Origin of the sequence: Actinomadura sp. 7K507 (genome assembly GCF_004348425.1) — a bacterium.
Classification (GTDB): domain Bacteria; phylum Actinomycetota; class Actinomycetes; order Streptosporangiales; family Streptosporangiaceae; genus Spirillospora.
The window spans coordinates 1-57,671 of the sequence record NZ_SMKK01000003.1 but is presented as its reverse complement, the minus strand read 5'-3'; the positions used below and the strand labels follow the sequence as shown (position 1 = coordinate 57,671).

The 57,671-nt window shown below is 72.6% G+C and carries 47 protein-coding genes; 18 read left to right on the top strand and 29 right to left on the bottom strand.

From position 1 onward, the window contains the following. Positions 1-319: 319 nt before the first annotated feature. Positions 320-1,537, top strand: a complete 1,218-nt coding sequence (locus E1285_RS01420) for a cytochrome P450 (RefSeq protein ID WP_132146845.1) — start codon at positions 320-322, stop codon at positions 1,535-1,537. Here E1285_RS01420 and E1285_RS01415 read toward each other — a convergent pair. From E1285_RS01415 to E1285_RS01395, 5 genes are all read right to left on the bottom strand, one after another. After that, positions 1,521-2,828, bottom strand: a complete 1,308-nt coding sequence (locus E1285_RS01415; RefSeq protein ID WP_132146842.1) for a cytochrome P450 — start codon at positions 2,826-2,828, stop codon at positions 1,521-1,523. The genes E1285_RS01420 and E1285_RS01415 overlap by 17 nt on opposite strands. After that, complete coding sequence (locus tag E1285_RS01410; protein WP_132147003.1) at positions 2,825-3,418, bottom strand: ATP/GTP-binding protein; 594 nt, start codon at positions 3,416-3,418, stop codon at positions 2,825-2,827. Before E1285_RS01410 ends, E1285_RS01415 begins: the two co-directional genes overlap by 4 nt. 55 nt (positions 3,419-3,473) lie before the next feature. Further along, entirely contained in the window at positions 3,474-3,839 is a 366-nt protein-coding gene (locus E1285_RS01405) for a DUF742 domain-containing protein (protein ID WP_132146840.1), read from the bottom strand. Beyond that, a complete protein-coding gene (locus E1285_RS01400; protein WP_132146837.1) occupies positions 3,836-4,249 on the bottom strand; it encodes a roadblock/LC7 domain-containing protein in 414 nt (137 codons plus the stop codon). The genes E1285_RS01405 and E1285_RS01400 overlap by 4 nt, the downstream gene beginning before the upstream one ends. A 90-nt stretch (positions 4,250-4,339) precedes the next feature. Next, positions 4,340-5,995, bottom strand: coding sequence for an ATP-binding protein (locus E1285_RS01395; RefSeq protein ID WP_132146834.1), 1,656 nt, complete (start codon positions 5,993-5,995; stop codon positions 4,340-4,342). Between the two features lie 476 nt (positions 5,996-6,471). Here E1285_RS01395 and E1285_RS01390 point away from each other — a divergent pair, with 476 nt between their 5' ends. Continuing rightward, entirely contained in the window at positions 6,472-9,546 is a 3,075-nt protein-coding gene (locus E1285_RS01390; RefSeq protein WP_132146831.1) for a BTAD domain-containing putative transcriptional regulator, read from the top strand. Here the strand turns inward: E1285_RS01390 and E1285_RS01385 are convergent. The 5 genes from E1285_RS01385 to E1285_RS01365 form a co-directional block, all read right to left on the bottom strand. Then, positions 9,525-10,601 (bottom strand): class I SAM-dependent methyltransferase, encoded by a 1,077-nt coding sequence (locus tag E1285_RS01385; protein ID WP_132146828.1) that lies wholly within the window; start codon positions 10,599-10,601, stop codon positions 9,525-9,527. The two genes, E1285_RS01390 and E1285_RS01385, sit on opposite strands and share 22 nt — an antisense overlap. Positions 10,602-11,099: 498 nt before the next feature. Continuing rightward, on the bottom strand, positions 11,100-12,251 hold the full coding sequence (locus E1285_RS01380) for an RNA-guided endonuclease TnpB family protein (RefSeq protein WP_132146825.1): 1,152 nt from the start codon (positions 12,249-12,251) through the stop codon (positions 11,100-11,102). A gap of 50 nt (positions 12,252-12,301) precedes the next feature. Further along, the gene (locus tag E1285_RS01375) at positions 12,302-12,790 is read right to left on the bottom strand and encodes a DNA-binding domain-containing protein (protein WP_132146822.1); all 489 of its coding nucleotides are present in this window, start codon (positions 12,788-12,790) and stop codon (positions 12,302-12,304) included. Next, positions 12,783-13,604 carry a DUF692 domain-containing protein gene (locus E1285_RS01370; RefSeq protein WP_279509392.1) on the bottom strand — a complete coding sequence of 274 codons (822 nt, stop codon included), beginning with the start codon at positions 13,602-13,604 and terminating at the stop codon, positions 12,783-12,785. The genes E1285_RS01375 and E1285_RS01370 overlap by 8 nt, the downstream gene beginning before the upstream one ends. Positions 13,605-13,674: 70 nt before the next feature. Next, positions 13,675-14,280, bottom strand: a complete 606-nt coding sequence (locus E1285_RS01365) for a hypothetical protein (RefSeq protein ID WP_132146816.1) — start codon at positions 14,278-14,280, stop codon at positions 13,675-13,677. A 316-nt stretch (positions 14,281-14,596) separates the two neighbouring features. On the opposite strand from E1285_RS01365, the gene E1285_RS01360 reads away from it, so the two are divergent. Together E1285_RS01360 and E1285_RS01355 are read left to right on the top strand one after the other, a co-directional pair. Further along, positions 14,597-16,144, top strand: a complete 1,548-nt coding sequence (locus E1285_RS01360) for an FAD-binding oxidoreductase (protein WP_132146813.1) — start codon at positions 14,597-14,599, stop codon at positions 16,142-16,144. Next, complete coding sequence (locus E1285_RS01355; protein WP_132146810.1) at positions 16,141-17,829, top strand: peroxidase family protein; 1,689 nt, start codon at positions 16,141-16,143, stop codon at positions 17,827-17,829. The genes E1285_RS01360 and E1285_RS01355 overlap by 4 nt, the downstream gene beginning before the upstream one ends. Positions 17,830-17,863: 34 nt before the next feature. Here the strand turns inward: E1285_RS01355 and E1285_RS01350 are convergent, their stop codons facing one another. The 12 genes from E1285_RS01350 to E1285_RS01295 all read right to left on the bottom strand — a co-directional run bounded on the left by E1285_RS01350 (position 17,864) and on the right by E1285_RS01295 (position 32,237). Continuing rightward, the gene (locus E1285_RS01350) at positions 17,864-18,265 is read right to left on the bottom strand and encodes a DUF2267 domain-containing protein (RefSeq protein WP_132146807.1); all 402 of its coding nucleotides are present in this window, start codon (positions 18,263-18,265) and stop codon (positions 17,864-17,866) included. Positions 18,266-18,339: 74 nt separating this feature from the next. After that, the gene (locus E1285_RS01345; protein WP_132146804.1) at positions 18,340-20,598 is read right to left on the bottom strand and encodes an alpha-glucosidase; all 2,259 of its coding nucleotides are present in this window, start codon (positions 20,596-20,598) and stop codon (positions 18,340-18,342) included. Between the two features lie 149 nt (positions 20,599-20,747). Continuing rightward, positions 20,748-21,563 carry an SAM-dependent methyltransferase gene (locus E1285_RS01340; protein ID WP_132147000.1) on the bottom strand — a complete coding sequence of 272 codons (816 nt, stop codon included), beginning with the start codon at positions 21,561-21,563 and terminating at the stop codon, positions 20,748-20,750. Between the two features lie 51 nt (positions 21,564-21,614). After that, positions 21,615-22,619 carry an adenosyl-hopene transferase HpnH gene (hpnH, locus tag E1285_RS01335; RefSeq protein WP_132146801.1) on the bottom strand — a complete coding sequence of 335 codons (1,005 nt, stop codon included), beginning with the start codon at positions 22,617-22,619 and terminating at the stop codon, positions 21,615-21,617. Continuing rightward, the gene (gene shc / locus E1285_RS01330) at positions 22,616-24,496 is read right to left on the bottom strand and encodes a squalene--hopene cyclase (protein ID WP_132146798.1); all 1,881 of its coding nucleotides are present in this window, start codon (positions 24,494-24,496) and stop codon (positions 22,616-22,618) included. Before shc ends, hpnH begins: the two co-directional genes overlap by 4 nt. An 82-nt stretch (positions 24,497-24,578) precedes the next feature. Further along, the gene (locus E1285_RS01325; protein WP_132146795.1) at positions 24,579-25,589 is read right to left on the bottom strand and encodes a polyprenyl synthetase family protein; all 1,011 of its coding nucleotides are present in this window, start codon (positions 25,587-25,589) and stop codon (positions 24,579-24,581) included. Further along, a complete protein-coding gene (gene hpnE / locus E1285_RS01320) occupies positions 25,586-27,037 on the bottom strand; it encodes a hydroxysqualene dehydroxylase HpnE (RefSeq protein WP_132146792.1) in 1,452 nt (483 codons plus the stop codon). Before hpnE ends, E1285_RS01325 begins: the two co-directional genes overlap by 4 nt. Continuing rightward, entirely contained in the window at positions 27,034-27,909 is an 876-nt protein-coding gene (hpnD, locus tag E1285_RS01315; RefSeq protein ID WP_132146789.1) for a presqualene diphosphate synthase HpnD, read from the bottom strand. Before hpnD ends, hpnE begins: the two co-directional genes overlap by 4 nt. A gap of 4 nt (positions 27,910-27,913) precedes the next feature. Then, positions 27,914-28,771, bottom strand: a complete 858-nt coding sequence (gene hpnC, locus E1285_RS01310; protein ID WP_132146786.1) for a squalene synthase HpnC — start codon at positions 28,769-28,771, stop codon at positions 27,914-27,916. A 225-nt stretch (positions 28,772-28,996) separates the two neighbouring features. Beyond that, complete coding sequence (locus E1285_RS01305) at positions 28,997-29,881, bottom strand: helix-turn-helix transcriptional regulator (RefSeq protein ID WP_207946335.1); 885 nt, start codon at positions 29,879-29,881, stop codon at positions 28,997-28,999. A 151-nt stretch (positions 29,882-30,032) separates the two neighbouring features. Continuing rightward, a complete protein-coding gene (locus E1285_RS01300) occupies positions 30,033-30,839 on the bottom strand; it encodes an SAM-dependent methyltransferase (RefSeq protein WP_132146783.1) in 807 nt (268 codons plus the stop codon). 357 nt (positions 30,840-31,196) lie between these two features. Further along, complete coding sequence (locus E1285_RS01295) at positions 31,197-32,237, bottom strand: PucR family transcriptional regulator (protein ID WP_132146780.1); 1,041 nt, start codon at positions 32,235-32,237, stop codon at positions 31,197-31,199. Between the two features lie 180 nt (positions 32,238-32,417). On the opposite strand from E1285_RS01295, the gene E1285_RS01290 reads away from it, so the two are divergent. Genes E1285_RS01290 through E1285_RS01265 form a run of 6 tightly spaced genes read left to right on the top strand, consistent with a single transcriptional unit; the run spans position 32,418 to position 38,509 of the window. Continuing rightward, positions 32,418-33,113 (top strand): SDR family oxidoreductase, encoded by a 696-nt coding sequence (locus E1285_RS01290; protein WP_132146777.1) that lies wholly within the window; start codon positions 32,418-32,420, stop codon positions 33,111-33,113. Then, positions 33,114-33,860, top strand: coding sequence for an SDR family NAD(P)-dependent oxidoreductase (locus E1285_RS01285; RefSeq protein WP_132146774.1), 747 nt, complete (start codon positions 33,114-33,116; stop codon positions 33,858-33,860). A gap of 20 nt (positions 33,861-33,880) precedes the next feature. Next, complete coding sequence (gene speB / locus E1285_RS01280; protein ID WP_132146771.1) at positions 33,881-34,957, top strand: agmatinase; 1,077 nt, start codon at positions 33,881-33,883, stop codon at positions 34,955-34,957. Then, entirely contained in the window at positions 34,954-35,910 is a 957-nt protein-coding gene (locus E1285_RS01275) for a polysaccharide deacetylase (protein ID WP_207946334.1), read from the top strand. The genes speB and E1285_RS01275 overlap by 4 nt, the downstream gene beginning before the upstream one ends. Next, a complete protein-coding gene (locus tag E1285_RS01270) occupies positions 35,907-37,370 on the top strand; it encodes an amino acid permease (RefSeq protein ID WP_132146768.1) in 1,464 nt (487 codons plus the stop codon). Before E1285_RS01275 ends, E1285_RS01270 begins: the two co-directional genes overlap by 4 nt. A 35-nt stretch (positions 37,371-37,405) precedes the next feature. Continuing rightward, positions 37,406-38,509: a DUF6183 family protein gene (locus E1285_RS01265; protein WP_132146765.1), complete on the top strand. Its 1,104-nt coding sequence runs from the start codon at positions 37,406-37,408 to the stop codon at positions 38,507-38,509. Between the two features lie 21 nt (positions 38,510-38,530). Here E1285_RS01265 and E1285_RS01260 read toward each other — a convergent pair whose 3' ends face one another. Then, positions 38,531-40,966: an ABC transporter permease gene (locus E1285_RS01260; protein ID WP_243722463.1), complete on the bottom strand. Its 2,436-nt coding sequence runs from the start codon at positions 40,964-40,966 to the stop codon at positions 38,531-38,533. After that, complete coding sequence (locus E1285_RS01255; protein ID WP_243722462.1) at positions 40,963-41,730, bottom strand: ABC transporter ATP-binding protein; 768 nt, start codon at positions 41,728-41,730, stop codon at positions 40,963-40,965. Before E1285_RS01255 ends, E1285_RS01260 begins: the two co-directional genes overlap by 4 nt. 125 nt (positions 41,731-41,855) lie before the next feature. Here E1285_RS01255 and E1285_RS01250 point away from each other — a divergent pair, with 125 nt between their 5' ends. Continuing rightward, the gene (locus tag E1285_RS01250; RefSeq protein ID WP_132146762.1) at positions 41,856-42,461 is read left to right on the top strand and encodes a response regulator transcription factor; all 606 of its coding nucleotides are present in this window, start codon (positions 41,856-41,858) and stop codon (positions 42,459-42,461) included. Here E1285_RS01250 and E1285_RS01245 read toward each other — a convergent pair. Beyond that, a complete protein-coding gene (locus tag E1285_RS01245; protein WP_207946333.1) occupies positions 42,458-44,596 on the bottom strand; it encodes a histidine kinase in 2,139 nt (712 codons plus the stop codon). The genes E1285_RS01250 and E1285_RS01245 overlap by 4 nt on opposite strands. Positions 44,597-44,855: 259 nt before the next feature. On the opposite strand from E1285_RS01245, the gene E1285_RS01240 reads away from it, so the two are divergent. Further along, positions 44,856-45,701, top strand: a complete 846-nt coding sequence (locus tag E1285_RS01240; RefSeq protein ID WP_132146982.1) for an alpha/beta hydrolase — start codon at positions 44,856-44,858, stop codon at positions 45,699-45,701. A gap of 22 nt (positions 45,702-45,723) precedes the next feature. Here E1285_RS01240 and E1285_RS01235 read toward each other — a convergent pair whose 3' ends face one another. Then, positions 45,724-47,067: a helix-turn-helix domain-containing protein gene (locus E1285_RS01235; protein ID WP_132146759.1), complete on the bottom strand. Its 1,344-nt coding sequence runs from the start codon at positions 47,065-47,067 to the stop codon at positions 45,724-45,726. A gap of 291 nt (positions 47,068-47,358) precedes the next feature. On the opposite strand from E1285_RS01235, the gene E1285_RS01230 reads away from it, so the two are divergent. Next, positions 47,359-50,250: a LuxR family transcriptional regulator gene (locus tag E1285_RS01230; RefSeq protein WP_132146756.1), complete on the top strand. Its 2,892-nt coding sequence runs from the start codon at positions 47,359-47,361 to the stop codon at positions 50,248-50,250. Between the two features lie 76 nt (positions 50,251-50,326). Here the strand turns inward: E1285_RS01230 and E1285_RS01225 are convergent, their stop codons facing one another. After that, positions 50,327-51,427: an SRPBCC family protein gene (locus E1285_RS01225; protein WP_243722461.1), complete on the bottom strand. Its 1,101-nt coding sequence runs from the start codon at positions 51,425-51,427 to the stop codon at positions 50,327-50,329. Positions 51,428-51,435: 8 nt separating this feature from the next. Continuing rightward, the gene (locus tag E1285_RS01220) at positions 51,436-52,227 is read right to left on the bottom strand and encodes an SRPBCC family protein (RefSeq protein ID WP_207946332.1); all 792 of its coding nucleotides are present in this window, start codon (positions 52,225-52,227) and stop codon (positions 51,436-51,438) included. Positions 52,228-52,519: 292 nt separating this feature from the next. Here E1285_RS01220 and E1285_RS46425 point away from each other — a divergent pair, with 292 nt between their 5' ends. From E1285_RS46425 to E1285_RS01195, 5 genes are all read left to right on the top strand, one after another. Next, positions 52,520-54,574, top strand: coding sequence for a VWA domain-containing protein (locus tag E1285_RS46425; RefSeq protein WP_132146750.1), 2,055 nt, complete (start codon positions 52,520-52,522; stop codon positions 54,572-54,574). Between the two features lie 155 nt (positions 54,575-54,729). After that, the gene (locus E1285_RS01210; RefSeq protein WP_132146747.1) at positions 54,730-55,608 is read left to right on the top strand and encodes an NAD(P)-binding domain-containing protein; all 879 of its coding nucleotides are present in this window, start codon (positions 54,730-54,732) and stop codon (positions 55,606-55,608) included. 54 nt (positions 55,609-55,662) lie between these two features. Beyond that, positions 55,663-56,166, top strand: coding sequence for a nitroreductase/quinone reductase family protein (locus E1285_RS01205; RefSeq protein WP_207946331.1), 504 nt, complete (start codon positions 55,663-55,665; stop codon positions 56,164-56,166). A 29-nt stretch (positions 56,167-56,195) separates the two neighbouring features. Beyond that, the gene (locus tag E1285_RS01200; protein WP_347814054.1) at positions 56,196-56,636 is read left to right on the top strand and encodes a MerR family transcriptional regulator; all 441 of its coding nucleotides are present in this window, start codon (positions 56,196-56,198) and stop codon (positions 56,634-56,636) included. Positions 56,637-56,716: 80 nt separating this feature from the next. Next, complete coding sequence (locus tag E1285_RS01195; protein WP_243722460.1) at positions 56,717-57,313, top strand: MOSC domain-containing protein; 597 nt, start codon at positions 56,717-56,719, stop codon at positions 57,311-57,313. Between the two features lie 22 nt (positions 57,314-57,335). On the opposite strand, the gene E1285_RS46420 is transcribed toward E1285_RS01195, so the two are convergent. Beyond that, on the bottom strand, positions 57,336-57,671 hold a 336-nt coding region (locus E1285_RS46420; protein WP_207946330.1), incomplete at its 5' end, for a hypothetical protein.

Below are 57,671 nucleotides of genomic sequence, written 5' to 3'. Positions count from 1 at the left end.
CACCGGAGTGGCGGACGGGGCAGTCCCGTCACAGACATTCCTGTCCTCCTTTTGCCGGCCGGGTCGCCGGTCGGGATGGAACTGTCCACGAGCGCTTCCGGACGTGTCGTCCTGCAGACGGAGTCACCGTTGATACCGCTCCCGCGGTAGCCGCCAGGGGTGCGCAAGTAGCGCGTGGGGTAGATGATCTTTTCTTTGGAGTTAGCCGCGCGTGGTTTCGGTCGGTTGGTAGCGTGTCCGAAACCACGGGGACCTGGAACTTCCCATCGCCGGTATTTAGGCTCGGCGATGGCGACCGAACCGCGTTCATGGGAGTGTCATGACCACGACTCCAGAGCTTCCCGATATCTTGTCGGAAGGCTTTGCCACCGACCCCTACAGCGCCTATGGAGTGCTGCGCGATAACGCGCCGCTCTTTTGGCATGAGGGGATGCAGAGCTACGTGATCTCGCGGTACGAGGACGTGGCGCGGGCCTTCAAGGACCCGGTGTTCACGACGGCGAATTACGACTGGCAGCTCGAACCCGTGCACGGGCGGACGATTCTGCAGCTCAGCGGTCGGGAGCACGCGGTGCGGCGGGGCCTGGTGGCGCCCGCGTTCCGGGGGGACGAGCTGCAGGCGAAATTCCTGCCGGTGATCGAGCGGAACGCCCGCACATTGATCGACGATTTCCGCACGGCGGGAAAGGTGGAGCTGGTCGGGCAGTTCAGCACGCATTTCCCGATCAACGTCATCGTCGACATGCTCGGGCTCGACCAGGCGGATCACGCGCGGTTCCAGCGGTGGTACACCTCGATCATCGCGTTCCTGGGCAACCTCGCCCAGGATCCGGACGTGGCGGAGGCCGGGCTGCGGACGCGGGAGGAACTGGCCGCCTACATGCTGCCGATCATCGCGCGCCGCCGCGAGAACCCCGGGGACGATCTGCTGTCGAAGCTGTGCCTGGCGGAGATCGACGGGACGCGGATGAGCGACGAGGACATCAAGGCGTTCGTCAGCCTGCTCCTGGCCGCGGGCGGTGAGACGACCGACAAGGCCGTCTCCGCGCTGTTCGCGAACCTGCTCGCGCATCCGGACCAGCTCGCGGCGGTGCGGCGGGACCGCGATCTGATCCCGCAGGCGTTCGCCGAGACGCTGCGCTTCTCGCCGCCCGTCCACATGATCATGCGGCAGCCGGCCGAGGACGTGGAGCTGGGCGGCGGGACGGTCCCCGCGGGCAGCACGGTCACCTGCCTGATCGGCGCGGCCAACCGGGACCCCGAGCGCTACCGGGACCCCGGCCGTTTCGACATCTTCCGGGACGATCTGGCCACCAAGAGCGCGTTCTCCGCCGCGGCCGACCATCTGGCGTTCGCGCTGGGACGGCACTTCTGCGTCGGCGCGCTGCTGGCCAAGACCGAGATCGAGGTCGGGGCGAACATGCTGCTGGACGCCATGCCGGACGTCCGGCTGGCCGAAGGGGCCGATCCCGTCGAGCACGGGGTGTTCACCCGTGGGCCCGCGTCGCTGCCGCTGGAGTTCACGCCTGCGGGCTGAACGGCACCTGGTTGAACGGCACGGGACCGTGCCCGTGGGCGGCCGGACTGAAGGTGACGGGGAGCGTGTGCAGGCCCCGCATCCAGAGGGACGGCCGCCACTCCAGGTCGTCCGGCGGGACGGCGAGTTCGATGTCCGGCAGCCGGTCGAGCAGCACCTCGATGGCCGTCCGCGCGATGACCTCGGCGTGCTCCGGCGCGGGGAACGGGCAGCCGTGCTCGCCGTGCCCGAACGACAGGTGGGCGCGGTTGCCCGGGTCGGAGCGGTCCGCCGGCCGCACCTGGGGGTCGCCGTTGGCCGCGGCGAGGCCCATGACCAGCAGGTCGCCGGAGCGGATGTCGCGGCCCCCGAGCCGGCAGGAGTGCACCGCCCAGCGGCCGATGAAGTTCTGGGTGGGGGTGTCCTCCCAGAGCACCTGGGTCAGGGCCTGGTCGACGCTGCTCCTGCCGCCCTGGAACGTCATGGAGAAGTGGTCGTCCACCAGCATCAGCCGCAGGGCGTTGCCGATCCAGTTGCCGGTGGGCTGCTGCGCGGCGGCCATCACGACCAGCAGGTCGATGGTCACCTCTTCGGCGGTGAGCCCGGCCGGGTGCGCCAGCAGCCGGGACGGGACGTCCGGCCCGGGGCGCATCCGCCGCTCGGCGACCAGCCGCGCCATCCGCTGCTGGATGCGCTGGTGCGCCTCGACGGCCTTCTCGTCGGCGTCGAGCGACTCGGCGACGTCCTGGACGAGGGTGGGCACATCGGAGTCGGGCAGCCCGAACAGCCGGGCGATGACCAGCAGCGGGATGCTGTGCGAGTACTGCGCGACGAGGTCGGCCTCCCCGTTCCCGGCGAACCCGTCGATGAGCCCGTCGGCGAGTTCCTCGCAGATGCCGGCGAGTTCGGTGCGGTCGAAGGCGTCGAGCGCGTCGCCGATCGCGCCGGCCCGCCGCTGGTGCTCCTCCCCCTCGGCGAACATCACCGACGGCGTCCACCCGACGTAGGGCATGAGCGGCCAGTCGTCGGGGACCCGGTCCCAGGCGTTCCAGCGGCGGCAGTCGCGGGCGAACAGCATGGGGTTGCTGGTGATGTGGTTGACCTCCCGGTAGCCGACGACGAACCACGCGGGGACGTCGCCGTCCAGCAGGACCGGGACCACGGGGCCGTGCTCGCGGCGCAGGTCGCGGTAGAACACGTCGGGGTCGCGGGCGATGGCGGCCCCGTACAGCCGGACGGCGGTGTCGTCCGGGGCGGTGTCGTCCGGGGCGTTCCCGGCCGGTGCGGGCGGCGGTGTGGACGGTTCGGTCACGGTGTGACCTCCTGGGCGGCGGATGGTTCGCGGAGATGGGTGAGGTGCCGGACGAGCGTGATGAGCACGGACTTGGACGAGTCCCGGGCGCGGGCGTCGCATTCGATCAGGGGGATGCCGTCGTCGAGGGAGAGCGCGTCCCGGACCCGGTCGAGCGTCGGGCGCGGGCCGTCGAACCGGTTGACGGCGACCACGAACGGCATCGCGTGCGCCTCGAGGCGGTCGACGCTGTAGAAGCACTCCTCAAGGCGGCGCGCGTCCACCAGGACGATGGCGCCGAGGCTTCCGGAGAACAACTGGTCCCACAGGAACCAGAACCGTTCCTGGCCCGGTGCTCCGAACAGATAAAGGACGCGCTGCTCGTCCAGTGAGATGCGGCCGAAATCGAACGCGACCGTGGTGGTGCGCTTGGTCTCGACGCGGCCGGGGTCGTCGATCCCGATCCCGGCCCGCGTCATGGTCTCCTCGGTGCTGAGCGGCCGGATCTCGCTGACCGAGCCGACCATGGTGGTCTTGCCCACGCCGAAACCGCCGACGATCACGATCTTCAGGGCGTCCCGGGCGGTGCGGCGCAGCGGCGTCCCGGCGATTTGGTCGCCGGGGTGCGCGGCGGGCTGTGCGCCGGGGTGTGCGCCTGGCGCGGGGTCAAAGGCTTTCGAGTCCAACGAGCACCTGCTTCAGCGTTTCCAGGTCGGCCGCGTACGCGGCTGGGGCGGCGGCCGAGGACGGGTGGCGGACGGTGATGCGGCCCATGTCGCGCAGGTCGAGGAGGAGGATCTTCACCACGCTCACCGGCAGCCGCAACCGGGAGGACAGCTCGACGACCGCGACCGGGTTGCCATGGCAGAGCCGCAGGATCGCGGCGTGCTCGGACTGCATGCCGGGGGCCGCCTCGTCCTCGGCGACGATCAGTGCCACGAGGTCGAGCGAGTCGTCGTCGGCCTCGGAGCGGCCCTGGGTCACGGTGTAGAGCCGGTCCGGGTCCTCCCGGTCGAGAGGGCGGGGGTTCATGGGCGGACGTCGTGCTCGAGTCTGCGTGGCGCGGCCGTGAGATACCCGCCGATCTGCTCGACCAGCTCGTTCATGCAGTGCCCGACCAGGCCGACGTCGGCGAGTTCGTCCGCGACGACGGCCAGGTGCGCGCCCGCGCCCGCCGGGACGATGAGCAGCACGCCGCCGGCGAACTCCACCATCGCCTGGCCCGCGCCGAGGCCTTCGCCGAACTCGCCGGACGCGCTCAGCGACAGGCTCTGGATGCCGGACGCGACGGCGGCGAGCTGGTCCGCCCTGTCCTCGTCGAGCCCGGCCGTGTAGCAGATCTTGAGGCCGTCGCTGGACAGCACCAGGACGTGCCGGACACCCGGCGCACGGTCCACGAGGCCCGCGAGTAGCCAGTCGAGATCACGCTGATCGGTGCTCATCGGTTCCCGGGGCGGCCGGTGGTCCGGGGACGCCCCTCCTCCCATCTGTGAGTCCTGCTGTACGTCGTGCTCACGGGGCCTGTCGCGGTCTCAGTCGTCCGCGGCGGACCCGGTCTCCCCGGCGCCGGGTTCCCCGGTCCCGCCTCCCTCCGTCCCGGCGGCGGCCGGGCCGGTCGCGGACGCGGGCGGATGCCCGGCCGCGGACTGGCGGAACGCGGCGAACCGGGTCCCGGTGTCGCGGGGACGGGATTCCCGCTCCGCGGGCCGCCCGGCGGGCGCGCTCGCGAGGGCGGCGCCGCGCCTGCGTTTGGGCAGGACCAGGTCGTCGAGGTCCGCGCCGTCCGCCTGGGGCGCCGGGGCCTCGCGCCGCGGCTCGGCCGGGCGGCGCGAGGCGGGGACGGCCTCACGCCGGGCGGGCGCGGGCTCGGGCAGCGGGGTGTAGATGACGAGCTTGGCGGGGATCAGCACGATCACGCCGATGCCGCCGCGCGAGGACGGGCGGAAGCTGACCCGCAGGTCGTGCTTGCGGGCGAGCCGTCCGACGACGGCGAGGCCGAGCCTGGTGCCGGGCAGCGAGCCGAGGTCGGCGGCCTCGGAGACGAGCCGTTCGGCGCGCTGCCGCTCGCGCTGCCGCATGCCGAGGCCGCCGTCCTCGATCGTGACCACGATCCCCGCGTCCTCCTCCTCGACGTACACGTGCACGGCGCTGCCCTGCGGGGAGAAGTTGGCGGCGTTGTCCATCAGCTCCGCCAGCGCGTGGATCACGCCCTCGGCGGCGAAGCCGGCGACGGCGGCGGTGCTGGTCGAGTGGTACTGGACGCGCTGGTACGCGCCGATGCGGCCCATGGCGCCGCGCAGGACGCTCTCCATCATGATCGGCTTGGTCCAGCGCCGCCCCGACCGGCCGCCGCTGAGCAGCGCGATGCTGTCGGCCAGCCGCCCCAGCTGGGAGACGTCGTGGTCGAGGCCGAGCAGGTCGCCGAAGACCTTGTCGTCGCCGTAGCGGTCCTCGAGGTCGCGCAGCTCGCCGAGCATCCGGGTCGTCTGCGCCTGGATCCGCGCGGCGGCGCTCGCGCAGGCGGCCAGCGCGGCGGCGTTGGTCCGCTCGCCCGCGGCGAGGTCCTCGGCGACGCGGTGCAGGACGCGCCGCGTGGTGTCGTGGGTGGGCTCCACGAGTTCGGCCAGGACGGCCGGGGCGCTCGCGCGGTCGCGCCTGATCCGGGTGGCCAGGGCGGGCACGGCGGTGTCGGCGAGCCAGGCCGCCTCCCGTTCGAGGGCGGCCGCTTCCGCCCGCACCTGCGCCGCCGCGTGCTCACCGGCCGCGACGCCGTCGACGACGATGCGCAGCAGGCGTCCGAGGACGCGGTCGTTCACCGGTGGGAAGCCTGCCAGCACCTCCTCGGGCGGGGCGCCTTCGCGAAGCCGGGCGACCAGCGCGGGCAGGGGCCCGTCGACCAGTTCCGTCAGGCGTCTCTCCAGCCGGTCGTCCTGGACGGTGACCTGGTCGAGCCGCTGCTTGAGCCACTTGTTGTGCGCGGCGAAGTAGACGGCGACGGAGATGGCGACGCTGAGCGCGAGGACCGCGCCGCCGCCGCCCGCGGCGACCGGGACGCGCGCCTGCGGGCCGGCGACGAAGAGGGCGGCCAGCCAGGCGCTGCCACCGATGATCGCCACGATGAGCCAGACCAGGAGTGCGCGCTCCAGCGCGGCGCGCTCGATGCGGGATCGGCTTGCGTGTACCGGCATCCGTCCTGTCCTTTGAGCGGGGGGCTGGTGGTGCGATGTGCGGACGTGCGCGAGCCCGGCGAACGGTGGGGTTCGACCGGATGCGGACAGCAACACGTGCGAACCCAAACTAGGGCGCAATCCATGATGCGCCAAGACAGGGGAGCAACGTGGCTTACTTGGCCGAACTCACCCACCTCTCTTCCTGTAAATTGTCCAAATTGAGAAGTGTCATCATGATCAAGGCATTCGCCACATTAATCCTTTTGGACCGTGCCCAGGCTCCTTGACCTCCCCCACGCGTCACCCGTCGTCGAGCGGGGCCGGCATTTCCATGTGAGCTTCGCGGGCCCGGCCGGGACATGCGCCGAAGCGGCTGCTCGCGGGCTCCGGTGATCGCCGCTGTCCGGAGGTGGACAGCGCCGTTACGGCACCGCCGACGTGCCACAATCCGGGTGGGTGCGGTGCCCGAAGGCTCCTGAACGGGGGCGGACGTCATGAGCGGTGCGTTGGAGTTCGGGGTGCTCGGCGCACTGGAAGTGCGGCGGGGCGGCGAGCGGCTGGCGATGCCCAGCCGGGCGCAGCGCGCGCTCCTGTCGCGGTTACTGCTCGTCCCCGGGCACGTCGTGAGCGCCGAGGAACTCACCGCCGCCCTCTGGGACGGCGACCCGCCGGAAGGGGCCCGGCACGCGCTGCACACCAGCGTCTCGCGGCTGCGCGGCAGGATCGGCGCCGACGTACTGGTGACCAGGTCGCCCGGATACCTGCTGGCCGTGGACCTCCCCTCCATCGACGCCACCCGGTTCGAGCGGGAGGTCCGGGAAGCGGTGGGCCCCGGGCCGGGTGCGCTGCTCGCCCGGGACGCGGGCGCCGCGGCGGAGAAGCTGGAGACGGCGCTGGCGCGGTGGCGCGGGCCGGCGTACGCCGAGTTCGCCGACGGTTTCGCGCAAGGTGCCTCGGTGCGGCTGGGAGAGTTACGGGTCGCCGCCGAGGAGAGCCGCTGCGAGGTGTGGCTCACTCTCGGCAGGATCGACCGGGCGCTCGGGGCGCTGCGCGAACTCACGGCCGCCCATCCCCTGCGCGAAAGGCCGCACGGGCTGCTGATGCGGGCCCTCTATCTGGCCGGGCGGCAGGCTGAGGGATTGGAGATCTACCGCTCGCTGAGCATCAGGCTTCGCGAGGAACTCGGGCTGGAGCCCTCCCCTGAGCTCGGCGAGCTGCACGGCCGGATCCTGCGTCATCAGGTGTCCGGGCCGGCGCCGCATCAGGTGTCCGGGCCGGCGCCGCGCCCCGGCCCGGCACCGATCCGGCGAGCGCCGCTGACCGCGCTGGTGGGACGGGCGGACGAGCTGGCCCGGCTCACCCGACTGCTGGACGGTGCGCGCATCGTCACCCTGGTCGGACCCGGCGGAGTGGGGAAGACCAGGCTCGCCCGTGAAGCCGCCGGACCGCGGGCGGCGAGCTGGATCGACCTGGCGGCCGCCGGCGACCCGGCCGATGTGCCGCGGGTGTTCGCCGACGCGCTCGGCCTGCCCGAACCGGTGAACGGCCGGGTCGAAGAGGCCCTGGTCGAGGCGCTGCATCCGGCTCGCACACTGCTGGTGGCCGACAACTGCGAGCATGTCCTGCCGGACGTGGCGGTGCTGATCGAGCGGATCGTCCAGCACTGCCCGGCTGTGACGGTGCTGGCGACCAGCCGCGAGCTGCTGGCCGTGCCGGGTGAGGAGGTCCTGGCCCTGCCTCCGCTGCGGGAGCCGGCCCAGGCGGTGGCGTTGTTCGCCGAGAGGCTCCGCGCGTCCGGCGGCCCCGAGCTGCGGCCCGGGGACGTTCCGGTGGCGGCCGACCTGTGCGCGCGGCTGGACGGGCTGCCGCTGGCGATCGAACTGGCCGCGGCACGGGTCCGGGGGCTCGGCCTGGCCGCGGTCGCCGACCGTCCGGCCCTGGACGTCCTCAGCGGCGGATGGCGGACGAGCCGCCCCCGGGACCGGAGCCTGCGGGCGGTGCTGGACTGGTCGTTCGCCCTGCTCGACCCGCCCGAGCAGGTGCTGCTGCGCAGGCTGGCGGTCTTCTCCGGCCCGTTCCGGCTGGCCGACGCCGAGGCGGTGTGCGGCGACGGCCTGCTGCCGGCCGGACGCGTCGCGGTGGCGCTGGCCGGGCTGGCCGACAAATCGATGCTGGCCGACACGTCGGCACCGGCGGGCGGATCGATCCCGGCGGGCCCGGAAGGGGACCGGTACCGGCTGCTGGACACGGTCCGCGCGTACGCCGCCGAGCTGCTGGCCCGCCACGGCGAGGACCAGCGGATCCCCGCCGCGCACGCCCGGCATCAGATCGTCCTGGCGCGACGCCACCCGTACGGCCCGCTGCCGGTCGACGAAGTGCGCGCCGCGCTCCGCTGGGCCTGCGCCGAGGACGCGGAAGCGGCGGTCGAGCTGGCGGCGGCGCTCGCCCCGTACGCGGTGTTCCACATGCGCTTCGAGTTCCAGGAGCGGGCCGAGACGGCGGCGGACCTGCCCGGCGCGGCGGCCCATCCCCGGCGGCCCGCCGCGCTGGCGTCCGCGGCGTGCGGGGCGTGGGCGCGCGGCGACTTCGGCCGGGCCACCGAGCTGGCGCGGCGCGCCCTGGCCGCCGCGCCGGACGGCTCCCCGGACGCGGCGGGCGCGCTGGCGGTCCTCGGGGACGTCGCGATGCTGGAGGGACGGTTCGACGAGGCCGTCGAGCATTACGACGAGGCCGTGCGGCGGGCGGCTCCCGATGACTTCGGCGTCCTTTGCGAGGCCCTCGGCAGCAAGGCGATAGCCCTGGCCTACCGGGGCGACCCGTCCGACGCCCTGCGGGTCGCGGACGAGTGCCTCGCGATGGCCGCCGGGACCGGGGAACCGGTGTTGAAAGCTCTGGCGCTGTACTACTCCGGCGAAGCACGGTTGCACAGCGATCCGGTGCGCGCTCTGGAGCTGCTGGAGGAGTCGCGCCGGTCGGCGGGTGCCCTGGGGGCGCTGTTCATCGAGGGCATCGCCACGGTTTCGGTCGTGACGCTCCGGGGGCGGATCGACACCGACCCCGCCGCCGCCCTGCGGGCCTACCGGGACGCGATCGAGCACTGGCGGCGGGTCGGCAACCGCACCCAGCAGTGGGTCACCCTGCGCAATCTGATCCCGTTGCTGGCCGGCGCGGGCCTGGACGAGGCGGCGTGCGAACTGGACGGTGCGCTGGAGAGCGCCCCCGTGCGCTTTCCGTCCGACGTGCCCGAGGCCGCCCTGCTGCGCGAGGCGCTGGAGCCCGTCCGGGAGCGGCTCGGTGAGGACGCCGCTCGCCTGGCCGCCGGACGCGGGTCCGGGCGAGCGGTCGACGATATGGCCGCGCTCGCCCTCACCGCGATCGACACCGCCGCGCGGACCAACGACACCGCCGCGCGGACCAACGACACCGCCGCGCGGACCATCGACACCGCCGCGCGGACCATCGACACCGCCGCGCGGACCATCGACACCGCCGCGCGGACCATCGACACCGCCGCGCGGGCCGCCGACACGGCCGCGCGGGCCGCCGGTCAGGCCGGGTCGAGCCGGTAGAACCTCCACATGTCGTGGTCGATGGGCAGGTCGGCGCAGTTCCGGTAGCCCGCCTCCGCGGCGTAGGTTCGCATGGTGCCGGGCCGCAGTACGGTCCCGGCCTCCACCGCGGTGCCCTCGGCACGCGTGGCGGGCAGGCAGTGCAGGACGCTGAACGCGTAGTTCAGCCGCTCCACCAGGCCGGCCTCCGCGGAGAAGTGCTCGGCGACCTTCTCGTCGCCGACCAGGACCGCGCCGCCGGGGGCGAGGGCGTCCCGCGCCGCCCGCAGCGCCGCGACCGGATCCGCCATGTCGTGCAGCGCCTCGAACACGCAGACCAGGTCGTAGGGCCCGCCCGCCGCGGGCTTGGCCGCGTCCCCCAGCGCGAACGTCACCCGATCGGCCAGCCCCTGCTCGGCGGCGTGCCCGGACGCCTCCGCGATCGATGCCTCGTCGAGGTCGACGCCGTGCACGCGGACGGCCGGGAACGCCTCGGCGATCGTGATGGCCGACCAGCCGGTGCCGCATCCGAGGTCGAGGACGCGTGCCGAGCCGCCGGACAGCCGGGCCTCGACGTCCGGCAGCGTCGCGATCCAGCCGGCCACGCCGCTGCGGAAGGCCGCCCGGTTGAGCCCGCCGATGCCGTGCCGGGTGCCCTCTCCGTAGGCGGCGTACGGGACGCCGCCGCCGGAGCCGTACGCCACCGCGACCTGTGGCAGGACCTCGGCGATGGACGCCACGAAGCCGGGCAGCGCCCCGGCGTAGAACGGGCTGTCGGCGTCCAGCAGCGCCTCGGCGGCGTCCGCGGGCAGCGCGAAGGTGCGCGCGTACGGGTCCGCGTCCTTGCCGGCGGTGTCGCCGGTGACGGTCAGCACGCCGCTCGCGGCCTGCTGTTCGAGCCATTCCCGCGCGTACCGCGGGTGGACGCCGGTGGCCTTGGCCAGACCGCGGGCGTCGGCGGGCCCCGCCGCGAGCGCCTCGTACAGCCCCAGGCGGATGCCCAGCGTGATGCTGAGCATCTCCATCGCCGTCACGGCGTCCGCCATCAGGCGCTCTGTGATCTCTTCTGTCGCCATCGTCTCTCCCGATTCCTGTGGATCCCCCGCATCCTCGGGGCGGCTCCTCACCCCCGGCTCACACGGCGCTCACCGCGCTCTCACCCGGGGCGGGAGCGCCCTGAACCGGCCGGCGGCGGGGGCACCAGACGGTCATGCGGATGGTCCCCGGCGCCGGCCCGCCGTACCATTCACGGTGCCGACGACCGCGGTACCGGAACGCCGCTGATCTGCAGACCGGGCGTGACCTCGGGGTGCCGGCCGGCCCGGCGCACCCCAGGGACGCGGTCACACGTCCGGCATCTTGCCCAGGAGCCAGCGCACACCGTTGTCGCCGCCGAGCTGGGGAAAGTCGGCCATGGCGGTCGCTGCGGACACCGGGCGCCACCTCCGCCCGCGACTCCCCGTAGATCGTGTCGAGCAGGTGCAGGGTGTAGCAGTAGGCGGCGGTCAGCTTCTCGGCCCTGAAGCTGAAGGGCCGAGCTTGCAGCTCTAACCGGTGTACCTGGTGGGTACGGGTCAGGCCGCGTCGTCGGCAGCGTGACTCACTGCCCAGCCCGTGGCGCCGCGTGCGGCGATGTTGCGGGCTGCGTTGACGTCGGCGTGCTCAGCGAAGCCGCACGACGTGCATCGGAAGGTGGCTTGGTCGGGGCGGTTGTTCTTGTCGATGTGGCCGCACGCCGAGCACCCTTGCGAGGTGTGCCGCGGGTCCACATGTACCACCGGGACCCCGTTGCGTTCGGCCTTGTAGGTGATGAACGCGCCGAGTTGGGCGAAACTCCAGGTGTGCAGTGTGACCCGCTGGGGCTTGCGTAGCCGGACCCGCGCGCGGATGCCGCCCAGGTCTTCCAGGGCGATTCCGCGTGTGGTGCGTTGAGCCTCGGTCACGATCTGCTTGGAGATGCGGTGGTTGGTGTCGGCCGCGAAACGCGCCTCGCGGCCCGACAGATGGCGCAGCAGCCGCTTGGCGGACTTGGTGCCCTTGCGCTGCAGCCGTTTGCGGAGTCGGCGGTTGCGGTGCCGCACCTGGTTGACGTGCTTGCCGGAGTGGACGGTGCCGTCGCAGGTAGTGGCGATGTTGGCGATGCCCAGGTCCACCCCCACGAACCCGTCCGGAAGGTACTCGGGGGCTGGGGGGACCTCGCAGGTGGCGTACAGGTAGAAGCAGCCGCCGCGCCACACCAGGTCCGACTCGCCGCACCGGTACGCGGCCAGCATCGCCGCCTGCTCGGCCGAACACGCGAAGGCCAGGTCTTTGAGCCTGCCGCGCACCGTCCAGATGCTCACGGTCCGTTCCTGGATCCGCCACGACAGCGACCGGTCGTCGAACGGCTGGGCAGCGTCCTTGCGGAACCGGACCGGCATGTTCTCCACCGCGGCGCGGCGCCGTGAACCTTCCGGGCCGTGGTTGCCCGCCTTCAGGTTCTGCGCCAGCGTCGCGTAGGCCCCCGCTACCTTGCGGACGCAGTGGATCGCCGGCTGCGCGGACAGGCCCATCGCCTTCAACTCGCCGTACACCAGCCGCTGCAAAGCCGTCTTACCGTGCACGCCGCTGGCGTGCGCCCGGCGGGAGGCGTGACCGGCGGCCCGGTTGCACAGCTTCAGCGTCTCCCGCAACGCCTCCGCATCGGCGGCGTCGGGGAGCAGTTTGACCTGGACCACCAGCTTCACACCCGCACCATAACAGCATGTGACTCTTTCGTGACGGTGAGTTCCGGGTCCTACGGTCCGCCCGGCTCCCCCGGACGTCCGCCGTCGTCCTCCTCGGTTCCCGGGCCGTCGTAGACCTCGGCGAAGGCGTTCTCGTAGCGCGCGAGGTCGATGATGATCCGCACCCACGGTTCCGGCGGTTCCTCCGGGTCGGGCCGGTGCGCGGCCAGGTGGTCGGCGAAGCCGGCACCGAGGTGGGACAGGTTGGGCGAGCGGGACGGGCGGGCCTCCACATGTCCCAGCGCCAGCTCTTCGAACACCTCCGCGCCCAGCAGCGAGCCGAGCACCGGGTACAGGGCGTGCATGGCCTCCAGCAGCCGCCGCCGGTAGCCGTGGCGGTAGATGCCGAGCCGGTGCTCCGCGCTGAGCCCGGCCGTTCCGGCCAGGACGTCCGCCGCCGGCGTGACGGGGTGCCGCGGTGACACGATGGCGTGCTGCATCCACGTCTGGAGCGCGGTCAGCGCGGTCGCGTCCGGTGGTCCGGTGCGGCGCTCAGCCATGACGAGCGACGCGGTCCGGGACGGGCGGCCGGTCCGCGGCGGCGAGTCGCGCCTTGTCCAGCTCGGCCAGCAGGTCCGGCAGCGGCGGGACGCGGTCGTCCCACTCCAGCAGGGTGGGCACCGGGCCGGTGAGCGCGCGGGCCGTCCGGTACAGCTCCCACACCGGCTCGGCCACCGGACGGTCGTGCGTGTCGATCAGGTGGCCGCCGTGGTCGGCGTGCCCGGCCAGGTGCAGCTCCACCACCCGGTCGTGCGGCACGCCCCGAAGGTAGTCGTCCGGGTCGAAGCCGTGGTTGACCGCCGAGACGTAGACGTTGTTGACGTCCAGGAGGAGCCGGCACCCCGTCTCCTCGCAGAGCCGCGCCACGAACTCCCATTCGGGCATCGTGGACTGCCGGAAGGTCGCGTACGTGCTGGGGTTCTCCAGCACCAGCGGGCGCTCCAGCATCTCCTGGACGATCCTGACCCTGCCGGCCGTGTGCCGCAGGGCCTCCTCGGTGAACGGCATCGGCAGCAGTTCGTGGGTGTTCAGGCCGGCCACGCCCGTCCAGCAGACATGGTCGGAGACCCAGCGGGCGCCGATCTCGTCCGCCAGCCGCCGCAGCCGGCGCAGGTAGCCGATGTCGAGCGGCTCGGCGGCGCCGATCGACATGGAGACGCCGTGCATCGCCACGGGGTACCGCTCGGCGATCCGGCGCAGGTCTTGCCGCGGACGGCCGCCGGAGTCCATGAAGTTCTCCGAGATGATCTCGAACCAGTCGACCGGCGGGCGCTCCGCCAGGACCTGCGCCATGTGTTGCGCGCGAAGGCCCACGCCGAATCCCAGACCGCGATCGGTGCGCCTCCCCGGGTCGGGCCCGGGGCGTTCACCGGACGGTGCGGCGTCACTGCCCATGGCCGGACGCCTGGCACGGGTCGTAGCGCCGCTTGCCTTCGTAGGGCGGCACCAGATCGTCGGGGGCTCCCTCTCCCGGGGCCGGGCCGAACGGGACGCCGGCCTCGAACATGCGCTGCTCGAAGACCTTGCGGGCCCGCTTCCACACGCTCGTGCCCCGGTAGGGACCGGCGGCGTGGACGCGGCTCTCGTTGATGGGGCTGGCGCAACTGCCGGAGGAACGGCACTCCTGAGCCCCCGGCATGGCCTGTTCGGCGTCGCCCCCGCTGTATCCGCAGCCGCCCTGCCCCCGGCATTCGTTGGCGCCGTGGCAGACGTGGGACACGGTGGCGCATTGCCCCATGCCCGCCATCTCCCCGGTCCCGTCCCGGCCGTGGCCGCAGCAGGAGTTCAGGCCCATGCACACGTGCAGTTCCAGCGGGCGCCCCAGCCTGGGGTCGGGCCAGAAGTCGTTCGGGTCGCCGGCCGAGTGCGGCAGGATCGCCGTTCGCGCCTCGTGCGCGCCGTGGCGCCGCTGCGCCCCCTGCTCCCCGCCGACCACGAATTGGGCGACTTCCGCCGCCCCTTGCCCGTCGCCATTACCGTGCTGCGTCACAGCAAATCCTCTCCGCCGTACGGGAATTCGTTCTACTTTCCCGATCGCCCCGGCCGCGGCCTCGTGCCCGCGAGTGGTCGCTGGACTTCCTCCCCTGGGCCGATCGCGTCCTACCACGCGACTCCAGCAAAGTTCTCGCTTGTTTCGCCCAACGGCCGGCCAATGCTTCTGTCCGCACCCTCTCCGCTGACGCGAGCGACACCGGTACGGTCTTTTGGAGGTGGATAGTGCCGCTCTTTACTTGGGTGCGTGATTGAGTTCTCTGCGGAAGGCGGGAGAAGTCCGGGCGACGCTCGCCCATTGAGTCAGGGGAACAATGCTCGATCGACGCGGGGTACTACGAGCGGGCGCGTACGCGTCCGCCGCCGGCCTGGTCACGGCGCTGACCGGACATGACAACGCGGGGGCGGCGCCGCACGGCCCTTCCGCGCCCACTCCGCAGCCGGCGGTGAATCCGAATTGGCAGCAACTGGAGAAGGCGCTCCAATCCGGCAGCAAACTGTATCTGCCGAAGGCGCAGAATTTCCCGGCACTGGCGCGGCCGTGGAATCTGCGGTACGAGGACAGGAAGCCGATGGGCATCGTGTCCTGCGCCAGCGCGCAGGACGTGCGCACGGCCCTGCTGTGGGCGAAAGAGAACGGAATGCCGCTGGCACCCCGCGCCGGCGGCCACAACTACGCCGGTTACTCGACGACGACGGGCCTGCTGATCAGCGTGCGCCCGATGAGCCAGGTGACCGCGCTGGACGGCAACCGGCTCAGAATCGGCGGCGGCGCCACCAACGGCGACGTCGCCAAGGCCGGGGCCGGGGCCGGGGGGACGAATCTGTACGTCCCCGGCGGGCGCTGCGTCGGGGTCGGCATCGCGGGCCTGACGCTCGGCGGCGGCCTGGGCTTCAACGACCGCAAATGGGGCCTGACGTGCGACAACCTGGTGGAGACCGAGATCGTCCTGGCCGACGGCAGCATCGTTCGCGCGAACCGCGACACGGAGGCCGACCTGTTCTGGGCCTGCCGGGGCGGCGCGGGCGGCAACTTCGGCATCAACACCTCGTTCCTCTTCGACGCCGTCGACGTGTCCCGGAGGACCGCCACGGTCTTCCACTTCACCTTCGGTCCCGGCTCCGGAGAAGAGATCATGAAGATCGTCCAGGAGATGCTCGCCGACGACCGCGGGAACGACCTGGACATCCGGATCGAGTTCGAGAATCCGGGCACCGGGCCCCATGACGTCAACGTCGCCGTCCTCGGCCAGTACCTCGGCGGCGACTCGGCCGTGCGCCGCCGGCTGGATCCGCTTCTCAGGCTGCGGCCCGCCGAGCAGAGCATCGAACAGCTCGGGTTCTGGACGGCGCAGGAGAAGCTGTCGATGGTGTCCGAGCACGAGACCGTGGCCTCCAAGTCGCTCGTGCCCCACACCTGGCTGCCGTCCACGACGGTGAAGGAGATCGTGGACTGGACTCTCAAGTGGAAGCCGTACCGCAGGGGCAACAGCGGTTACGTCACCCTCTTCGCGATGGGCGGCAAGGCCGGTGCGCCCAGCGCGGACGCCACGGCGTTCCCGCACCGCGACGGCAAGTTCGTCATCGACGTCGGCACCTCCTGGACCGACGGGACCACGCACGACGAGGTGCAGCGCCTGCTGGCCCAGACGCGCGGCATTCATGGCCGCCTCAGCGAGGTCCTGAAAACCAACGCGGCCTACGTGAACTTTCCCGACCCGGATCTCACCGACTGGCAGACCGCCTACTACGGGAGCAACTACGGCAGGTTGAGGAAGATCAAGACCCGCAACGACCCGCATCGGATCTTTCGTTACGGCCAGGGAATCGAACCACTGGACCATTCGGAGGCCGGATCATGACGGAGGACACCAGGACCGGCATCACCGGCACCGCTCCGGCGACCGAAGCGGGCGGGCCGGACGGCGACGTCACCGCGAGGCTCCGCCAGGAGATCGCGGAGAGGCTGCAGGACCAGCTCGCCCGGGACCTCATGCCGCAGTGGACGGCTCCGCAGCCGAATCCCGCCGTCTCCTACCACGGCATGACACCCGTGCTGCAGACCAGCCCGACCGACGGGCACGACGGCCGGACACCGGTGGTGGCGGACACCGGCTACTACACCCGTCTGTTCAAGCTGCCCCCGGACGACCACAAGGACCGGGACCTCATTCATCTGGGCGCTCCCTGCGGCCCGATGGACGCCAATCCTCCCAAGGCTCCGGAGGCTTCCGCCGGCGCGGGCAAGGCGGGCGGGACGCCCTGCCTTTCGCCGGGCGCCCCGCTCCAGGGCGCGGACCTGGAGACGGTGCCCGCCGGCTACACCTACTTCGGCCAGTTCCTGGACCACAACATCACCTTCCAGGCCGACGCGACCTTCGATCCGGGCCTCGACCCGGCGAAGAGCCCCAACTACCGCAGCGGGCGCATCAGCCTGGAACACGTGTACGGGCTCGGGCCCCAGACGCAGTCGTTCCAGTACTACGACAACGACAAGGTCGGAAAATTCTGGATCGACCCGGCCCGGACCTACGACGTTCCGCGGAACAAGGAAGACGTTCCGATCATCGCCGACCCCCGCAACGACAACACCGTCATCACCATTCAGTTGCACCTGGCGTTCATGAAGTTCCACAACGCCGTTGTGGACATCGTGAAGGCCAAGGACAAACATGAGAAGGAACTGTTCGCCACCGCCAAGCAGACGGTGGTGTGGCATTACCAGTGGCTGGTGCTCCACGACTGGCTGAGCAAGATCATCCGAAAGGACGTCTTCGACGCCCTCCTGGCCCGCAAAGCGAAGTTCTTCACGCCGGACCCGGGGCCGGTGACGCTTCCGGTGGAGTTCACGGTCGCCGGCTACCGGCTGCACTCCCTGGTCCAGGAACGGTACCGGCTCAACGGCACCAAGGAAGGCCAGCTCTTTCACTTCCGGAAGCCGTTCTCCAAGCTCGCGGAGGACGAAAGGATCGACTGGTCGTACTTCTTCCACACCAAGGACACCAGGAAGCCGCAGTACTCCAAGAAGTTCGACGGCAAGGTCGTCCACACGTTCCTCAACATGCCCGGCCCCATCGACACGCCGATCGAGTGGCTGGAGAACCTCACCGAGTCGATGACGATTCCCGGGTCCAATCCACCTGAGGAGTTCGTCCCGCTCCGTTCGATCGCGGTGCGGAACCTGCTGCGCGGGAAGGCGTTCGGCCTCCCGTCCGGACAGGCCGTGGCGAAAAAGGTGATCGAAGCGTACGGCCTCCGAGAGACCCCTCGCTCGAACAAGGACCTGGGTCTCGACGCCGGTACGTTCGGCGACACGGCTCCACTCTGGTACTACATCATGCGCGAGGGAGCGACCGGAGCCGAGAAGGGCACCACGCTTGGCGTCGTGGGCAGTGTCATCGTCGGCGAAGTCATCTTCGGCCTGCTTCGCGCGGACCCCACGTCCTTCCTGTACCACAACGAACATGATCCGGCGCACCCATGGACGCCGGCCACGAAGTCGGGCCACTTCACCATGGCCGACCTGCTCAAGGTCGCGGGCGTGTGACCCGGATTCACGGGGAGCTCCGCCGACAGTACCGTCAGCCGGTGCTGCCGGCGGTCACGAGCTCGCGGATGTCGTCGGGAAGGGCGTCCTTGACCTTGGTCATCATGCCGCCCTGGGTGGCCTCCCCCACGACCTCCAGGACCACCCGGGCGATGTAGGTGGCCTGGGAGTCGTCGGCGTGCGCGCGGATCGCGACGCGCTCGATGAAGTCGTGGCGGTCGAACCGCTCGCCGGTTCCCGCGCCGCCGAACACCTCGGTCCGCCTCAGGTTCTCGCCGATCTCGCGCGGGAGCTGGGCGGCGAGGTTGTCCGCCAGGCCTTCCGGCAGCCGCTCGCCGAGCGTTTCGAGCGTGGCGCGGCAGGCGGTCTCGGCGTCGCCCCGACTGGGCAGCCGCGCACGCGCCTGGACCTGCCCGATCATCTCATCGTGCTGCATATCGTCCCCCCTGCTACTGGCTTCGCTCTGGACCGCCCTTCCCTGACATTTCGGTGGTATTCGGGACAAACACGTCAAGACTGGGTGAGGCCCGCCCGGCGCAGCGCGGCGCGGATCTTCGCGCCCTCGGGGTCGCCGGCGCGCACGAAGGCGGCCGGGGTGCCGAGCGGCGCGGGGACGGTCAGGCGGACGTCGCGGGTGCGGTCGCCGTAGGCGCGGCCGGTGAAGACGTTGATCCAGCGGCCGGCGGGCAGGTGCACCGCCACGCTGGAAGCGCCCGGCTCCAGCACCGGGGCGACCAGCAGGGACGAGCCGAAGAAGAACTGGTCGCCGGCCGTCGCGGCCGGGCTGTCCGGGTGCACGAGCCAGGTGTGGCGGAGGGCGGGCAGCCCCCGCGCGGCTTCGGCCTCGACGGTCGCGCGGTAGCCGGAGAGCGCGGCGTAGACGCGGCTCGTCCGGGCGAAGGCGGCCCGGCTGTCCGGGGAGTCGTAGACCTGGGCGTTGTCGGACGGCTTGTTGCCCTCGTGCGTACGGAAGAACACCCCGAAGGCCGACAGTTCGGCCCACCGCTTCAGCAGTTCGGCGGAACGGTGGTGGTTGCCCAGCGGGGTGTCGACGGCGGTGTAGCCGCCGATGTCGGTGTGGTTGAGCGTCATGCCGGAGACGCCCGCCGACAGCATCCCGTGGAGCGCGGACGCCAGGCCGTCCTGGGCGTCCCAGCCGACGAGCTGGTCACCGGCCCAGAACAGCGGCGCCTGCGCGGGCGAGCCGGTGTAGGCGGCGCGCATGAAGTACAGGCAGTCGGGTTGCCCGGCCAGCGCGCAGGCGCGGCGGTTGACCTTCGCCCACTCGACCGGCCAGCGGTTGTGCAGCTCGGCCGGGGACCCGGCGTGGAGCCTGGCGTCGAAGGGGAGGGCCTCGCCGAAGTCGGCCATCCAGCCGTCCGCGCCGGCCCCGGCGACCTCGGTCGCGATGGCCCGTGCGTACCACTCGCGGGCGGCGGGATTCGTGAAGTCGACCATCGCGGCGGAGAACTCGCTCTGGTCGAGCATGTACGGCGACCCGTCCGCCTCGGCGACCAGATAACCGCGGTCACGGGCCTCGGCGAACAGGTTGCGGGCCACCCCGCCGGGCTTCTCCGACGGGTCCACCAGGAACGGGTTGACGTAGGTCAGCACCTTGATCCCGCGCCGGTGCAGGTCGTCCACGAGGCCTTCCCAGCCGGGGTAGCGCTCGCGGTCGAGCTGCCACGTCCACCAGAGCCGGTCGCCGAACGACGTGGTGCGCTGCCCGCTCCAGTCCTGGAGCCACACCGCCGAGATCTTCGTGCCGGCGGCGGCCATCCGCTCGACGGTCCGGCGCACCTTCGCGGTGCCGCCCTGGAGACCGAGGACGGCGCCGTCGCGCGTCCAGGCGGGCAGCGCGCCCATCCGCCCGGTCGCGGCGGTGTGCGCGGCGAGGATCTCGGCGGGATCGCGGCCCGTGTACAGCTCGGCCCGCTGCCGCGCCCCCCACGTCTGGACGACGGCCAGCCCGCGCTGCGACAGGTCGAAGACCGAGTAGCGGCTGCCGGAGAGCGCGAATCCCCGGTCGGCGCTGGTGACGTAGAACGGCATCGGCGCGTAGGTGGTGTCCCACGCGCCGCCTTGGCCCGAGACCAGGTCGACCATGGTGGTCAGCGGCTGCCGGCCGCGCCCGATGCCCTGTTCGCGGACCACGATCGGGACCCGGCGTCCGGCCAGGTCGAAGGGGGCGAACTGCTCGCCGAACCCGTGGAACCGCTCGCCCCGCCCGCGCTGTGAGGCCAGCGCCACCGCGTCCGGCGGGCGGTCGACGCCGGCGCCGGTCACCGTGCCGACCTTCAGGTCCACGGCGGCGCGGTTCCCGCCGGACGCCGAGAGCCGCCACTCGTACGGCGCCGTCAGCGGGCCGCCGCGCAGCGTCCCGCTGACCACCACGTCACCGCCCGACCGGGCGACGCGCTCGATGCGCTGATCGGTGAGCCGCCAGGTGACCAGCTCGTTCGGCTTGAACATGCCGGTCCGCTCCCGCCAGGACAGGTGGCCGAGGCCGGCGACGGCGAAGGCGCGTCCGGGCGCCCCGGCCCACACGGTCCGTCCGCCCGAGGTCACCGCCAGGCGGGCGCGGCCGTCCTGGCGTCCCACGGTCACGCGGAACGCGCCCGCGGAGGTCGTTCCCGGCACGCCGGGCGCGAGCGTGAGGGAGCCGGGCGACAGGGTGTCCAGCACGTTCGCCTGCGCGGTCGACGCCGTCAGGGGCAGCACGATGACCGGCAGCAGGGCGACCGCCAGCAGCCTGGAACGCATCTTCATTCACGGCCCCCTTGGACGGCTGAACGCGAGGAGGCGACCTGCGCGTTTGACACTTATACATCGTGTGTCACACCGTCAACAAGACATGATCGCAGCCGAAAACCCCACGTGGCGCGGTGCTCACGTGGGGTGCGCGGGACCGGGAGGTGTCAGCGCAGCTTGATGGCTATGCCCGCCATGCCGAGCTGTTCGCCGGGGGTGAGGCCGTCCGGGTCGACGGGCCCGTCGGGGCGCCACAGGGCCGTGTAGGTGACGCCGGGTTCGACGAGTTCGAAGCCGCGGAACTGGGCCTCGATCTCCGCGGGCGTGCGGGCCCAGCCCTCTTCCAGGTTCTCGCGGGTGATGCGGGCGAGTTCCTGCTGCTGCGGGAGGCCGGTGTCGACCAGGGACGTCATGAACAGGTGGCTGCCGGGGACGAGGACGTCGCGGTAAGCGCCGACCACGTCGTCGACCACGTCCGGGGACAGGTAGTGCAGCATCCCGACCAGCATGATCACCGCGGGGCGGGAGAAGTCGAGGAAGCCCTTCACCTCGGGCGCGGACAGGATCGCCTGCGGGTCGCGGACGTCGCCGGTCATCACCCTGGTGACCTGGTTGCTGGCCAGCAGGGCGCGCCCGTGCACCGACACCAGGGGGTCGATGTCGACGTAGACGACGCGAGCGTCCGGGTTCTCCCGCTGGGCGACCTCGTGGGTGTTCTCGACCGTGGGCAGCCCGCTGCCGAGATCGAGGAACTGGTCCATCCCCGCGTCCCGCGTCAGGTACCGGATGCCCCGGACGAGGACCTTGCGGTTCTCGACCGCCGACTCCCGCAGCCCGGGGATGAACTCGCTCGTCTGGTCGGCCAGGGCGCGGTCCACGGCGAAGTTGTCCTTGCCCCCGAGCAGCGCGTCGTACGCGCGGGCGATGGTGGGCTTGTTGAAGTCCAGCTCGGCCGGAGGCCACTCCGGGGTTTCGTCCGCCATGGTCACCTTGTCCAGGTCGTAGTCCGATACCCGGATCATGGTAATTGAGTTCTAGGTGGTGCGGAGTGCCCTCAGCGACTCCTTCAGGGAACTCACCGTGCCGAAGACGGCCGTGGGCTCGTAGCCGCAGTGGGCCATGCAGTTGGCGCAGCGCGGGTCGCGGCCCCGGCCGTAGGACTCCCAGTCGGTCTCGTCGAGGAGTTCCTGGTAGGTCTGCGCGTAGCCGTCCGACATCAGATAGCAGGGACGCTGCCATCCGAAGAGCGAGTACGACGGGATCGCCCAGGCCGTGCAGGGGAAGTCGACCTTTCCCTCCAGGAAGTCCAGGAAGAGCGGCGAGTGGTTGAGCCGCCACCGTTCCCGGTTTCCGCCGGAGAACGCCTTCCGGAACAGTTCCCGCGTCTCCCGCACGCCGAGGAAATGCTCCTGGTCGGGCGCCTTCTCGTAGGCGTAGCCCGGTGAGATCATCATTTCGTTGACCTTGAGGTCGTCGTTGAGGTAGTCGAGGACCTCGATGACGGTCTGCGGAGTGTCGGTGTTGAAGAACGTCGTGTTGGTGGTGACGCGGAACCCGCGGCGCTGGCATTCGCGGACGGCGGCGACCGCGTCCTCGAAGACGCCCTCCTTGCAGACGGACTCGTCGTGGCGTTCCTGGAGGCCGTCGATGTGCACCGACCACGCGAAGTAGGGCGACGGCTTGAACCTGTCGAGCTTCTTCGGGATCAGCAGCGCGTTCGTGCACAGGAAGACGAACTTCCGGCGCTTGACGAGCTCGCTCACGATCTCGTCGATCTGCGGGTGCATCAGCGGTTCACCGCCCGCGATGGACACCATGGGCGCGCCGCATTCCTCGATGGCGGCGATGGCCTGCTCGACGGGCATGCGTTTCTTCAGAACGTCGGCGGGATGCTGGATCTTGCCGCAGCCGGCGCACGCCAGATTGCAGGCGAACAGCGGCTCCAGCTCGACGATCAGCGGGAACTTCGTCCTGCCGCGCAGCTTGTTGCGGAGGATGTAGCCCCCGATGCGGGCGCTCTGGCGCAGCGGCATGCTCATGATTTCCGAACCTCCTTCGCCCCTCCCAGATAGCGGCCCAGCGCGCTGATCGGGAACACCAGCCGGTAGAGGTGGTAATTGATGTAGAAGTCGCCGGGGAATCCGGTGCCGGTGAAATGCTCCTCATCCCAGTTCCCGTCCGGGCGCTGCCGGTCGACGAGCCACCGGACGCCGCCGTCCACGGCCGCGGAGCGCTCACCGGCGGCGAGCAGCGCCAGCAGCGCCCAGGCGGTCTGGGACGGTGTGGACGCGCCCCGCCCGATCCAGGACGCGTCGTCGTAGGAGCGCAGGTCCTCGCCCCAGCCGCCGTCGTCGTTCTGGTGCCCCTCCAGCCACGCCACGGCGCGGCGGATCGCGGGCTTGCCCGGACGGACACCGGCGGCGATCAGCGCGGGCACCACGCTTCCCGTCCCGTAGACGTGGTTGGCTCCCCAGCGCCCGAACCACGAGCCGTCCGCCTCCTGGGCCTTCAGCAGCCACACCACGGCCCGCTTGACCACGGTCGTCTCCGCGAGCCCCTCCTGGGAGAGCGCTTCCACGACATGGGCGGTGACGTCCGCGGACGGCGGGTCGATGACCGCGCCGAAGTCGCAGAAGGGCAGCTTGGTGCACAGTTCGCGGGTGTTGTCGGCGTCGAACGCGCCGAAGCCGCCGTCACGCGAGGCCATGCCCGCCAGCCAGCCGACCGCGCGCCCGATCGGCTCCTCCGCGCCGGGGAAGCCGGACTTGCGCAGGGCCAGGACCGCCTCGGCGGTGTCGTCGGTGTCGGGATAGTTGTCGTTGTCGAACTCGAAGGCCCAGCCGCCCGGCGGGAGGCCCGGCCGCCGCACCGACCAGTCCCCCGGCCCCCGGATCTCCTCACCGACGACCCATCGGGCGGCGCGCGCCATCGCGGGGTCGTCGCCGGGCAGCCCCACGTCGGCGAGAGCGTTCATGGCAAGGACCGTGTCCCACACCGGCGACTGGCACGCCTCCAGGCGGCGCCCCTTCGCGTCCCGGATCGTGAAACGGTCGAGCCCGGCGAGGCCGCGCGCCATGACCGGGTGGTCGAGGCCGTAGCCGAGCTCGTGCAGGGCCATCAGCGAGTACACCCACGGCGGCTGGATCCCGCCCCAGCAGCCGTCGGCCTCCTGCCGGGCGATGATCCACTCGGCCGCCCGGCGCAGCGCGGCGGTCCGCATCGGGCGCACCGGCCGCCGCTCGTACACGTGCAGGGCGCGGTCGAGCGTGCTGAACACCCGCCCCCATCCCTTCTCGTCCTGCGCCGGGCGGACGCCGGCACGCAGTTCCGGCAGGTCGAACGGCAGACCGCGGACGGGGCGCAGCGACCCGAGCACCGTCAGCGGGACGATCGTCTGCCGCGCCCAGCACGCCCAGTCGTAGACGTTCAGCGGGACGCGGCTCGGCAGGAACATCAGCTCGGGCGGCATGACGGGCAGGTCGTCCCAGGACCACTGCCCGAACAGCGCCAGCCAGATCCGGGTGAACACCCGGCTGCCCTCGATGCCGCCCGCCGCCCGCGCGTACCCGGCGGCGCGCCGCATGTGGCCGGCGTCGGCGGCGTCTCCGGCCAGCCGCAGCGCGACGTACGCCTCGATCGTCGTGGACGGGTCGGGCGGGCCGCCGAAGAAGTTCGCCCACGTCCCGTCGGCGCGCTGCCGCGACCGGATCCAGCGCGCCGCCTCCCGCGTGTCGCCGTCCGCGCGGATGCCGAGGAACTCCCTGAGCAGGAGGTCCTCGGCGTCCATCGTCACGTTCGTCTCCAGCTCCGCCTTCCACCAGCCCTCGGGTGACTGCAGACCGAGCAGGTGGTCGCGGGCCGCCTCGACGGCTGCGGCGGCCGCACCGGTGAGTCCGGAAACTTCGGTCGTGGTCATTCGCGCTCCTTCTCGTCCGCGTTTGAAGAGGGCCGGTGGAGAGGGTTCGTGGAAGGCCGGCCCGTGGAGGGGCCGGCGGGGCTCAGTGGTCCCGGGAGGTGACGAAGAGCGCGATGTCGCGGAACTCGGCGCGGACGTGGTCGTCCATCCCCGCGTCGGCGAGGTACCGCTCGGCCGCCGCGATGCGGCGGTCCGCCTCGGCCGCGGCCCAGTCCCGCCCGCCGGCCGCCTCGACCAGGCGCGCCGTCTCTTCCAGGGCGTCCTCGGACGGCTGTTCCGGGCGCGCGTACAGCTCGGCGAGACGCGCGGACTCAGCGGTTCCGGCGTTCAGCGCGAACACCACCGGGAGGGACTTCTTGCGGGCCCGCAGGTCCGACAGGACCGGTTTGCCGGTGGTGTCCGGGCTCCCCCAGATGCCGAGCAGGTCGTCCACGAGCTGGAACGCCAGCCCCATTTCGGACCCGAACCCCGTCAGCCCGGTGACGAGCCGCGCGGGTCCCTCGCCGAGCATCGCCCCGATCGAGCAGGCGCAGGCGAGCAGCGCGCCGGTCTTGTCCGCCGCCATGGCCAGGCACTCGTCGAGGGTCACGTCGTCGCGCTGCTCGAACCCGAGGTCGAGCGCCTGCCCGGTGATGAGCCGCTGCGTGGCGGCGGTCAGCGCCCGCGCCGCCCAGTGCGCGCCCCGCGTGTGCTCGTCCAGCAGCAGGTTCTCCGACAGCGCCAGCAGCGCGTCCCCGCCGAGGATGGCGGCGGACGGGCCGAACACCGTCCACGCGGCGGGACGGTGCCTGCGCGTCCGGTCGCCGTCCATGATGTCGTCGTGCAGCAGCGAGAACGCGTGCACGAACTCGACGGCGACCGCGCCGGGCAGCGCCGTCTCGTAGGGCGTGCCGGCGGCGCGGGCCGACAGCAGCGCCAGCGCGGGCCGCAGCGCCTTCCCGCCCGCGGCGGCGGGCCGGCCGTCCTGGTCGGTCCAGCCGAGGTGGTAGGCGACGACGCGGCGGGTCCAGGGGTCGAGCCGGTCGGCGGAGGCGCGCATCGCCCGGTCGACCAGTGCGCGCCCGTCGGTGATCGGCGTCGGGACGGCGGTCATCGGCTCACCTCATCCGTATCCGTGCTGGTCTCGTGCGGGCCGGTCGATTGCGGGCCGGTCGATTGCGGGCCGGTCACTTGCGGGCCGGTCTCGTGCAGGTGCCGCCGGACGAGGCGGGCGGCGGTGAGGCCACTGCGCACGGCTCCCTCCATCGTGTCGGGCCAGCCCGTGTCGGTCCACGCGCCGGCGAGGAACAGCCACGGCAGCCGGGTCGCGGACCCGGGACGCAGCGCGCCGCTGCCGGGGCTCTGGCGGAAAGTGGCGTGCCGTTCCCGCGTCACGAAGAAGTCGGTGACGCGGGCGCGGCGGGCGGCCGGGAACAGCCGCTCCAGCGCGGCGAGGTACACCTCCCGCAGCTCCGCGGTCGGCGTGTCGATCCAGCGGTCCGCCGCCGAGACCGAGACGGCGAGGTACTGGCCGCCGGTCAGGCCACTCACCCCGGTCCGGTCGAACACCCACTGGACGGGCGAGCCGACCGCCGCGACGAACGGCTCGGCCATGACGGGCCGGTCGTAGACGACGTGGACGTTGACGATGGGGCTGGCCCCGAGGCCCGCCCACCGCGACCGGTCCGGGCACGCCTCCAGCGGGACGAGCGAGGCCGCCGCCCGGTGCGGCACCGCGACGACGACGGCGTCCGCGGCGGCCGGGGAGCCGTTGACCAGGAGCTTCGGCCCGGCCTCGACCGCCGACACCTTCGCCCCGAGACGGATCCGGCCGCCGTCGCGTTCGATCTTCGCCGCCGCGATCGTGCCGTGCAGGTCGCCGAGCGGGACGGACGCGACGCCGATGTCGGCGGCGTCGGACCGGCCGAGCAGCGCCGTCTGGCACACCATCGCGGCGGGACCGAGCGCGGCGTCGTCCAGCCCGATGTTGAGCGCCGCCGTGACGAACAGCTCCCAGAGCGCCTCCCGGGCGCGTGGCCCCTGGCCGCGGCCGGCGAGCCAGGCGCCCATGGCGAGGCCGTCGAGGGACGGGTCGTCCGGGTCGAGGCGGTCGAGCGCCAGCGAGGCGCGGACGGCGCGCAGCCGGTCGGCGGGTGGGAGCAGCGTGTAGCGGGCGAGGGCGGGCAGGAAGTGCAGCGGGCCGGGCGCTTTGGCGCGGCGGAGCCGTCCGTCCGGGCCGTCCGGGTTCAGGACGCGGACGTCGAAGCGGTCCTGGACGCTGACCCGGTCCAGCGCGTCCAGTCTCTCCAGCAGCCCCCGGTACGCCGTGCAGCAGTTCAGGAAGATGTGCTGGCCGTTGTCGACGGTCAAGCCGTCGCGTTCGAACGAGTGCGTCGCGCCGCCGAGGCGGGGACGCGCCTCGTAAATCGTGGTCCGCACGCCGGTCTCCTGGAGCGCCAGCGCCGCCGTGATCCCCGCGAGGCCGCCACCGACGACGGCGACCTGCCCTTCGCCGTGCCGATGCCCTTCACCGTGGCCTTCACCGGGCCGGGCGGCGCTCACCGGTGCATCCCCGCCATCGCCTTCGCGGAGACGGCGGCCTTCTCCCAGGCCGGCAGGGAGGTGCGCGTCTCCAGCGCGGCGAGGGGGTCGGCCGTGATGCGCTTCAGCAGGCGCCGGTAGATGCCCGCCATGGCCCCGGTGCAGGCGGCGCTGCGGCGGTCGAGCATGGGCAGCAGCTTCAGGCCGGTGCCGTACCACTCCTCGGCCCGGGTCGCCTCGAACCGGACGAGCGAGACCAGCCGTTCGGGCGGGTCGGTCAGCCGGCCCGAGTCGTCCCGGTGCAGCGTGCACCCGAAGCGCGCGAGGTCCTTGGCCGGGAGGTAGACGCGGCCGTTCGCCCCGTCCTCCTTGACGTCCCGCAGGATGTTCGTCAGCTGTAACGCGACGCCGAGCGCGTCGGCGCGCGGCGCCGCCGTGCCCGGGTCGGACGTCCCGAACACGCCGAGGGACAGGCGGCCGACGGTGCCCGCGACGCACCGGCAGTACCAGAGCAGGTCGTCGAAGGTGTCGTAGCCCGCGCCGCGGACGTCGGCCTCGCAGCCGTCGATGAGCTCCCCGAAGGCGTCGAGCGGGATCGGGCGGCGGCGTGCGGCGTCCGCCAGTGCCACCAGCACGGGGTCGGACGGGTGGGCGCCGGGGTCGGCGAGCCGCGCCCGCTCGTCCGCCAGCTTCGCGAGCCGCTCCGGGGCGGGGGCCTCGTGGTCGTCGCCGATGTCGTCGATGCGCCGGGCGAAGGCGTAGACGGCGCTCAGCGCCCGCCGTTTCGGCGCGGGCAGCAGCCGGATCCCGTAGGCGAAGTTGCGCGCCTGCGACCGGACGACGTCCTCGCAGTGCCGGTAGGCACCGGCCGTACCCACGCCGGCCTCGTCCATCTCGTCATCTCCTTCCCAGAGTCCGCGACCACTCGGCCAGCAGCCGCGCTTTCCTCGGTCGTGACGGTGCGCCCAGGACGTCGTAGGCTCCGCGTTCCAGCGCCGACAGGGTGGCGAGGCCGCCGGCGACGTATCCGGCCACGGCGACCCGCGCGAATCCCTGGAGCCGCCCGGTGAGGGCGGAGCCGTCGTCGAGCAGCCGGCGGGCCCGCCGCGCCTGGAGGGCGAGGACGCCCCGCAGCCGGGTCGGGGTGCGGGCGGCCTCCAGATCGCTCTCCTCGCAGCCGAACCGGCGCAGGTCGTCGCCCGGGAGGTAGATCCGGCCGTTGCGGTAGTCCTCGCCGGCGTCCTGGCAGTGCTCGATGATCTGGAGCGCGGTGCACACCCGGTCGGACAGCCCGATCCGGTCCGGGGTGGCCGCGCCGAACACGTGCAGGACGATGTGCCCGACCGGGTCGGCGGACAGCGCGCAGTAGTCGAGCAGCTCGTCGAACGTGCCGTAGCGGGAGACGGCCTGGTCCTGCCGGTTGGCCCGCAGGAGGCGGTGGAACGGCTCCGCCGGGATCGCGCAGCCGGTGACCGTCCGGGCCAGGTTGCGCATCGCCGGAAGCTCCGGCTCCGTGCCCGCGTAGATCCGGCCGAGATCGCGTTCGACGAGGTCGAGCAGCGCCGCCCGCTCGCCGGGCGGGGCCTCGTCGCCGATGTCGTCGACGAGCCGGGCGTAGCCGTACACGTTCAGCAGGTTCGCGCGGTGCCGCGCCGGGAGCAGCCGGGTGGCGACGGGGAAGTTCTCCCGGGCCTGGAGTTCGTCCCTGGACCGGCGTTCCTCGGCCTCGTTGTGCAAACGCTCGCTGACGGACATGGCGTTCCTTCGAGAACGGCGGCGTGAGGCGTCAAGGGTGCCCGGTAACCGGAAGATCGACCGGTAAACATGGGCGCCGCGGGAGCCCTCTGTGGCGTACGTCCCCGCACCACCGGGCGAACCCTCCAGAATTACCGGCATTTATCCGGTTAGGCCGGAAGTGGTCAGCCAGGAATATATGATCGCCGCGGCATCCGGAACGGTCAGGGAACGGCCGGGGAAGGGTCAGTACGTGCCGAGGATCCCGGCGAGGATCTGCGGGGTGTGCTCGGGCGGCGCGGCCTCGGTCACCAGCGTGTTGAAGACGTGCCAGTGCCGTTCGATCTCCGGCCTGCGGCTCGGGTAAACGGCGCTGTTGGCCCGCTCCAGGTACACCATGTCGGACAGGCCCTGCTGCGGGAACCGGACGAGGGTGAGGGGCCCGTCGCCGGCGACCCGCCCGCAGATCCCGAACGGCGCGATCTGCACGGTGACGTTCGGGCGCCTGCACAACTCGACGATGTGCCGGATCTGGGCCCGCATCGTCTCCGGTTCGCCGATCGGGCGCCACAGCGCCGCCTCGTCGAGCACCACCCACAGGTTCAGCGGACGCGGGCGGCGGCGCAGGACCCGCTGGCGCCGCATCCGGAACTCGACGCGCCGCTCGATCTCCGGTGCCGGGTAGATGCGGCGGATCAGCGCGCGGGCGTAGTCCTCGCACTGCAGCAGGCCGGGGACGAACTGGGCCTCGAACGTGCGGACCAGCTTGGCCGACTGCTCCGCGCTGAGGTAGGGCCGCACCCACGGCGGGACGATGTCGCCGTCGCCGTACCACCACGGCCGCCCGGTCGTCTGCCCGGCGAGGGCGAGCAGGGTCGCGCGCTCGCCGTCGTCCACGCCGTAGAGGGTGAGGAGCGCGCCGATGTCGCCGGGCCTGCATCCCGAGCGTCCCAGCTCCAGCCTGGAGATCTTGGACGTGGACGAGCCGATCGTCCGGGCCGCCTCCGGCCGGCCGACCCGGGCGGCCTCGCGCAGCGCCCGGAGCCGCCGGGCCAGCAGCATGCGGGGGACGAGCGGGTCACCCTGCGCGTCTATGGAATGTCTTCTGCCGGTGGTCGTGATGGAGGCCAACAGGGGCTCCTCATCGGGACAGGCGTGGACGAACGGCTCACTATACCTTTACACAACGCGTCGGGCGCCGAACGGTGAGCAACGTTCGGTCGGCCCCGGCTTCGCCACCGCCGGGGCCCGTCAGTCCTTCTCCGGAAGGAGTGGCTCTGAGTCAGGGTTTACGGGCCACCCCGCAGAGCGTCGGCAGCACCTCGACGTCACCGGCCTCCGGGCGCCACGCATTGGCGGTCACGAGCCCCGGCTCCTCCACTTCCAGGCCGTCGAAGTAGCCGCTGATGAACTCGCGGGTGCGCAGCCGGAACGGGATGGCGCCGGTGGCGTCGTAGGCGCGCTGCGCGGCGTTGAAGTCCTCGTCGTTGTCGGTGCAGTCGTCCAGGATGAGGTAGCTGCCGGACGGGAGGCCGGCCACCAGCCCGTGCGCGACCCGCATCGCCTCGTCGGGATCGACGATGTGCCCCATCACGTTGACCAGGAGCAGCGCGACGGGCTGCGAGAGGTCGAGGGTCTCGGCCGCCTTGTCCAGGATCGTCTTGGGATCGTGCAGGTCGCAGTCGATGTAGGCGGTGCGCCCCTCGGGGGTGCTGGTCAGCAGTGCGCGCGCGTGCGCGAGGACGAGGGGGTCGTTGTCGACGTAGACGACCTTCGCGTCGGGGGCGGCGCGCTGGGCGATCTCATGCGTGTTGTCCACGGTGGGCAGGCCGGTCCCGCAGTCCATGAACTGGCGGATACCGCGTTCGTGGATCAGGAACCTGATCGCGCGGTCCATGAAGTAGCGGCCGGCGCGGGCGAGCGGCACGATGCCGGAGTACAGCGATTTGTACTGGTCACCGGCCATCCGGTCGATCTCGTAGTTGTCGGTGCCGCCGAGCCAGTAATTCCAGATCCGGGCCGATTGCGGAACGTCAGTATTGATCTTCGTCTCCGACCCTGCCTCCGGGCCGGGGGGGGCATCCGTCATCGGTCTGACGCTCCTTTCGGGGGACGGCTCGTCTCTACGGGCAAACTTAGCGCCGCACCTCCGGGGGCGGCCAGAAACACGGAATTCGGCCATGACCGCATTTCCTTTGAGGACATTGACGAATACGCAGCGTGGGCATGACTCCGAGGTTGGCGTGACGACCGTGACCAGGGGGAGTCCGGGGAAAGTCCCGGATGCCGCGGCGCGGGCCGGCGGCGGGCCGGAATGGAACGATCACTTACGGACGCGCCAGGATGCCATCACCGGTCCGCACTGCCTTCACACCTCACCGGCCAGGTGATTCCCGTCGGAATAATTCCGACATCTTTCGCAATTGCCTACCGAGCGCGCACGGGGTCAGCGGGCGGCCCACACCGCGATCGCGAGCGCCACCCGGTCCTCGAACTGGAGCGGGTTGCGGCCCGTGAGCCTCTCGATCCGGGCCAGCCGGTGGCGGAGCGTGTTCGGATGCAGGAACAGCGCGCGGGACGTGGCGCCGACCGCGCCTCCCATGTCGAGGAACGTGCGGAGCGTCTCGGTGAGGCGCGTCCCGTGCGCGCTGTCGTACTCGCTCAGCGGGCGGGCGATCTGGTCGGCGAACGGCGCGAGCTGCTCCTGCGTGAGGCGGCCGAGCAGGGCCGGGAAGGTCGCCAGGTCGGAGGCGTGGACGACGCCGCCGGTGCGGCGCGCGACGTCCAGCGCGGCCAGGCTCTCGCTCAGCGACAGCGGCAGGTGGTCCAGGGCGCCGGGGCTGCCGATGCCGGCCGGCTCGGCCCACGCGTGGGCGTCGTTGCTGATCAGGATGCCCGTGTCGCCGTCCACCCCGAGCAGGCCCGGAAGGTCGCCCTCGGGGACGTCCATCGCGATCGCCAGCAGCGACGCGTGGTCGAGCCCGGTCTCGTCGATCCAGGGGCGGAGCACCTCGGCGGACGCGAGCCCCTCCCGGACCATCCGCAGCAGCCGCCCGGTCTCCTCGCGCTCGTGCCGCTCGTCCCGGGAGGAGGCGAGCCGTTCGGCGAACCACTCGGTGAAGCTCAGGAACGGGACCTCGGGCGGGACCTCCATCAGCGGCAGGCCGAGGCGGTCGCAGACCTGGCACAGGGCGTCGGGCGCCTCGTCCGTCACGTCCCCGACGCCGTAGCCGATCGCGCTGGCGCGGCTGGCCTTGACCGACCCGGCGAACGCGGTGCACGCCTCCGGGTCCCGCAGCGACGCGCCGACCGTCAGGACGACCTCATGGCCTCGCAGGTAGGGGCCGGGGTCGAGCAGCTCCGTGGAGTGGGCCCAGCGGATCGGCCGCTCCAGCCCGTCCTCCCCGGCGACCAGGCGCAGCCGGAAGCGCGGCACCTCGAGGAGCTGCCGGACGGTGAGGCGCAGCACCGCGGGATCGCTGGTCACGGCCTCAGCCTCTCACCCCGGGAGGCGGTCGGCCCATGATCGTGACCGTGATTTTGGAGAAGAGCACGACAGACCGGGCGTGCCGCGGTGCATTTGGCCAAGAAATCGCCATGACCCTTGTCACCTGGGGTTATGCCGGGTTTGCCTGAAGGCCTGTTCCGCGACCTGTTCGGAGGTTCGATGCGGGAACGAGTCGCCCTCGTCACCGGCGCGGCGAGCGGGATCGGCGCCGCGATGGTGCGCGAGCTGGCGGGGCGCGGCTGGACGACGGCCGCCCTGGACCTCAGCCCGGCCGAGGACGCCTCCCACTCGGTGGGGGTGGACGTATCCGATCCGGCGCAGGTGCGGGCGGCGGTCCGGCGGATCGAGCGCGAGCTGGGGCCGATCGAGGCGGCGCTGTGCGCGGCCGGGCACTACACGATCGTCCCGGTGTCCGACATCGCCTGGCCGGACTGGCAGCGGATGCTGCGCGTGCACCTCGGCGGGGTGGTGAACGTGTGCAAGGCCGTCACGCCGGGGATGGTGGAACGCGGCCGCGGCAGCGTCGTCGCGGTCACCTCGGAGCTGGCGATCGGCGGCGGGAACGCCGAGGCCCACTACGCGGCGGCCAAGGGCGCGGTGATCGGGTTCGTCCGGTCGCTGGCGGCCGAGCTGGCGCCGTCCGGCGTGCGGGTGAACGCGGTGGCGCCCGGACCGACCGACACGCCGCTGCTGCCGGCCGACTCGCCCTGGCGCAGGACCGCCTACCTCCAAGGCCTCCCGGCCGGGCGGCTGACGGCCCCCGAGGAGGTCGCGCTCGCCGCCGCCTTCCTGGTCGAGGACGCGACGTTCTGCGCCGGCGAGATCCTGTCCCCCAACGCCGGGGCGGTGATCTAGGTGACGGTCGCGCTGATCACCGGGGCCGGCGGCGGCCTGGGCACCGCGATCGCGCGGCGGCTCGCGGCGGGCGGCCACCTCGTCGCCCTCAACGACCACCCGGACCGGGACGTGACCGGCCTCGCCGCCGAGCTCGGCGGGGTCGCGGCGCCGGCGGACGTCTCCGACCCCGAGGCCGTCGAGTCGATGGTCACCGGCATCGAGCGGCATACCGGCGAGCATGTCGGGATCCTCGTCGCCGGGGCCGCGTACATGACGATGTCGCCGTTCGCCGAGCACGACCTGGACGACTGGTGGCGGATCGTCGACGTCAACCTCGGCGGGACGTTCGCGTGCGCGCAGACCGTGCTGCCCGGGATGGTCGAGCGCGGCGGCGGCCGGATGGTGCTGGTCTCGTCCGAGTGGGGGCTGATCGGGTGGCCGGACGCGACCGCCTACTCGGCGTCCAAGGCCGGGATGATCGCGCTCACCAAGTCGCTGGGCCGGGAGCTGGGGCCGCTCGGCATCGCGGTGAACGCCGTCGCGCCGAGCGTGATCGACACCCCCCAGCTGGAAGTGGACGCGAAGGCCGCCGGGGTCACCGTCGAGGAGATCCGCGACCGGTACGCCGAGCGGGTGCCGTTCGGCCGCATCGCCTCGGCCGAGGAGGTCGCCGAGTCGGTCGCGTTCCTCGCCGATCCCCGGCTCCCCACGCTCATCGGCCAGATCCTGCACGTCAACGGCGGTACCACGAGGTCCCGCGCGTGAACTCCCCGGAAAGGAACCCGATGGAGCCGGTCGACCACGACCCGGGAGAGCGGGGCCCGGTAGAGCACGACCCGGCGGCGCCGGGCCCGGCCGCACAGGGGCCGGTCGGGCAGGAGCCGGTCGGACAGGGGCCGACCGGACAGGGGCCGACCGGGCAAGGGCCGGTCGGGCAGGTGAACGCGCTGGAGATACCGCGGTTCGCCGGTCCGACGACGTTCGCCCGCCTCCCCCGCCGCGCCGACGTGCCCGGCTACGACGTCGCCGTGGTCGGAGTCCCGTTCGACAGCGGCGTCTCGTACCGTCCGGGGGCGCGGTTCGGGCCGGCGGCGGTGCGGCAGGGGTCGCGGCTCCTCAAGCCCTACAACCCGGCGCTGGACGTGCTGCCGTTCGCGTCACAGCAGGTGGTGGACGCCGGGGACCTCGCCTGCAACCCGTTCGACATCGGCACGGCGATCAGGCAGGTCGAGGCGGGGCTGCGGGAGCTGACCGGGGACGGCGGCCGGGCCGTCACGATCGGCGGCGACCACACGATCGCGCTCCCCGCGCTGCGGGCCGCGCACGCGCTGCACGGCCCGATCGCCCTCGTCCACTTCGACGCGCACCTCGACACCTGGGACACCTACTTCGGCGAGCCGTACACGCACGGCACCCCGTTCCGCCGCGCCGCCGAGGAGGGGCTGCTGATGCGGGACGCGAGCGCGCACGTCGGCATCCGCGGCCCGCTCTACGACCCGATGGACCTCGTGGACGACGCCAGGTTCGGATTCACCATCGTGCACTGCGCCGAACTCGACGGCATCGGCGCGCGGGGCGTCGCCGAGCGGGTGCGGGCCAGGGTCCAGGACGCGCCGGTCTACCTGTCGGTCGACATCGACGTCCTCGACCCCGCGTACGCGCCGGGCACCGGGACGCCCGACAGCGGCGGCATGACCAGCCGGGAGCTCCTCGGCACCCTGCGCGGGCTGGCCGGGCTGAACATCGTCGGCGCGGACGTGGTGGAGGTCGCGCCCGCCTACGACCACGCCGAGATCACCTCCATCGCCGCCGCCACGGTGATCTACGAGATCCTGGGGCTGCTGGCGAAGGGCCGGGCGTGACGGGCGCGATGCGCCCCGCCGATCCGGTCCGCTGGCCGGGCACGGCGACGTCGGCGGCGGCGTTCTGCTTCGACGTGGACGGGGAGTCGGCCGTCCTGAGCGTCCAGCCGCGGGCGGCGGAGCGGTTGAGCGTGCTGAGCCACCAGGTGTACGGGCCGCTCACCGGGCTGCCGCGCCTGCTGCGGATCCTCGCCCGGCACGGCGTCCGGTCGACGTTCTTCGTCCCCGGCCACACCGCGCACCGCCATCCGGACGCCGTCCGCGCGATCGTCGACGGCGGCCACGAGATCGCGCACCACGGCTACCTGCACGAGCCGCTGGCCGGGCCGGACGGTGCCGTCGACGAGCGGACGGAGGCGGAGATCCTCGACCGGGGCCTGGCCGCCCTGGAGGAGGTCGCCGGCGTCCGCCCGGACGGGTACCGGGCGCCGATGTGGGAGCTGACCCACGCCTCGCCGCGGCTGCTGGCCGAGCGCGGTTTCCTGTACGACTCCAGCCTGATGGACGCCGACGTCCCCTACGAGCTGGACACCGGGACGGGCACGTCCATCGTCGAGATCCCCGTCCACTGGGGCCTGGACGACTGGGAGCAGTACTGCTACCTGCCGGACATCTCCGGGACCGGCCTGATCGAGAACCCGTTCAAGGCCGTGGAGATGTGGCGGGCCGAGTTCGAGGCGATGCGCGACGACCACGGCTGCTTCGTCCTGACCGCGCACCCGTTCCTTTCGGGACGTCCCGGACGCGCCGCCGCGCTGGACGGGCTGATCGAGCACGTCGCGTCCCGTCCGGACGTGTGGCTGGCCCCGCTCGGCGAGATCGCCCGGCATGTCCGCTCGCTGGGCCTGCCGCCCCGCGCGATCCCGCGCCCCGAGGTTCTCCCCGGCCCGCATCGCCTCCCGCCGCACGCCTCGTCCGACCCCCGGGACAACGAAAGCGAAGACACGCGATGACCTCGTCCAGCACGGGTACCGGCAAGGCGCCGGCGCCCTCCGAACACCCGCACACGCTTCGCAAGGGCTTCAACCTGCGTTCGGCGACCGCGCTCGCGTTCGCCGACGTCTCCCCCATCGTCGCGCTGTACGCGATCTTCACGCTGGGCCTGCTCGCGGCCGGGCCCGCGTTCTGGTGGGCGTTCCCGATCGTCCTCGGCGGGCAGCTGCTGGTCGCCTGCGTGTTCGGCGAGCTGGCGTCCCGCTGGCCGTACGAGGGCAGCGTCTACCAGTGGGCCCGGCACGTCCGCGGTCCGGGCGCGGGCTGGTTCGCCGCGTGGGCCTACATGTGGGGCCTCACGATCGCGCTGTCGACGCTGTCGTACGGCGCGGCGGGCTTCCTGCTCCAGGCGGCCGGGGTGGACGCCCCCGGCGAGGCCGCCACGATGGGCACGGCGCTGGCGATCCTCGCGCTCGGGAGCCTCGCCAACATCGTCGGCCGCCGGACGCTGAAGATCCTCGTCATGGCGAGCCTGATCTGCGAGGTGGTCGCGTCCGTGGGGCTCGGCACCGTCCTCCTGCTCTTCTACCGGGAGCAGTCGTTCGGCGTCCTGTTCGAGGGCGCCGGGGCGGTCTCCGGCGGGGCGTGGCTCGCCGGCCCGATGCTCGCCGCCGCGGCGTTCGTCGGCTGGTCGTTCGTGGGCTTCGAGTCGGCGGGCTCCATCGCCGAGGAGGTCGAGAACCCCGAGCGGGACGTGCCCAAGGCGCTGATCTTCTCGCTGCTGGCCGTCGGGATCGTCGTGATGTACTCGGCGGCCGGGCTGATCCTCGCGATCCCCGACCTGCCGCAGGCCATGTCGGGGAGCATCGCGGACCCGGTGAGCAGCACGCTGGTGTTCCACTTCGGCTCGTCGATCGGGCGGCCGCTGCTGGTGATCTTCGTGATCGGCTTCCTGGCGAGCTTCCTCGCCGTCCAGGCCGCGGTGTCCCGGGTGATCTGGGCGTCGGCACGGGACCGGGCGCTGCCCGGCTCGGGCGTCCTCGGGCGGCTGGCCGGGGCGGAGCGGCTGCCCGTCCCCGCGATCCTGCTGACCGCCGCCGGCGCCGCCTTCTTCGTCCTGCTGTCCGGCTCGACGCTGTACTCGGTGCTGGTCAACTTCACGACGATCGGCTTCTACATCGCGTTCGGGCTGCCGGTGTGGGGCGCCGCGCTCCTGCACCTGCGCGGCGGATGGCGCCCCGGATCGTTCAGCCTCGGCCGCTTCAGCGCCCCGGTGACCTACGTCGCGGCGGTGTGGCTGGCCGTCCAGACGATCAACATCATCTGGCCGCGCGACACCGGCGACGCCTGGTACATCGAGTGGAGCATGGTCATCACGCTCACGGCCGTGGGCCTCGCCGGCGCGGCCCTCTACCTCGGCTACGCCCGGCACCGGATCGGCCCCGCCTTCGGCGAGACGAAGCAGCCCTCCGGCAATTGACGGGAGCCATCTGCCGGACCTGGAACACTTCGCCCATGAAGGTCGAGGAGGCGGTCCGGCGGATGGGGCTGGCGGACGACTACCGGGACCCGCAATGGAGCACGGCGGTCAAGGTGACCGACCGGGTCGTCCAGAAGGCGGACCCCGGGTGGCTCGAAGAACTGCTCTTCGCGCTGCTGCGCGCGGAGCGGCCGACCTACCCGATGCGCTACGCCTTCCAGGTCGCGCTCCAGCGGCTGGCGACCGCGCCCGGCGACGCGGACCGGGTCACGACCGTCCGCCTGATCGCCGAGGAGGGCCGCCGGTGGACCGATGTCCGCTACGAACCCGCCGACGTCGCCGAGTGGCTGGCGAGCGCGCAGCCCCTCGGCCACCTCCTCGCGGTGTTCAAGACCGCGGAGGCGTCGGACGAGCTCGCCGCCTGCCTGCTGCACGAGACCGTGCTGCGCCACGACGCTCCCGCGGCGGCCGGGTTCGCCGAACGGCTCCGCGCCGCCGGGCATCCCCTCGGCAACCTGCCGCTCCGGCGCGCCCCCTCCGAGCAGAAGCTCGGGATGCCCTGGTATCCCGGCCTCCCGAAGCCCGACTGGCCCGCTCCCGACAAGGGCGGGCCTCCGGTGCCGGGGCCACGCGACGCCGGTGTGACGGCGACGGAGCTCGACTGGCCGGACGCCAGGCGGGCGCTGAGCGCGCACCGCGCCTGGGTCATGGCCGACAGCGAGTGCACGGAGGCCAGGCTCTTCCTGCTGGACCGGCCGATCCCGCCCGCCGACTTCGGCGCCTCGGTGCTGGCCGCCCTCCCCGCGGAGAGCGTCGGCGGCACCCTGGACGGGCCGCACAGGGTGAAGGCACGCGCCGTCCTGCGAAAGCTCCTCGGCGGCGCGTCCGGCGGCAGCGCCTACGGCGCCGGCATGAAGGCCGCCTACGGACGCAATGCGGCCTGGGAGGCGCTGGCCGCCCTGACCGGGACGGGGGACGGCGACATCCCGGCCACCGAGGAGGCGGCCGCCCAGTGCACCTGGCTCTTCTTCACCTCGGACTGGCATTTCCAGATCGTCCCTCCGCTGGACGTGGGCATAGCCGTCCTGCGCCCCGACGGCCGGACGGTCGCAATCCTCGCCGCCACCGACGCGGACTGACCGGCAGCCCGGCCCCGCGTGCTATTCGCGGGTGTTTATGGTGTCGGCGGGGCGGGCGGCCATGGCGAGGCGGGCGGGCAGGGCCGTCGCCACCGCGGCGAGGACGCCGCCCAGGGCGAGGACGCCCAGGTGGCCGAGCGGCGGGACATGCGGTGCGCCGCCGGTCATCCCGCTGCTGAACGCGGTGAGCGTGATCAGGGCGATCGCGGTGCCGAGGGCGGCGGCGACGCCCACGATGGCGAGGGTCTCCCAGCCGAGCATCCGCATGACCTGGCGGCGGGTCGTCCCGACGAGGCGCAGCAGCGCGAGCTCGCTGGCGCGGCCGGAGGTCGACATCGCGAGGGTGTTCACGACGGCGATCGCGGTGAAGGCGATGATCAGTCCCATGGCGACGTAGTTGACCTCGGCGTTCGTGGTCGCCCGGTCCTCGGCGAGCGTGGCCGCGTCGGTCGTGGGCAGGCCCTCGGGAGGCGTGCCCGCGATCAGCAGGGTGCCGCGCGGGTCGTCGACGTGGGCGGCGAGCAGGTCACGGGAGACGGTGAGGTCTCCGAAGCCGAGCCCGCGCTCGTAGACGGCGATCACCTTGGGCTCGATCGGGGTGCCGTCGCCGAGGGCGAGGCTCAGCGTGTCGCCCGGCCGGACGTCCAGTCGATCTGCGGCGGTGGTGCTCACGGCGATGGTGGAGGAGCCGAGGTCCTTGAGCGAGCCGTCGCGGACGTCCAGGTCCATGGTGCGGTTCAGGCCGTCGCGCGTGACGCCCTGGATGCCGTAGTTCTCCAGGTCCACGCGGACGGTGCTCCGCAGAACCTCGGTCGCGGCGGTCACGCCCGGCGCCCGGCGGATCTCCTCGGCCGTGCCGTGCGGGACCTTGGGGCCCATGACGTGCCCGGCGATCGTGCCCTCGCTCGCCTGGCTCGTCGCGGCGTGGCCCATGGTCGTCTGCACGAACAGGATGGTCGCGGTCAGGCCCATCATCAGCGTCAGCGGCGTGACGATCGCCGCGACACGACGGGCGCCGGTGCCGAGGTTCGCGGCGGCGAGATGCCCGCCGACGCGGGAGAGCCGCAGCGGCACGGACAGCACGGCGACCGCGGCGCGGGCGATGACCGGGCCGAGCAGCGCCACCGCGACCGTCCAGACGATCGCGGTCAGCATCGTGACCGGGCTGGACGCCGCCTCGGTGCTCAGGCCCGACAGCACGATCGTCAGGACGACCGCGCCGGCGGTGACCGCGAGACCGGCCAGGACCCGCACGACGCCGCGCCCACCGCCCCGGCCCGGGGCCGCGTCGCCGAGCGCCTCGACGGGACGGATCCGGGCGGTGCGCCGCGCGGTGATCCGGGCGGCGGCGAACGCGGCGACGACGGCGGCGAGCGTGGCGGCCAGCGGCGGGAACGGGCCGGCGACCAGGTCCAGGTTCGGCGGCAGCGCCCCGAGGCCGCGGAACCGGTCCCGCAGCCAGAAGGCCAGCGGCAGCCCGGCCGCCGCGCCGAGCGGCCCCGCCACGAACCCGACCAGCAGGGCCTCCCGCCCGATCATCCGGCGGACCTGGCGCGGTGTGGCGGCGACGGCCCGCAGCAGCGCGATCTCCCGCTCCCGCTGCTGCACCGACAGCGCGAACGTCCCGGACACGACGAGGATCGCGACCAGCAGCGCCGTCCCGCCGAGCGCGCCGCCCATGCTGATCAGCTTGATCCGGGACTTCTCCGCGCCGAGGAACTCCGCCTTGCCCCGGTCCTCGCCGGTGTGGACGGTGGCCTTCGTGCCGCCCACGGCGTCCTCGACCGCCTTCACCGGGCCGTGCGCGCCGATGGCGGTGACCATGCCGGCCCGTCCGGACAGCCGCTCGGCCTCGGCGGTGGAGAAGAACACGGCGGTCTGGTGCTCAAGGGACTGCTTGGTGACGCCTGCGACGCGGTAGGTGCCGGGGGCGGCGGAGGTGACCTTCACCGCCGACCCCGGACGGAGGCCGTTGGCGCGGGCCGTCGCGGCGTCGATGACGATCTCGTCGGACGCGGTCGGGGCACGTCCCTGGTGGATGGTGAAAGGCGTGAGGGCGGCGGACTCCCACCCGTGGCCCCACGACTCGCGGCCGCCGCCGCCCGAGCCGCCGATCTCTGCGGGGAAGGAAACCTCGGTGATCACGTTCCGCACGCCGTCCGCGTTCCGGACCTCGTCCGCGACGGACGCCGGCAGCCACGCGCGCTCAGCGATCGCCTTCGCCTTGTGCTTCTGCTTCCCCTCCTTCTTCTCGATCGTCTTGTGGACGAACTGGTCGCCGGTGACCACGACCGGGGCGCCCGCGTACCGTTCGGGCGCGACCGACCCGCGCAGTCCCGTGTCGAGCAGGACGCCGCAGGCGCAGACCAGCGCCGCCGCGCACAGCAGCGCGACGAACGCGCCCGCGAAACCGGCCTTGCGGTGCCGCAGCGTGCTGAGAACGAGCCAGAGCATCATTTCCACGCTCCCAACCGGGTCATGCGGGCGGCGACCTTGTCGCTGGACGGCGCGTTCATCCGGTCGACGATGCGTCCGTCGGCGAGGAACAGCACCGTGTCGGCGTACGAGGCGGCGACCGGGTCGTGCGTGACCATCACGACCGTCTGGCCCATGGCGTCGACCGCCTCCCGCAGGAGGGCGAGGACGTCGCGGGCCGTCATCGTGTCGAGCGCACCGGTCGGCTCGTCCCCGAACACCACCTCCGGGCGCGTCACCAGCGCGCGGGCGATCGCGACCCGCTGCTGCTGTCCCCCGGACAGCTGCGCCGGCCGGTGACCGGCACGGTCGGCCAGCCCGACACGGGCGATCACCTCCGCCAGCCACGCCTTGTCCACGCCGGTTCGCGAGAGCCGCAGCGGCAGCGTGATGTTCTGCTCCACCGTCAGCGACGACACCAGGTTGAACGCCTGGAAAACGAACCCGACCCGCTCCCTGCGCAGTTCGGTCAGCTTCGTCTCGTTCATCGAGGACAGGTCCGTGTCGCCCAGCCGCACCTTGCCGGACGTCGGCGTGTCCAGCCCGGCGGCGCAGTGCAGGAACGTGCTCTTACCCGAACCGGACGGCCCCATGACGGCCGTGAAACGCCCCCGCCGGACCGCCGTCGTCACCTCCCGCAACGCGGCGACCGCCCCCCTGCCCCGTCCGTAGACCTTGCTGACCTTCTCCATGCGCACGGCGTCGTCCACACCGGCGCCGATCATGTCGATGTCTGTGCTGTTCATGCCTGCAAGTCTTCTGAACTGGGCGTTCACGGACCAGAGACGTGATCACCGGTCATATGTGATCTCGTCATGGGTGCGGCCGTGACGGGGTCCCGGCGGCGCGCCGCCGCTGGTAGACATAAGGGGTGCTCAAGGTTCTCCTGGCCGACGACCACCACGTCGTCCGCGGCGCCCTCGCCGCCCTGCTGAACCTGGAACCCGGCCTGACCGTGGTCGCCGAGGTGGATCGCGGTGACCAGGTGCTGCCCGCCGCCCGGACGGCCCGTCCCGACGTCGCCGTCCTCGACATCGACATGCCCGGCCTGGACGGGCTCGCCGCGGCCGCCGCGCTCCACGACGCCATGCCGGACGTCGCGACGCTGATCCTCACCGGCCACGGCAAGCCCGGACATCTGCGCCGCGCTCTGACGGCCGGCGTCCGGGGCTTCCTGCTGAAGACCGCGCCTCCGGAGGAACTGGCCACCGCCATCGGCAAGGTCGCCGCGGGTGAGCGCGTCCTCGATCCCAACCTCGCCCTCACCGCGTGGGACCACGCCGACAACCCGCTCACCCCGCGCGAGACCGACGTGCTGCGCGTCGCCGCCGAGGGGGCGGAGGCACCGGAGATCGCCGAGCGCCTGCACCTGTCCGCCGGGACGGTGCGCAACTACCTGACCGCCGTCGTCACCAAGCTCAACGCCCGCAACCGCACCGACGCCGCCCGCATCGCCCGCGAAGCCGGCTGGCTCTAACCGACCCTCGCCTCCAGCCGGAACCGCCCCTCGCCGTCGGCGCGGGCGGTGAGGGTTCCCCCGAACGCGGCGAGCCGCGTCGTCAGGTTCCCGATTCCCGAGCCGGGAGGTGTGGGGGGCGCCTGCGGGTCGAGCCCGTCGTTCTCCACGACCAGCCACACGGCGTCACCGTCCCGCCAGGTCCGGATGGTGCAGCCGGTCGCGGCACTGTGCCGGAGCACGTTCGTGACCGCCTCGCGCACCACGATGCCGAGTACCGCCGACACACGCTCGTCCAGAACCGCGTCGTCCCCGACCGCGTGGCCCAGTTCGGTTTCGACTTCGACGCCCGCCGCCGTGAGCACCGACCGGGCGGATGCCACCTCGCCGTCCAGCGACAGCTCGGCGTCGCCACCGGTCGCGGTCCGCAGGTCCCGGCGGGCCTGCTCCGCCATGTCGACGACCTCCTCAAGCTCCCTGCGGGCGCGTCCCGGGTCGGCGTCCGCGAGCCGCCGCGCCAACTCGCATTTCAGCAGGATCGCCGCGAGGCTGTGCCCGAGCAGGTCGTGCAGGTCCCGCGCCGCCCGCAGCCGCTCCTGGACGGTCGCCGCCCGCGCCAGTTCCTCACCCGCCAGCTGCAGGTCCCGCACCAGCCTCGCCAGCCGGACGAGCCCGTACACGACGAGCCCCGTCACCAGCGTGCTGACCACATGGTTGACGAGGTCCGCCGGTCCCAGGCCCAGGATCCCGGCGGCGACGCCGACCCCGGCCATCGTCGCCGCCACCAGCGGAAAAGCGATCCGCTTCGGCAGCCCGACCAGGAAAGTCCCGGCGAGGAAGCCGGAGAGGCCCAGCGACGCCTTCCCGAACACCGCTACGGAGGCGACGCACACCACCGCGAGGACCGGCGGCCACCATCGGGGGCGGCCGGTGCCCGCCCAGATCAGCTGGACCACCGAGATCGCCGCCAATCCGGCGGCGGCGCCCGCCCATAGCGGCCCCCACGGAAGCAGCAGCAGCCCCTTCACGGAGAACCCCGCCAGCACCGCCGCCAGCAAGGTGAGCGACAGCCGGTACGCCGTCCGGTCGGGCAGGCTCACGACCCGCTCCCCGGCGTCCACGCCCGCCTCCACCACGAACCGGCCGTCATCCTCCAGCCGTGTGGAGAAGGACCCGCCCGCGTCTCGAACCCGCTCCGCCGCCCTCTCCAGTTCGTCCTCGCCCCGCGCGGCCGTCCGGACGCCGTCGTTGACCACGCGCAGCCGCACGACGCCTCCGCTCTCGGACGTCTCGATCAGGCAGGTACGCGCCGACCCCTCGCGGACCACGTCCGTGACGGCCTCCCGCAGCACCAGCGCCAGCAGCGACCCCGCCGGGCCGAGGGGCTCGCGGTGCCCGCTGCGCACCTCCGCCTCGACGCCCGCCGCCTCCAGCAGGGCCCGTGCGGCCGCCGCCTCCGGTGCCAGCGACATGCTCCGGAAGTCCGACGCCGCGGCCCGCGCGTCGTTCAGCGACCGCCGCGCCACCGCCAGCACGTCCCCGATCGCCCCGGAACCGGACGGGGGCAGCCCGAGCGCGCGGCGGCTCCCCTGCGAGATCGCCGCGAGCCCGTCCCCGAGGCCCCGGTTCAGCTCCGCCGCGATCCGCAGCCGCTCCCGCTCGACCGCCGCCACGGCGAGCGGCAGCCGCGCCGCCGCCGCGTCGTCCACCCGGTCGGCCAGCCGCACCAGCCCGTACACCACCAGCCCGACGAGCAGGCACGTGATCGTGACGTCGGCGGTCGCGCCGCCCCGCACACCGTCGATGACGGCCGCGCTCCCCACGACCGGGACGGCAAGGGCCCACGCTCCCGCGAGCAGCAGCGACCCGGCGACGAACCCGAGCAGTCCCACCGACGTCCCGAAGGCCAGCACGCACGCGTACGCGGAGAGCGCCTGCCCGAGCACGACCCATCCGGCGCGCCATCGCCCGAACCGGGGAACGACCCACGCGAGCTGCAGCACGAAGACCAGCACCGCGAGGACGGCCGCCGCCCCGACCTGCGCGGCCCCGTCCGTCCGCGACGGCGCCGCCAGCACGTAGACCCCGGCGAACGACGCCATCACCAGCCCGACGATCAGCCGTGCGCCCCGCGGCCCCGGAACCGCCTCAGCCAACGAACCTCCACTCCCCCGCCGAGAGCCGCCCCGCACCACCCAACCACGCGCCCGACCGCGCGGGCTCGGGAGATGGCGGCGGCGCGGACCGGTGGCCGCCCGCGGGGACGGAGAAAGGGTCGATGGACCGGCGATTTCGCCGATGTCCGGGGGCGGGGCGCCTGCTGAGAATGGCGGCGTCCCCGGAGCCGGGCACCGGCTCCCTCCCCCCGAACAGGAGCGAATCGACGTGCTATCCACCCCCAGGCACGCGGCGAAGATGCTGTTCGCCGCGGCGCTGACCGCGGGAACCGTCGCCGCCGTCCCGCAGGCCGCGCAGGCGGCCGACAACCCGTACGAGCGCGGCCCCGATCCGTCGGAGTCGAGCGTCGAGGCCCCGCGCGGCCCGTTCTCGGTGTCGGAGGACAGCGTCTCGTCGCTGGTCGTCTCCGGCTTCGGCGGCGGGACGATCTACTACCCGAGGGAGACCGACGAGGGCACGTTCGGCGCGGTCGCGATCGCGCCCGGGTTCACCGCGAGCCAGTCCACCATGTCCTGGTACGGGCCGCGGCTGGCCTCGCAGGGCTTCGTCGTCTTCACGATCGACACCAACTCCCGCTTCGACCAGCCCGCCAGCCGCGGCCGGCAGCTGGAGTCCGCGCTCGACTACCTGACCGAGCGCAGCAGCGTGCGCAACCGGATCGACGCGTCCCGGCTCGCCGTGATGGGGCACTCGATGGGCGGCGGCGGATCGCTGGAGGCGTCCCTCGACCGGCCGGAACTGCAGGCGGCGATCCCGCTGACCCCGTGGAACACGAACAAGAACTTCCGGAACGTCCGCGTCCCGACCCTGATCATCGGGGCGGAGAACGACTCGGTCGCGTCGGTGCGCTCGCACGCCGAGCCGTTCTACGAGAGCATCCCGGCGGCGACGGAGAAGGCGTACCTGGAGCTGAACAACGCCAGCCACTTCGCGCCGAACACCTCGGACACGACGATCGCGAAGTTCAGCATCTCCTGGCTCAAGCGGTGGGTCGACGACGACACCCGCTACGACCAGTTCCTGTGCCCCCCGCCCCGCACTGACTCGGACATCTCCGAGTACCGCGACACCTGCCCCCACTAGTAGAGCCCACCGCTCCCGGGTCTCACCGGCCGGGCCGCCCGCCGCCTCTGCGCGCGGGCGGCCCTTCGTTGTTCCTGGGGCCGGCGCCGTTCCCTGGGGCGATGCCGTGCAGGCGCAGCGCGCTCAGCGCGAGGACCAGCTCCACCATGTCTCGGGGGCTCGCCAGTGTCCGGCCGGTGAGCTGCTCGATCTTGCGGAGCCGGTTGAGGACGGTGTTGCGGTGGCAGAACAGCCGGTCGGCGGCGCGGGCGGCGGACCCGTCGCACGCCAGCCAGGCGCCGAGCGTCGTCAGCAGGACGTCGCGGAAGGCGGGTTCCACGTCCGCGAGGCCGCCGAGCGCGACGTGCCCGAGCCGCCCGGCCAGGCGCGGCTGGGACAGCACGAGGGCGTCGGGGAGGCGGCGGTCGAGGCGGGCGATCTGGTTGCCGGGTCCCCGGCAGGTGCGCAGGGCCAGTTCGGCGAACCAGCGGGCGGTGCCCAGCTCGGCGAGGGAGTCGACGACGGGGCTGACGCCGGCGTGCGAGCGCGCGTAGGGGCGGACGGCGTCGACCAGGTCGTCGAGTTCGGCGGTGCCGAGCGCGACGAGCGCCACCTGCGCGTCGGTGCGCAGCCGCCAGATGAACCGCATCCCGGCCGTGTCGCCGGGGCGCCGCTCGACGCCGTCCCCGAACCCGCTCTCGGCGCCGAGCATGACGACGGCGTAGCGGCCGGTGGCGGGCAGCCCGAGGACGGACGTGGCGGTGGACAGCAGGCCGCCGTCGGCTCCCTGGCCTTCCAGCAGCGCGTCCACGATCGCCTGGATGCGCTCCTCGCTGCGGCGCGCGAGCGCCAGCTCGGTGCGGTGGTAGGAGGCTGCCGCGGCGCCGGACTGCTGGTCGATCGTGTCCCACGTGCGGGTCGCCTGCCGGATCAGGGTCGAGACGCTGTCCGGGTCGTGCCGGTCGACGACCTCGACCACGGCCTCCCAGAACACCTTTCCGGCGAGCCGGTAGGAGCGGAGCAGCTGGTCGAGCGGCTGGCCCTGGTGGGCGCGGCGCTGCCCGAGCCGCTGCGCCCATTCGAGGTCGGCGCGGCCGCGGCCGGGTTCGAGGATCGTCTCGAAGCCGTGCCCGAGCCCGGTATGGCACATCTCCCACACGTCGCGGGAGAACTCCTCGTCGCGGTCGCTGCCCCCGTCGCCGGACAGGATCTCGGCGGTGAGCCGGTCGGCGAGATCGGGCAGGCGGTCGCTGAGGCGCAGCACCGCCTTGCGCATGATCTCCCGATCGGCGCGCCCGGCACTGCGGTCGGCGCCGCGGTCGGCATCGCGGTCGGCATCGCGGTCGGCGTTCAGCTCGCCGGCCGTCCCGAGCCGTCCTCCCGTCATGGTGGGCCACCTCCAGCACAACGCGGGTGCATCATCGTGTCATCAGGGGCATCCGCGGGCCATCGCCGGGCGGCCAGACTGTGCCGGTGCCCAATCGGGGCCCGCCCGGATTGCGCCGCGTCCCCGAAACGGAACGGCGCTCTGGACCCGTCCGGGGGACGCGTGTTGACCTATGGGCCCGCTCCCTTTGAAGACCTCGTCCAATAGCAGTCCATTGTAGAGGCTCGTTCTAGAGATCTGTTCTAGTCGAGACCTCGCCGGGTCGAGGTCGTGCCCCGCAGGAGGACCGCCATGGCAAAGGAACTCCCACCCCCACCCCAGCGAATCCATGGACGTGAGCGTGAACTCGGCGTCATCGGGGCGATGCTCGACCGCGCCCGCGACGGACACGGCGGCGCGCTGGCGATCGTCGCGGACGCGGGCATGGGCGCGACGGCGCTGCTGGAGGCGTCGGCGGCCACGGCCGCACCCCGCTTCCGGATCCTCGGCACCACGGGCGTCCCCCGCGAGTCGGCCGTCCCCTACGCGGGGCTGCACCGGCTGCTCCGGCCGCTGTCCGGGCTGATCGCGGAGCTGCCGTCCGCGCACCGCGACGCGCTCGGCGCGATCTCCGGCGGCCCGCGCCACGACACGCCGTTCGTCCTGTACGCGGCGGTGTGCGAGCTGCTGAGCCGGGCTGCCCGGGGCGGGCCCGTGCTGTGCTGGGCGGACGACGTCCAATGGCTCGACCGGGTGTCGCTGGAGGCGCTGGCCTTCGCCGCGCGCCGCGTCCAGGACGAGCCCGTCGCCGTGCTGTTCGCCGCGCGCGGCGAGGGACGCGCCCCGGACGGCCTCGCCGGAATCCGCCGGCTCCACCTCGCGCCCCTCGACGAGGACGCGAGCCTCCAGGTGTTACAGGACGCCCTCGGAGGCGGCACGGTAGGCGGCGATCTCGCCGACGAGGTCGTCGATCTCGCCTGCGGCGTGCCCCTCGCGATCCGCGATCTCGCCGCCGCGCTCACCGCGGGGCAGCTCTCCGGGACCGCGCCGCCGCCCCGCTCGCTTCCCGCCGACAGTGCGCTGCGCGCCCTGCATCGCCGCCGCTGCCTGCGGCTCCCCGCCGGCGCCCAGCGGCTCGTGCTGATGGCGGTGGCGGACGAGTGGCTCAGCAGCGCGACCGTGGCACGCGCCATGCGGACCGACGGCGCGCGGACCGACGGCACGCAGACCGACGGCACGCGGACCGGCGGGATCGGCCCGCGCGACGTCGAGGCGGCCCGCGCGTCCGGGCTGCTGCGGTTCGAGGGCGAGGCGGTGACGGTGCGGAACCGCCTCGTCCGGTCCTCGCTGTGGGCGGACGCGTCGCGCGAGGAACGGCAGGGCGCGCACGCGCTGCTCGCCGAGGTCCTCGTGCAGGAGTGGCAGCGTCCGCGGCGCCTCTGGCATCGAGCGGCCGTCACCGGCGAACCCGACGACCGGCTCGCGGACGAGCTGGCCGCGGCGGCGCGGGCGTCCCAGGACGCCGGCCGGTACGCCGACTCGTGGCGGGTCTGGCAGCGCGCCGCCGCCCTCACCGCCGAACGCGGTACGAGGAGCGGGCGGCTGCTGTCCGCGGCGGGCGACGCGTGGGCGAGCGGACGGTCGCGGCGGGCCCGGTCGCTGCTGCGGGAGGCCCGGCCGCACGCGTGCGCCGGGGAGAGCGCCGCACACGCCGACCTGCTGCGCGGCGAGATCGAGGTGGCGGCGGGCTCCCCCGCCGCGGCGGTCCCGCTGCTGCGGGACGCGGCGGAACGGCTCGCCGGCCGCGACGCGGACACGGCGCTGACCGCGCTGATGTGGGCCGCCGAGGCCGCCGACGCGGCCGGCGACCACGACGCCTACCTGGAGATCGCCGGCCGTGCCGCGACGCTGCCCCGCGACGGGACGGGACCGCGCACCGAGCTGATGCTCACCCATCTCGCCGGGATGGCCGCCACGATCCGCGGCCGCTACGCGGAGGCGGCGCAGCGGCTCGGACGCTCCGTCCTGCTCGGCGCGGAGGTCACCGACCCGGCCGCGCAGACGTGGGCCGCGCTCTCGGCGTTCGTGCTCGGCGACGCGCCCGCCACCCGGACCCTCGCCGCCGGGGCCGTCGCGTCCGCCCGCCGGGCGGGGAACGCGCCACTGGAGTCGTTCGCGCTGGCGGTCGCCGGACGCTGCGAGGCGCTCCTCGGGCATCCGCCGTCCCCCATCGCCGCCTGCCACGACGGGCTGCGCCTCGCCCGCGCGACCCGGCTGCACGCGCACGCGGCCGAGCAGCTCGCCACGCTCGCTCTCACGGCGTCCTTCAACGGCGACGAGAACACCGCGCACGGCCACCTGGAACCGCTCAGCGGCGCCGCCGGCCGCCGCGGCCTCACCCGCGCCGCCGCCTTCGGCTCCTGGGCGCCCGCCTGCCTGGACCTCGCCGCCGACCGTCCCGCCGACGCGGCCGCGCGCCTCAGCCTGCCCGGCCGCGCCGGGCTCGCCCATCCGCCGGCGCGGCTGCTGGCCGTCCCGCACCTGGTCGAGGCGCTGGTCCTGGCCGGCGAGCGCGACCAGGCCGTCCAGGCGTTCGAGCACTACCGCCGCTGGACGGACGGGACGGCGCACGCCCCGGCCCGTGCGGCGCTCGCGCGGCGCTGCCAAGCGCTCCTGGCCGCCTGCGACGCCGAGGCCGAGGAGCAGTTCACCGGGGCGCTCCGCCTCCACGAGACCGCCGGCGCCGTGTTCGACCTGGCCCGGACGGAGCTGCTGTTCGGGCACCGGCTCCGGCGCGGCCGCCGCCCCCGCGCCGCCCGCGAGCACCTGCGCGCCGCGCTGCGGATCTTCGAGCGGTACGACGCCGTCCCGTGGACCCTCCGGGCCCGCGCGGAACTGCGCGCCGCCGGCGAGACGATCGCGCCGCCGCCCGCCTCCGGACCGGCCCAGCCGGCCGGTGTACGCGAGTCCGGGGCGGACGGTGGCGGACCGGGCACCGCGACCGCGACCCGCACGGCGGACGGCTTCGGGGACCTCACCGCCCAGCAGGCCCACATCGCCCGCCTGGCCGCCGAAGGCGCCACCAACCGTGAGATCGCGGCGCGCCTGCTGCTCAGCCCGCGGACCATCGACCACCATCTCCGCAACGTCTTCACCCGCCTCGGGATCCGCTCGCGCGTCGAGCTGGCCCGCCTGATCCGCTGACGGCCCCGCCCGACCCCGCTGACGGCGCCGGGCCGCCCGGCCGGAATGGTCCCGCCGGGCCGCCCGCCGGGCCCGGTCAGCGGGCGGTCTCGTACTCCTCCTCGGCCGGCTCGGTCTTCTTGGTCTCCTTGGCGCCCTTGGTCTCCTTGGATTCCTTGGCCGCCTTGGTTCCCTTGGCGTCCCGCGCGTTCTCCTCGCGGTCGCGCTCCTCCTCGGCCAGCGCGTCCTCGTGCGTCACGACGACCTCGCTGTCGTGGATCTCGCCGCGCCAGCCCTCGACCTCGTCGGGGTTGGCGAGCGACTGCGTCATCACGTACCGGCGGAAGTGCTTGAGCTCCAGCCGGACGCGGCGTCCCTGGGCGCGCCAGATGTTCCCGGTCCGCTCGAAGAGGCCCTGCGGGTGGTACTCCAGGACGAGCAGCACGCGGGTCAGGTTCGGCGACAGCTTGTGGAAGCTGACCGTCCCGTCCACGTGGCCCTTGGAGCCCTTGGACCGCCACACGATGTGCTCGTCCGGCACCTGCTCGATGATCGTGGCTTCCCACGTCCGCTTGGACCAGAAGATCTTGGCCTGCCAGTTCAGCTTGGCCTCGTCGGCCTGGTCGACGCTGATGACCTTCTTCATGAAGGACGGGTAGTCCTGGAACTGCGTCCACTGGTCGTAGACCAGGCGGCGCGGCGCACCGATGTCGGTGTGCTCGACGATGTTGGTGACCTTCACCTTCTTGCCACCGCCGCCCTTGCCGCCGCCCTTTCCGGCGTCCTCGTCCTTGCCCTCGTCCTTGCCGACGCCCGGGATGGCGCCGCCGACGGTGTCCTTGATGCGCCCGAACACGCCCTGGCCGTTCTTCTCGGCGGCCTGCTCGCCGGACTGCTCGGCGCTCTCGGCCTCGCTCTTCTCGGGGGCGTTCTTCTGCTTCTCGTTCTGCTTCTCGTTCTGCTCCGGCTCCTCCGGGTCGGCCGAGCCCTGCTCGCCCTTGCGCCCGGTGAGCGCCTTGCCGGCCGCGGCGGCCGCGCCCGCGCCGAGCAGGACACCGCCGGCCGTGCCGATGGCCCGCCCGCCGGGCAGGCTCTTGGTGATGCCGCCGAGGCCGGGCATGCGCTTGCTGCGGCCGCCCGGCAGCCGTTTGGTGAGTGCTCCGACGGGCAACCGCCCGATCGGGTTTCCGCGTTTCATGCTGTACCTCACTTCGGGGGTGTGACGAGTTCGCCGTCACGGATCTCGCCGCGCCAGCCCTCGACCTCGTCGGGGCGGGTGAGCGACCGCGTCATCACGTGACGGCGGAAGTGCTTGAGTTCGAGGCGGGCCCGGCGGCCCTGCGCGCGCCAGAGGTTGCCGGTCCGCTCGAAGAGTCCGACTGGGTGGTACTCCAGGACGAGCAGGACGCGGGTCAGGTTCGGGGTCAGCTCGTGGAAGCTGACCGTCCCGTCCACATGGCCCTTCGGCCCCTTGGACCGCCACACGATGTGCTCGTCCGGCACCTGCTCGGTGATCGTGGACTCCCACGTCCGGCTGGACCAGAAGACCTTCGCCTTCCAGTTCAGCTTGGTCTCGCCGGCCTGGTCGACGCTCTCCACCTTCTTCATGAAGGACGGGTACTCCTGGAAGAGCGTCCACTGGTCGTAGACGAGACGGCGCGGCGCACCGATGTCGGTCTGTTCGACGATGTTGGTCAGCTTCCCCCTTCGTCCACGCCCGAAGATGCGGGCGAGGGTCTCCTTCAGGGCCGTCCAGCCGAAGCTCAGCAGCGCGCGGAACGGGGACTTGCCCTCGGACAGCGCCTTGGCCCCGGCCAGAGCGGCCTTGACGAGCGGACCTCCCTGCTCGGCCTTGGCCGTGAGGTCCCGGACGGCGCGTTCCAGCCGCTTCTCGAGCCGCTGGACGACGCCGCCCAGGGCCCGGCGGCCGAGGCGCCGTACCGACAGCACGGCGAGGGCCCCGCCCGCACCGGCGGCCAGTCCCGTCCGGAAGTTCATGTCCTGTCCACCTCGTGGTCTCACTCGCGTACGGCGCCGCATTACCCGGTCAAGTCACGACAAAACAGACCCCAGGCCAGCGGCGAGCAGCTCAAGCCGCCCGTGGGCGGCATCCGGCCGACCACGGCCACCGCCCCGCAGACCCCGAACCGCCCATGAGATTTACTTTTGCAAACGTCTTGATTGCATACATGAACGCAACTAGGGTGATCCTCGGCCAGCTGCTAGAGAAAAACGGAGGGTGTTTGCATATGCCAAGCCTGGGGGAACGGTGGACGGAGTGACGAGGCGCGTGAAAGCCCTACGGGCGGCGCTGTGCGGGACCCTGGCGCTCGCGCTCGTCATGGTGCTCGCGCCGCCCGCCGTTGCCGCACCCGCCCAGCCGCAGGCGCCGCAGGCGCCGGAGGCGCCGGAGCAGCTCGCCCCGGTCATGCTCGTCATGGACGCGTCGGGCTCGATGACCGCGCAGTCCGGCGGCGAGGTGAAGATGGACGCCGCCAAACGCGCGGTCCGCGGACTCGTGAACAGCGCACCGCAGGGCTCCCAGCTCGGGCTGACCACGTACGGCACCGGAACCGGCAACAGCCCCGCGGAAAAGGCGGCCGGCTGCAAGGACGTCAAGGTCGCCCAGCCGGTCGGAACCGACCGCGCCGGCCTGCTGCGCGCCACCGACGGGATCACGCCCCGCGGCTACACCCCCATCGGGCAGGCACTGCGCACCGCGGCCGGGGCACTGCCCAAGGAGGGGCCCCGGTCGATCGTGCTCGTCTCGGACGGCGAGGACACCTGCGCCCCACCCGAGCCGTGCGAGGTCGCCAAGGAGCTCGCCGAGCAGGGCGTCGACATGCGGGTGCACACCGTCGGCTTCGACGTCGACGGCAAGACCAAGCAGCAGCTCACCTGCATCGCCCAGGCCACCGGCGGCACCTACGCCGACGCACCGGACTCCAACGAACTGGAGCGCGAGCTGGGCCGGATGGGGCAGCGCGCCCTGCGCACCTACGAGCCCGCCGGAACCCCGATCACCGGAACCCCTCAGGCACAGGGAGCGCCCGAGGTGAAGCCTGGCGCCTACCTCGACCAGCTCAACGCGGGCGAGGCCAAGTACTACACGCTCGACGTCCCGGCGGGCCACACCGCCTACGCTTCCGCGGTGATGTCGTTCGGCGTCGACAGCGGTGTCGAGGTCCTCAAGGTGCAGCACTTCGCCTCCGACGGGACCCGCTGCGGCGACCTGTACTCCCACGACGTCAAGAGCGGCAGCCACCCGATCTCCACCGCCGTCCGCAACTGGCACGTGCCGGCGCAGGGACAGGCCGAAGCCGACGAGATCTGCGAGCAGCCGGGCAAGTTCAGCGTCCGGGTGGAGCGCGGCGAGCGCAGCGACGCGCGCGCCCCGGCCCCGCTGGAACTGCTCTTCCAGCGGGAGCCTCCGGTCACCGGCTCGCCCGGCCCGCAGCCCGGCGAGGAGGTCACCTTCGCCGAGCCCGGCGGGCAGGCGCGGCCCGTGATCGGCGCCGGATCGTTCTCCTCCGCCACCGCGCTGCCCGGCGCCGGCTACTTCAGCGACACGATCAGGACGAACGAGACGGTCTTCTACCGGGTCCGCGTCGGCTGGGGCCAGGGACTGGCCTACCGGCTGCGGGTCGGGGAGGGCGAGGACCGGTACCGCGGCTTCAGGATCGGCCTCTACAGCCCGCTACGGGAGGAGATCTCCTGGGACCACGGCTCGACGAGCAGTGAGGCGTTCAAGGTCCCGGAAGACGACCCGGCGCTCGCGACCAGGCAGGTCCGCTACGCCAACCGTGACAGCGGCGGCGAACCCGCCGACATGCTGCCCGGCTGGTACTACATGGCCGTGTCCGCCGGCACCACCGGCGACGAGCCCATCGACAACCCGGTGACGGTCGACGTGTCCCTGGTCGGCAACCCCGAGCCCGGTCCGCAGTACGCGGGCGGCGCCAAGCTGCCCGACGCGGGCCCGGGGCAAGCCCCGGGCGGAGCCGCCCCCAAGAACGACGAGAAGGACGAAGAGGATGACGGCGGCATCATCTCGCTGGTCTCCGGCTCCGGCCCCCTCGTCTGGGGCGGCGGCCCCCTGCTGATCCTGGTCGCGGTCGGCACCGTCCTCCTGCTCCTGCGAACCCGCAGGCGAGGCACACCGCCCGGAACCCCGGCGAACGGCCCGTACCCAGGGCCGGGTCCGTACGCCGGCCCACCGGCTCCGCCCGGCCCGCCCGGTCCGCCGCCCGGCCCGCCAGGTTCGCCGCCCGGCCCGCCAGGTCCGCCGCCTGGCCCGCCAGGTCCGCCGCCTGGACAGCAGGGCCCGTACCAGAACCCGCCGTAACGCCCCCATGAAGAGGCCCGCTCGCACCGCCGAGCGGGCCTCCTCTTCTGCGGTGCCCGCCCATCAGCACCGACGATCGCGCTTGATCTCAAGTGCGATTGAGGTCCTAGCGTGACGGACAGTCAGCTATTCGTCCGGTACGGAAGGGGAGCACCATGACGACAAACGACGGCCCCACCGGTCAGGTCACCGTGCTCGGTCTCGGTGAAATGGGATCGGCGATCGCCAGGATGTTCGTCGAACGCGGATACCGCACGACGGTCTGGAACCGGACCGCGAGCAAGAGCGCACCGCTGGCCGACGCCGGCGCGACGGCCGCCCCGACCGCCGCGGAAGCTGTCGCGGCGAGCCCGCTCGTCGTGGTCTGCCTGCTCGACGGCACAGCGGTCGACGAGGTCCTGGGCTCCCTTGATGGAGCGGTCGCGGGCAAGACCCTGGTGAACCTGACGAGCGGCTCCCCCGCCCAGGGCAGGGTGAACGAGCGCTGGGCGAACGAGCAGGGCGCCGAGTACCTTGACGGCAAGATCATGGGAGATCCGCCGTACGTGGGGACGCCGAACATCATGTTCCCGTTCAGCGGGTCCCGCGGCGCGTTCGACGCCCACGAGCCGACGCTGCGAGAACTGGGCACCATTTCCTACCACGGCGAAGACGCGGGCCTGGCCGCCGTGGAGTTCCTGGCCCAGGTCGCGGTTTCCTACGAACTCCTCATCGGCTTTCTGCACACGCTGAGGCTGGTTCAGGCGGAAGGCGTCGACGTGGCGGAATTCGCTGAGCGCATCGCCGGCTCGATCGCCGTCCACCCACCACTGCTGACCTCGATGGGCAAGGCGGTAAAGAGCGGCGACTACGGCCCGGACCTCGGTTCGCTCAACGTCCAGGCCGCACTGATGGACGACATGATCTCCCACCGGGAATCCACCGGCGTGGAAGCCCTGCGAATGCGCGAGGTCAAGAAGCTGATGGACCGCAGGATCGCCGAAGGCCGCGGCGACCAGGGCTTCTCGAGCCTGTTCGAACTGCTGGCGAAGTAAATCCCGTCACCCCGCTTGACCTTGACGCCAGTGGCAAGGTCGTAGCTTGCGCGCATGGCCGCTGACATCAACGGATGGAACGAAAAGATCATCGCCGAGTTCCGGGCGAACGCCGGTCGCGTGGACTGGAGCACGGACGACGACCTCGCCGCGGGCCGTCCCGTCCCGCCCCCGCTCCCGGCCTTCGACGCGGGCCAGGGCGTACCGATCATCCTGGTGCACCACACCGGCGCCAGGACCGGACGCGAGCGGATCACCCCACTGGTCTACCAGCCGGTGGGCGACGGCTTCGCCGTCTTCGCGACCTACGGGGGGAGCCCGCATCATCCGGCGTGGTATCGCAACCTGATGGCGAATCCGCAGGTCGCGATCGAGTTCGGCACGGAGAGCATCCCGGTCCGGGCCCGGCTCGCCGAAGGAGCGGAACGCGAGCGGATCTGGGCCGACCAGGCCGCCGTCATGACGGCGTTCGCCGAGTTCGAGTCGGCCGCCGGCAGGGCGATACCGATCGTCGTCCTGCAGCGCGACGATTTCTGCCGCCCCTCGTCAGGACGATGACCGCACGGCAGAGACGGCACACTGGAGCGATGGACTCCGATGACCGTGCGGATCACGAGATGCGCATCGGGGAACTCGCCCGGCGCACCGGGGTCAGCACCCGCTCACTGCGCTACTACGAAGAGCGCGGCCTGCTGGCCTCGCGCCGCGACCGCAACGGCTACCGCCGCTACGGCGACGAGGCGGTCGTGCTCGTGAACAATCTGCGCCACCTGCTCGGCGCCGGCCTGTCCGTGGAGAACGTCAGGGAGTTCGGGTCCTGCCTGGCGAGCCCCGACCTGGGCTCGTCACCGTGTGCACCGGCTCTGGAGGTCTACGAGCAGCGGCTCCGCGTCCTCGACGAGCGGATAGCCGCCCTCGCCCACGTACGCAGCGACCTCGCCGCACAAGCCGAACACCTACGCACCCGGACCGCCGGTCACGCCATGCCAGATGACCGCTCGGACGAAGTGGGCGGCGACCGTCCATGAAGCTTCTCTCGGTCAACGTCGGAAAGCCGCGGCCCCACCCTCGGAGGGCCTCCGCTCTGACGGGAATCGACAAACAGCCGGTGGACGGGGCGGTGATGGTGACCGCCCCCGGTCCCCGAGGCGACGGTGCGGTCGGTCTCGCCGGTGACCGCGTCTACGACGTCAGGCACCACGGCGGCTCCGACCAGGCCGTCTACGCCTACGCCCGAGAGGACCTGGACGCGTGGGAAGCCGAGTTGGGCAGGCCGCTGCGCAACGGCGTCTTCGGGGAGAACCTCACCACCAGCGGGTTGATGGTCAACGAAGCGGTGATCGGCGAACACTGGCGCGTGGGCCAGGACGTGGTCTTGGAGGTCTCCGGTTTCCGGGTTCCCTGTGGGACGTTCCAGGGCTGGCTGGAGCAGACCGGCTGGATCAAGAGGTTCACCGAGGCGGCCAGGCCGGGCGCCTACTTCCGCGTCATCGCAGAAGGTCGGATTCGCGCCGGCGACGCCGTCGAGATCGTGCACCGCCCCGACCATGAGGTGACCGTCGCCCTAGCCTTCCGTGCCCTGACCCGAGAGCCGGACCTGCTGCCCCGCCTCCCGGCCGCCGAAGCCCTACCCCAGGACATCAAGGAAATGGTCCGCCGACGCCTCGACAAAACGAAGACCCACATCCCCCAACGGCATCGGTAGAACGCGGGCTGAGAAGAAGGACTCAGCGAAAGAACTGGCGCACCCGATCCTCCGCCTCGGGTTCGACCACGGCGAGCACCTCCAATACCCCGTCAACGGACGAGGCCGACACGCGAACGTGACCACTCACCCGCCATGTCCCGTCCTGGTCCAATACGATCGACCACTCCGGAAAGATTCGCCGCAAGAACAGCAGCAGAACCCCCTCGTTCACGCGGGTACCGGCTCGATCGTGAGGTGGGCCGTCGGCGAGGTGCCAGCGTGGGGCTGGTCCTTTTCCGACGGCCTCCTCCCGAACCCGCCGTGCAGCTTTCACTGCAACGGGCTCTCCAGTGGCTGCTGCGTGGTTGCGGTGGAC

Bases quoted from the DNA above. Each gene is read 5' to 3' on its own strand.
- E1285_RS01420 (WP_132146845.1), top strand. From the start codon at position 320: ATGACCACGACTCCAGAGCTTCCCGATATCTTGTCGGAAGGCTTTGCC.
- E1285_RS01405 (WP_132146840.1), bottom strand. From the start codon at position 3,839: ATGAACCCCCGCCCTCTCGACCGGGAGGACCCGGACCGGCTCTACACC.
- E1285_RS01400 (WP_132146837.1), bottom strand. From the start codon at position 4,249: ATGAGCACCGATCAGCGTGATCTCGACTGGCTACTCGCGGGCCTCGTG.
- E1285_RS01395 (WP_132146834.1), bottom strand. From the start codon at position 5,995: ATGCCGGTACACGCAAGCCGATCCCGCATCGAGCGCGCCGCGCTGGAG.
- E1285_RS01390 (WP_132146831.1), top strand. From the start codon at position 6,472: ATGAGCGGTGCGTTGGAGTTCGGGGTGCTCGGCGCACTGGAAGTGCGG.
- E1285_RS01385 (WP_132146828.1), bottom strand. From the start codon at position 10,601: ATGGCGACAGAAGAGATCACAGAGCGCCTGATGGCGGACGCCGTGACG.
- E1285_RS01375 (WP_132146822.1), bottom strand. From the start codon at position 12,790: ATGGCTGAGCGCCGCACCGGACCACCGGACGCGACCGCGCTGACCGCG.
- E1285_RS01360 (WP_132146813.1), top strand. From the start codon at position 14,597: ATGCTCGATCGACGCGGGGTACTACGAGCGGGCGCGTACGCGTCCGCC.
- E1285_RS01355 (WP_132146810.1), top strand. From the start codon at position 16,141: ATGACGGAGGACACCAGGACCGGCATCACCGGCACCGCTCCGGCGACC.
- E1285_RS01350 (WP_132146807.1), bottom strand. From the start codon at position 18,265: ATGCAGCACGATGAGATGATCGGGCAGGTCCAGGCGCGTGCGCGGCTG.
- E1285_RS01345 (WP_132146804.1), bottom strand. From the start codon at position 20,598: ATGAAGATGCGTTCCAGGCTGCTGGCGGTCGCCCTGCTGCCGGTCATC.
- E1285_RS01340 (WP_132147000.1), bottom strand. From the start codon at position 21,563: ATGGCGGACGAAACCCCGGAGTGGCCTCCGGCCGAGCTGGACTTCAAC.
- hpnH (WP_132146801.1), bottom strand. From the start codon at position 22,619: ATGAGCATGCCGCTGCGCCAGAGCGCCCGCATCGGGGGCTACATCCTC.
- shc (WP_132146798.1), bottom strand. From the start codon at position 24,496: ATGACCACGACCGAAGTTTCCGGACTCACCGGTGCGGCCGCCGCAGCC.
- E1285_RS01325 (WP_132146795.1), bottom strand. From the start codon at position 25,589: ATGACCGCCGTCCCGACGCCGATCACCGACGGGCGCGCACTGGTCGAC.
- hpnD (WP_132146789.1), bottom strand. From the start codon at position 27,909: ATGGACGAGGCCGGCGTGGGTACGGCCGGTGCCTACCGGCACTGCGAG.
- hpnC (WP_132146786.1), bottom strand. From the start codon at position 28,771: ATGTCCGTCAGCGAGCGTTTGCACAACGAGGCCGAGGAACGCCGGTCC.
- E1285_RS01300 (WP_132146783.1), bottom strand. From the start codon at position 30,839: ATGACGGATGCCCCCCCCGGCCCGGAGGCAGGGTCGGAGACGAAGATC.
- E1285_RS01290 (WP_132146777.1), top strand. From the start codon at position 32,418: ATGCGGGAACGAGTCGCCCTCGTCACCGGCGCGGCGAGCGGGATCGGC.
- speB (WP_132146771.1), top strand. From the start codon at position 33,881: ATGGAGCCGGTCGACCACGACCCGGGAGAGCGGGGCCCGGTAGAGCAC.
- E1285_RS01270 (WP_132146768.1), top strand. From the start codon at position 35,907: ATGACCTCGTCCAGCACGGGTACCGGCAAGGCGCCGGCGCCCTCCGAA.
- E1285_RS01265 (WP_132146765.1), top strand. From the start codon at position 37,406: ATGAAGGTCGAGGAGGCGGTCCGGCGGATGGGGCTGGCGGACGACTAC.
- E1285_RS01260 (WP_243722463.1), bottom strand. From the start codon at position 40,966: ATGATGCTCTGGCTCGTTCTCAGCACGCTGCGGCACCGCAAGGCCGGT.
- E1285_RS01255 (WP_243722462.1), bottom strand. From the start codon at position 41,730: ATGAACAGCACAGACATCGACATGATCGGCGCCGGTGTGGACGACGCC.
- E1285_RS01240 (WP_132146982.1), top strand. From the start codon at position 44,856: ATGCTGTTCGCCGCGGCGCTGACCGCGGGAACCGTCGCCGCCGTCCCG.
- E1285_RS01235 (WP_132146759.1), bottom strand. From the start codon at position 47,067: ATGACGGGAGGACGGCTCGGGACGGCCGGCGAGCTGAACGCCGACCGC.
- E1285_RS01230 (WP_132146756.1), top strand. From the start codon at position 47,359: ATGGCAAAGGAACTCCCACCCCCACCCCAGCGAATCCATGGACGTGAG.
- E1285_RS01225 (WP_243722461.1), bottom strand. From the start codon at position 51,427: ATGAAACGCGGAAACCCGATCGGGCGGTTGCCCGTCGGAGCACTCACC.
- E1285_RS01220 (WP_207946332.1), bottom strand. From the start codon at position 52,227: ATGAACTTCCGGACGGGACTGGCCGCCGGTGCGGGCGGGGCCCTCGCC.
- E1285_RS01210 (WP_132146747.1), top strand. From the start codon at position 54,730: ATGACGACAAACGACGGCCCCACCGGTCAGGTCACCGTGCTCGGTCTC.
- E1285_RS01205 (WP_207946331.1), top strand. From the start codon at position 55,663: ATGGCCGCTGACATCAACGGATGGAACGAAAAGATCATCGCCGAGTTC.
- E1285_RS01200 (WP_347814054.1), top strand. From the start codon at position 56,196: ATGGACTCCGATGACCGTGCGGATCACGAGATGCGCATCGGGGAACTC.